We start from the raw sequence: 57,671 nt of genomic DNA on the forward strand, positions 1-57,671 counted from the left end.
CTGCGGCCGCGCCTGGAGAAGCCGTCTCCGCAGCTGCGGGAGACGGCGGGACGTTCCCCGCCGGCGCGGACGGCGGGGCGCTGACGGCAGCGTCTCCGGGCTGCGGAGACGCGGTAGCCGGCGGCTGCGGGCTCTGCGCCGCAGCCGTGGCAGTCGCGCTGCCGCCGGACGGGGCGGCAGCGTCATTCGCGCCGGGGGCTGTGCAGCCCGGCAGCAGCAGTGCAGCCAGCAGCACAAGCGCTGGCGGAAGCAAACGGCGGATAGCCGGTTTCGTCATTAATCATTGCACCTCCTGAAATAGACCCGCCCGGCAGAATCTTAGCATGAATGCACAACAAGCGCATTCCATGGCGGGGCTTCAAAGCCTGTAGCTTTTTGTCTTTGAAAAAAGGGAAAGAACGAGAGCCTGCTGCCCCCGTTCCATCCCTATCATTAATCTTATACTATTCTAGCCTAAATCGGGCGCTAAATCTGCCACATCTTTGTAATCTTTCGGCATGCATGCTGCAGCTTGTTACGGCAGCCGGACTGCCACCACTGCAGCCATTTCCCGGGTTACCGCAGCCGCCGGATCAAAGGAGCCGTTATATCCACTCATATAACCCAGCTGTGATACGGTGCGGACTGCGGACAGCGCATAGCTGCTGATCCGGCTCTCGTCTGTAAAGGAGCCTGCAGCACTGCTGCTCTCCAGCTTGAAGGCTCTCATGATCATGACCGCCATATCCTGGCGGGTAATGTACCCGTCAGGATTAAAGACGGTATTGCCCACACCCGAGATAATCCCCAGCTCCTTCGCTTTCAGCACCGTTCCGTAATACCAGGAACCGGCTTTTACATCGCTGAATACAGAAGCAGCAGAGGTATCAGCAGGAGCTTCGCCCGCCAGTCTTAACAGCAGGGCCGCGAATTCTGCACGGGTGATCTTTTGCTTAGGGGCAAAGATCAGTTCTGTGCTGCTGACACCCTTCATCAGTCCCTGATTATAGGCCTCTTGTACAGAAGCAAGCGCCCAGGCGGAGATTTGGCTCTCATCAGAGAATTTGACTGCATTCACTGCCCCCGGTGTAATACTGAACAGCTTGGAATCCCCTGTCAGGAAACGGTTGTACGCTGACAGTGCCAGCAGCGCCTGCTCGGTAGCCAGGCTATTTCCAGGCTGGCCTGCGGCATGGGCATAGCTGCCGTCTGCCTGTCTGAACGACGCCAGATGCGTCAGCAGACCGCCCTTTGCTTTTACAAAACGGACATCTCCAGGACCGATGCCGGCACTGCTGAGGGCAATGATGACCTGAGCTGTGCTTTCACTGTTTTCTGTTCCTGAGGCCTTGTAGCCGCCGTTCTCCAGCTGCTGCTGCGACAGCCATGTAACCGCCTTGTCGATTGCAGCCTGCACTGCAGACTGGCCGGTGTGGGCGGAAAGTGCCGTAACTGCCATCGCTGTCAGGTCTACATCGTCAGTTCCCCCAGCAGTCAGCGGGAAGCCCCCGTCCTTGCTCTGCAGCTCCAGGATTGAAGTAATCAGACGTTCTCTGGTCCACAGTGCATTTGCTGGCACCTTATAGGAGCCGCTGTCCAGAGCGATCAGGCCAAAAATCAGACCGTTGCTGCCCTGTCCCGCCATATTGCTGTTGTTATAAATCTTCTCAATCAGATTATAGCCGCCGATGCTCTGCGGATCTGCCCCGGCCGCAGCTACGGCCAGCACCAGCCGCTCATAATCGGTTACCTTGCGGAATTCACCATTGCTTGCAGCAAGCTGCTCCTTTACTGCGTTCAGATAGCTTGCCGGTACAGCATGGCCGGTACGGGCCAGGCCGATTGCCTGCCAGTCGCTCAGCTCCTCCGCTGCTGCCGCTGCCTTAGCTGTGGAAGCAATATCAGCGGCCAGCTTGTCACGCTGCGGTTCAAACTTACTGCGGTCTACAACTGCATACGTTGTAAAGTGGCTGATTTTACCGGTGATGACCCCTGTTTTGGCATCAAGCACTGCCGGAACCGGAATCCAGTCACCTGTACTCCCGTTCAGCCAGGCCAGCGCCAGATTGGCTTGATTAGAAGCCGTGACCGGGAGCACAATCTGCAGGTCCACTGTGTTCAGGAATTTCGTACCGTCAGGCTGAAAATCATACATTCCGGATACCACTTCAGGACGGTTTGCAGGTAACTCCTGCACCACAATTTCAACCGTACCGGACACCGAACCTGCCGGAATCTGCAGCTGTACTTCACCGGCGCTGTCCTTCAGTACAGACGCTGCACCCGGAGTTACATTCTGCCGGAAGCTGGCCACATTGGCGCTTAGCAGCTTTTGAAGCGCCGCTGCCTCTTCCGCTGTCATCAGGGTTCCGGTTACGGCAGTCGTCTGACCGACCTGCTGAATCGGAAGCGTATTGTCAGCAGTAATGGCTACCCCTGCCAGGCTTCCTGATCCTGCTGCGCCTGTGCCGCCGGTGCTTCCCGATCCGCCTGGCGGATTTCCGATATCCGCTCCGCCGTCGGTTGTGTAGCGCCAGGCCAGCACATCGCCGCTGCTGAGCTTATAGCTGCCCGCGCTTGTTTTGGGATAGCTGCCGTTAACCGAATACATCCAGCCGCTGTCTTTGCCCCGGTCCATCTCGGCCAGGCCGTCAATCGATTTAATATAGACACTATCCCCGCTGCCGCCGCTCACTACCTTGCCGCCAAGCTGGCGGACCAGCAGGCTGTAAGCAGTCTCGCCTTCGTTCAGCGTTACAGTAGTACTGCAGAGAATGCTGCCCTTAATGCTGTCACCGGTGACAGAGATCACCGCCGTCGCCGGCTGGGGAACTGTATCCACAGACGCAATGGTCAACGCCTGTGTGTAACGGACAATGCTTGGCAGCTGGCCTTCAGCATATCCCGTTACAGCCAGTGTGTGTACACCGGCCGGCAGGCCTTGCCCGAAGGCTGCCACACCCTCTGCATTTGTTGTAGCTGTAACTCCGCCGGCACTGACCTGAACCCCGGCAGCAGCAGAGACAACCCGCTGCGGTACATAGTTCGCATCCCAGACCTGTGTAAGCTGCTTGATCTGGACAGCAAATGCTTCACCCTGCTTAGGCTGAGCAGGCGTAACCGCCACTGAATCAACTAGCTGCGTGCTGCTTCCGCCGTAATAAACAAGCACCTTGTCAGACGCCTGCAGTACGAAATCATTCATTCCGGTTTCAGGATAGATCCATTGTCCTCCACGGGATACCGCAAAGCTCCAGTATCCGTCTTTGTGATAGACTCCGCCTTCAATTCCGCCGATTCCCTGAACGAAAATACCATACTGGGATTCGGCAGCCTGCAGCGCAATGCTGCGGGAAGCCGTCAGCTGCTGCAGGGCATCATAAGCATTGAACGCCTCAAGCGTACCCTCGGCTACAAGGCCCTGCGGTCCTTCAATGGCCAGGGAGGCCGCTACATTGCCGGGAACTACCTTGACAGCCTGTGTATGCCGTACAATTGTAGGGGAAGCCCCTTTAACATAGCCGGTTACAGCCAGCGTGTAGACTTTGGCAGGCAGACCTTTTTCAAAAGCAGCCTTACCTTCATCATCTGTAGTTACCGTTGTACCATCAATCGTTACCTGTACTCCGGCTGCCGGTGAAACTACCCGATCACTCGTATAGGTTGTATTATTCCACACCCATTGTACTTGTGTAATTGTAACTGTGAACGGTTCATCCGGTTTGGGCTGCTGCGGGGTGGTCTCAACGGAGTCTACTACCTGTGTAGCTGAACTTCCCAGGTAGACAAGCACCTTATCAGCTGCCTGCAATTCGAAACCGTCCATGCCGACGCTCGGATACATCCATTCCCCGCCGCGCTGGACTACAAAATTCCAATACCCGTCGTAGGTTAAGCCAGGATAACCGGCAATACCGGATACATAGCTGCCGAACGAGGACTCTGTAATCTGCAGCGGAATATTGTGCGCGGCAGCCAGCTTCTTCAACGCTGTCATTACATTCGCCGCTTTCAGCACACCTTCGGCAATAAGGCCCTCAGGCCCTTCAACTGCCAGCTGAACGGACACATTGCTGGAGATAATGGTTACAGGCTGCGTGTACTTAACGAGTGCAGGTGCCTTGTCAGCCGTGTATCCCGTTACTGTCAGCGCATAATCCCCTGCCGCCAGGCCTGCACTGAATTCGGCTTTGCCATCTTGGCCGGTAACTGCAGTCTGGCCGCCGACGGTAACCTTCACCCCTTCAGCTTTGGAGGTTACCGGAACCGGGGCACCTGTGCTCCAATCCCATGTAATCTGAGTCACCGTGACGTCGAAAGCTTCGTCTTCTCCAGGCTGCGCCTTGGACAATTCAGCCGATTCAACAAGCTGGGTGCCGAAATCCCCGTAGTATACGACAATACGGTCAGAGCTCTTAAGGCTGAAGTCCTTCATGCCTACTTCGGGATACAGCCACTCTCCGCCGCGGATTACCGCATAGCTCCAGCCGTCATAACCGCCGAACAGTCCCGCAGTCACATTGCCGATTGCCGTAACATAACTGCCGGAAGGGTTCGTAAGCGCCAGACCGTTCAGTGCTGCGACCTTCTCCAGCGCTTCAAGGGCATTGCCGGCATAAGCACTTCCTTGACCCAGCGTACCCTGCGGCCCTTCAATTACGAGCGGTACATATACCAGCGGATTCTGCGCTGCCGGCTTCGTAAAGTCATACAGCTTCCCGTTATTACCGCCGCTGAACAGGTTGTAGGCAACAAGAGCCTGCAGCCCTTGTTCAGTTGCGTAGGCATTAACGCTTCCGCTCTCATTATGGGCAAAGCCGCCGCCGGCTTTGAAGAAGCTCAGCAGTCTTCCGATCAAATCTCCGTCTGTCTTGGTAAACTCCGGTCCTGCCGGGTCTATGCCGAAGGAGGTCAGGCCGATAACAACCTGGGCGGCACTCTCGCTGTTATCGCCGTATCCGCCTTTACTGTCCTGCGCAGCGGATAACCAGGCTACCGCCTTCTGTCCCGCAGTTGCTACTGCCGGCTCATTCCGGTGCGCAGCCAGCGCCGTCAAAGCCATCGCCGTCATATCCGGGTCGCTGGCACCTGAGGACAGGGTAAAGCCGCCGTCTGCCTTCTGTTTGGACAAAATCTCGCTTAACAGCGCCGCTTTGCTCCATTTGGCATCACTCGGCAGGGTATAATCACCGGAATCCAGCGCAAGCAGCGCATATACCGGGGCATTGAGCGTCTGTCCGCTGATCTTATCATTGTTATAGATCTTCTCAATCAGATTGTAGCCCGCCGAGGAGCCGCTGCCGGCGTAATTCTCCGGGTCCGCACCAACTGCCTTCACCGCAAGCACAATCCGCGCATAATCTGTTACGTTGGCATAGCTGCCGCCGGCTGCACTAACCTTTTGCACAAGGGTCTGCACATAGGTGTCAGGCACATCATAGCCGGCCTGGGCAAGCCCGATTGCCTGCCAATCTGACGTCACGCCGCTGTTCAAAACATACTCAGCAGTCTTGTAGGTAGCCTCTTTTACAGTAAGCTGGCCATTGTCTGCTGCTACCAGCGTACTAAGCCGTCCCGGGGAAACATCATCCGCTGTATACACAGCCTCCGTTACACTTTCCGCTCCTTGAACTGCTGAAGCATCCGCTGCTGCATAGCTTTGGCCGGACGGGACAACAGCTCCCCCTATAATGGAGATAATCAGCAATAAAGCCAGGCCGAGTCTCAGGAACTTGGCAGAATAATTCTTTTTCATCTTTACCCTCTTTCCTATTAATAGAATGATCCTTCAATTGCCCCTAGCCCAACAAGTAGAAACGGCTATGCCGTCCTTCAGAGAAGGCGGTAACCGTTTCTGTGAGAAATATAAGGATTATGGATAGCGTAAAACATATAAATTCTTATATTTCATAAAAACCGCCCTTATTAAGGGCGGCCGGGAAGAATACAAATTAACGGCAGAACGGCTGTAAGCTAAGCTTGCTCATAACAAGCCCGGCCATAAGCAGGCACAGCTTGTGCAAAGCACACTATCGCCTTAAGCCGCAGTCCATCTGCATGTGTTCCGCATTCTTACCCCACGAAGAAGTGAAACGTCTGTGAAAAAGGCAGGTCTCCTGGCTTGTGCTTCATCGTTCCCCCTTGCCTTCCCGCCCTTCTAAACATCCGGACAGTGGCACATCAGCAGGGGTCGCTCTGCATTTACAGTGGCGGGACCGCGCCGGATTCGCACCGGCCTTCCCTATTAAGCGGTTCTATCAAGGTAGAACACGCACCCTTTTCACTAGCTTATTAAATTTTAATATTCATAATCATAGCTAGTATTCCCCTGTATGTCCATAGAAAAGCTGTAACAATCTCATTCCACGCTATGTCAGCAGTACGGCAGGTGAACAGGCGTCAGCCGCAGAATTGCTTCTACCCGGCAAACATGTGTCAAGGGGGAGCATGCCCGCACATACGTCCTTCTCAGGCCTCTCCCCATACAATAATTACTCACCCCCCTGCCATGCAGCCCCCCTGTTCTCTCCGGCTTGGTATACCCTCTCCTTCTCCCTCTTCCTCTCTCAACTCCTACTCCTACTCCTACTCCTACTCCTACTCCTGCTCCTGCTCCTGCTCCTGCTCCTGCTCCTGCTCCTGCTCCTGCTCCTGCTCCTGCTCCTGCCTGATCCTACCCCACTCCTATTCCTAGTCCACTACTCCGCTGCTCCAGTATTCCACCATTTTCCACTTCCCGCTCCACTACTCCACCACCACGCTAATTACTCGGATGACCTGCCATGCAAACTGCCACTGTCCTAGAGCCTGCAGCCCCTATTTACTCCTACAGCAAACACACCTGAATTCAGTTGGAAAAAAGTCATTTAATTCTGCCGAAATCGCGATTTTAGTGTAAATAGTTGGAAAACAGCAACTTAATCCCCTAGTTTTCTGTGTTTATTTCGAGTGATCGCCTGAATTAGGTGACAAATTTCCACATAAACTGGTCCATCGCTTATTTCTGCAAAGATTAGTTGTCTAAAATCCACTTAACTACAACCAACTCTTCAGCAATCCGCAGAAAAAATTCTGATCGCACCAGAACGTTCCTGCCCGCCCCTCTGCCGATAGTTATATTGGTCAAAATCGAACTTATGCGCGTTGAGGATACGGCTGATTGGGACAAAATACTCTCCCACTGCGACAGCACCCTATGTACCTGTATTCCACCGCCCGCCATTGGCAAAAAAAAATCCTGAACGTACCCGCGCCGTTATCCGGCAACTTGTACTGTTCAGGATTATGTTAGCTAATTACATTAGTTGGTCAGGGACAAACTTATTCCGCACCCGCAGTACTCTCTGCATCAGCACCGTCAGAGCCGGCTGCATCTGTGTCAGCTCCACCGGATGGATTGTTGCCGCCGGCGTTGTTCCCAGTAGTGCCGGCACCAGCCGAAGCATCAGGCGTTGCCTCCGCTGTAGCGGAAGGCTCCGCCGCCGGCGTGGAGGATACTCCCGCCGCCGGGTCAGGCTGAACAATCAGCTTGTAATCACCGGCTTTGATCATGCTGCCGGCCGCAAGCACTGCACCCGGCTCCAGGTCAACGGTGATACGGTAGTACGCAGTCCCCGGATAGCCGGATGTCACCGGGGAAGAGACGGACTCGCCGCCATACCCGGTCCCGTTACTGGCGTTATCCGCCGCTCCGCCGTCTGTCCCCACATCAGCATTACCAGCCGCTCCTTCATCCGCTCCAGACCCGGCATTGCCAGCCGTGCCTTCATCCGCTCCAGATCCGGCATTGCCAGCCGTGCCTTCATCCGCTCCAGATCCGGCATTGCCAGCCGTGCCATCATCTAATCCAGATCCGGCATTGCCAGCCGCGCCTTCATCCGCTCCAGATCCGGCATTGCCAGCCGCGCTTTCATCCAATCCAGACCCGGCATTACCAGCCGTGCCTTCATCCGCCCCAGACCCGGCATTATCAGCCACACCTTCATCCGCTCCCTGCGCCGGCACCAGGCAACTGCCTGTCGTCGCGATAACACCGTAGGTGTCTGTCACCTTGTCGCCGGACATGAGCCCGATCTCCGCCGGCTCAAAGGCAGAGCACGCCTCAGCAGTTTCAAAGGTGAACACCAGCTGTGTACCGCCGGCAGCAGCACCGCTGCCGAGCGCAACGGTAACCGCCGAATCGCCGCCTGTCCCTGCCCCGGTCTCCGGCTGAGCCGGGTCCGGCCGCAGCAGGCTGACCGCGACGATCACTGCGATGATCACAAGCCCCAGGACGGAGCCGCTGATCAGGAGTTGAAATCGGCTGCGGCTGACCCACCGCGCCAGCGGCGAAGCCAGCTTGCTGCGGGCTTCATTATAAACATTTTGCAGCGCCGGTCCGGCTGCAGCCGCGTAGCTTTTGCGGAATTCACGGCTCTTGAACGCTTCACGGTCTTGGTTCATGAAATATCTCAGCACAGCCCGCTTATAGCCCGGCCACAGCTTCTTATTCGAGACCGTGAACAGCCAGCTGCCCTGCGACCAGTCAAAGAAACGGTACACCGTCTCTTTGTCACCGGCCGCCTTACGCACAACCAGCTCCAGCAGCGCATCATAATCCAGCGGTCCGTCCGCGCGCTCACTGCTGTGATAGAACGCAAGCGGCAGCCGGTCGAAAGGCTCGGCGCTGCCTGCCTCCTTCAGCCAGCGGCGCCCGAGCAGCTGCACATCGTCAAGCTCACGCGGCGCAAGTCCGGCAAAAACCTCCTCATCCGGCTTCTCCTCACCGAACCAGCGGTAGGCAGCACGAAGGGCATTGGCCTTGCGTCTGCTGATTGCATCCAGCGGCGGCTGCCAGTCCTCCGTATCCCGGTAACGCAGGAACGAAATATCCAGCAGCTGCTCCATCGTCAGCCCGTCCAGATCTACCCTGCTCAGCAAAAAGCGGTCGGCGGCTGTCGCCAGCTCCAGCAGCAGCGACATTGCCTCCGGATAGAGGCCGCTGCCTCTGCGCCGCTCTTTTTCCGCCTGCTCAACAAAATCATGGGCAGCAGCCACAGCAGCCACCGGGTTCTTATCCCCGGCCAGCTTCTCCAGCAGATACTCCTTCACCCGATCCCGGACAAAGGCCTGCTGCAGCACCTCCGGCAAAAAGCGCCCCCAGTGGAACACAAAGCGCATGATCTCTTTCATATCAGCGGCAGCAGCAAGCCTGGAGTCGATGTACGGCTCCAGCAAGGCTGTACGGAATCTCGGCTGAGCCATCACTTTTTTGAAGAAGGCTGCACTCAGCTCCCCGTCACTCTCAATAATGCCGTATGCCGCTGCCAGCACATCCTCCCGTCCGGCGGCAGGACAGTTGAGCATGGCGTTGATGAAGTAATCGACAATTTTGCCCCGGTAATTATGGCCCTCCAGCACAAAATACGCCTTAAACTGCTCCAGCACCTCTGGCTCAGGAATGTTGCGCTGCCGGACGGCATCATACTCACGGTCGAACCGCTCCAGAAACAGATCGTTCAGCCTGATCCGTGACTCCAGTGTGCCGTCTGGCTTCAGGTAGGATATCAGCCCGCCGAGCACAGCAGACTTGTTCTCCGTGTACAGCTGCTCATTCCCCTGTTCAATCTCATAAAAGACCGCCAGCTCATTATAAAGCGCAAGCTGAAGCTTCCGCTCCACAGCCTCGCCCAGCAGCAGCGAATCGGCGAACCGGCCGAAGTCCTCCATGCTGCCCCCGCGGCTGAGGGTTGTCCAGGCAAGCCCGGCAAACGGCTGGCGCGTCCCCGTAAAGTCCGCATTGAGAATACGGCCGGATGAAAGATCAAAGACATAATCCTTCTCGATGCTCCGGTCACCGGGACGAAGTGCGCCCTTTTCCACAAAGGTCAAATGAATATATTTGCGGCTCTGCGGCTCATTCGCATAGGTAATGACACCCAGACGGCGGCGGAAATCAAACGGCAGGGCCCGAAACAGCACCTCTGTCAGCTCCGCAGCACGCCGCGAAATTTCTGTGACCGGCACATCAAGTGCAATATAGATTTTTTTCTTCCCGGCTACGGAGAGCATAACCGCCTGCAGCAGCGCTTTGAACAGCTCTTCGCTAAAACCGAGTGCTCGCAGCACCTCCAGCGGCTCAGGCCGGCTCGTACGCTCACGCACAGGAATACCGGTCAGCTCCGGCAGCGTACCGCCCGGCTCACCGTCATATTCAGCGGCAAAGTCCGCATGCAGCCAGCCCCCGTAATGCTCCACAATCTCTTCCGAGCGGATCGGCGGCACAATAAAGTTATGGGCGAAAAAAGCGCTCCGCTGTCCCGTAAAATCAGCCGCCAGATAGCGGCTCTGCCCGATTACCGTATCGTTGGTCTCCGTATGGAACAGATGCAGCGCAGCGGGATACATCTCCTCACTTTTCTCGCCGCGTGCCGCGAGCTCAGCCGGAGCATCATAGACGCAGAAGGGATGGAGAATTTTTTTGACAAAATTATTATCAAGACTGTCCGATTTCGCTACGGTATCGAAGCCCTCGGTTGACCGGTAAACCCCGCGCCGCTCGCGGGTGTACATCTGCTGGGTGATCCCGGTCCCTGAGAATCTGTTCACGGCCCGTCGCTCCCCTCAATATACTTCAGCTTATGCAGCAGCCAGATAAACGGCTCGTCCACACGGATCGGGCTGACCACACCTTCGATTTTCTGATTGACCGGATTGCTGCCCAGCGCAGAAACCGCGAAATATCCGGTATTGGCAAAATACACATCCATCGTATCCTTGAACGGGCGGTCCACCTTCTCGATAAACCGGCGGATCTCTCCGTCGATATTATGATACTCGTCCAGATTCAGTGTTTTGCGGTGCACGTAGTTATTGAACACGTTGCTGTTCGCCTTGATATAATCGCCGTCCTCATCCTTGAGCGAATGCAGCATATCGCTTTTGGCGAGAACAACCGCTGTCGGAATATCGGTTTTGCTCTTCTCCTGATAGGCGATGAAATCGCCGAACATCGTCAGCACCACATCACGCGGCTCATCATACTGCGACACCCACTCACCCGGCTTATCGCCGTAGTTGATGCGGATTTTTTCGCGGATGGAACGGATCTGCAGCGGATCGACCATGAACAGGATGCCCGCAGAGTTTTTGATATGCTGGCCGTGCAGCCCGAGATAATCCTGGTCAACCATCCCTTCACCGGCCACATCGAAGAACACCAGCGTCAGCGGCGGCTTGCTCTCATCCTTGAAGACGAACTGGAAGATGAACGGCTCCTGCATTTTTTCCTTCTGGGTCGAGGCCAGCAGATCACCGCGCTCAAACAGAGGCTCTTCGTACAGCGTCCGGAACTTGCGGCTGATCTCGGCATTCAGCGGCATGCAGGCGGCGTCAAAATGCCCTGCCGTCGTATGCTGCAGCGTATGGATCAGCGACGTCATATACACCGACTTTCCGACCTGGGAAGCACCGATAATCGAAATGATATTGCTCGGCACCTTGCCGGCGGTTACTGGCAGCTCATTATGGCAGGCCGGACAGAGCCGTCTGCGCGTCAGCACCCCGTAGCGGTCGGTGAGCCCGGTCAGCACATGATCGGTATAGTGGTGGTATTCCTCGGGAATATCAGCCGGATTCAAAATCGCTTCCATATCATCCACCGTATCAAGCCCGAAGCGCTCACGGTACTTGTTCAAGGCATCATCCTCGCCCAGCGCGTAATTCTCATCATCCTCACGGCTGTGCATAGCCCGGAAAACGACTTCCTCCGGCTGGAACTTAGTGAAGCAGTAAGGGCACACAATATCATAAAAGAGCGGCCGCGGCTGCGGCTGGTTTTTCTTCATAAAGCGGCTGAAAAAAGACATTTGTTGTCCTCCCAACGTTTTGTCGTTGTCTGAGCGTTACTTTCCTGCTGGTCACTGGCTTTGGCCTTGGCTTTGGCTTTGGCTAAAAAGTGTGCGCTCTAAGCTACCCCGTGCCTTAACTGCACTTTGTGCAACTATATTACCTTCCAGCACGGCTTTTTTTCTTTTAGCTGCACTTTGTACATCTATATCTGGCATTTTAGCCCCATTTCGGCGATTTCTCCTGATATAGCTGTATAAATTACAACTAAAGCTTGTTCGATCGAAAAATCCGGACTTTTAGCTGCACGGAATACACTTATTCCGGTACCAGCTCATAATACTGACCGTATTTACGCCCATCGGTGAAAAAAATCCGCACGAAGTCCTCTTTGCCAATCTCAATCGGCGGCAGTGCGTTTCGCCCGGCAGCAAAATCCAGAACAAACGGGAACAGCACGCCGTCCTCGCGGGAGGCCGGATACCCGCCTCTTTTTTTGACATAGCAGAGTACATCCTTCGGCACCGGCACTTCAGCGGTAATCGTCATATGTACTGTTTTTTGCTTGGCAAATATCGCTTTTTTGTGCTGGATGGAAAAATAAATTCTCGCCTTGCCGGCGCTGACTGTAATCCGGTTTGAGCCGTCCGGCTGCCTGATAAGCAGCGTCTCGCCATTTTCGCTGATCCGGGCATATACGGTATAGACCACAAGTCCGATGTCATCCATCCGGTCACGGTATCCGTTATTCGCTTTATATTCCTCACGTGTGTACAGCTTCATGCCGGAAGGCGGAAGCGCTTCGCGTTCCTGCTCCGCCGCCGCTCCTTTAAGGATACAGACCGCCTGCACGCCGTCCGGCCAGCGCCATCTCAGCGTACACAACCGGTCCTCCACCCGGGCCGTTACTTCCGTAACAGCCTGTGCGGGGGTCGTTACCTCGGCGTACCTCATGACTGTATGCTCCTTTCACGTTTCACAATTCCTTCAGCCCGTAATCTTGCTGCCGGGACTCAAAAGCCCTTGCTGTTCCTGTTTCTGCGCGGCGAATGGAACCCCTCGGAACCCGGTGCTGCCGCCGCATCTCTTCTTCCCCGGCGGGACAGCCGTCCTTCACCGACCGGCACCACATAGGTGAAGAGTGCAATGATCGCCGCCAGCACCAGTACAGCAGTGAGTCTAACCAGCGTATCACCAAAGGACTGGCCGCTAAGCCCGAATTCGAGAATCAAACCGGCGCACAGGCCGGCTGTCCAGCCGCCGATACCGAAGCTTTTGGCTAAATGCCTGTTATCAAAAATAATACCCAGTCCTATCCCAAGCGCAGTGCCGACCAGCATCAGCGCGAGAATCCGTACAGCTGCATAATAAGGGCTGTCTGCCGTAGCATCGCTGCGCTCTGTAAGCAGGGTACGGTCACCCAGCCGGTCATAGATCTGCTGGAACACTCCGCCCAGACTTCCGGCGTCAGTGACATCGTAATACTGCCCTCCTGTCGCAGCGGCAATATCCCGCAGCAATGTCGCGCCTGACGGATCATCCAGCGCAAGTCCGACAGTGTTCACGGCAATGCCGCGGCTTGTATACTCACTCAATTCTGTAGCAGTATTGAATTGGCTGAAGCCGTCTGACAGCATGATGACCATAGCCCCGCGGCTGGTAGCGTCTGTGTTAATTACGTTCATAGCTTCGGTGAGTGCTCCGCTGATATTCGTGCCGCCCTCCGTCGTCTGCAGACTGCCAATCACCTCCGATACCTTCTCGCGGTTCTCCGTACTCCGCAGTGAGATCAGCGGCTGAACGACTGCAGCATCCTGGCTGAAGGTCACGACAGCAACCTGATTATCTGTATCCATCTGCTGCACCAGTTCCTGCGCTGCGGTGTACCGGCTGTTGCCGGGATCGCTCTGCTGCATACTGCCGGAGTCGTCGATGACCATGACGACGTTCTTGACCGTTCGGATGCCGCCGAAATTCAGCTCGTACACAAATTCCATCAGTGTGCCGACTCCGAACAGTATAACCACCGTCAGCGGCAGCAGCTTCCATGACAGCCCCAGATAGCGCTGCTTCCACGATAAACCGTTCAGCCGCGGGGAGATCATCTCCGCCAGCAGTGCCCCCAGTCCGATGCCAAGCGCCACAATGGCAAAATAGATCCCGACAATTAATATGGACGGCAGGTCATACGGCCTGCTGCCCAGCAGGAGCTCCCCCAGCACAAAAGCTATGCCGCCGCCAAGCAGACTGAAACATAATAAGAGCAGATTGATTTTCCGCTGCATCCATCTCATCCTTTCAGGAACAAACTTTTATTATATCTATACTTGTTGCCGGAGCACAGCCAGCCTGTTATCCTCTCGGTCGTGTGTTCCCTGGCGAAATAGGCGGCGGATAAGCTCCCTTGCTGTTGGTAACTGGCGGATTAACCACATTGGCTGGAATCAAGGGCATTTTTGCCCTTTATTTAGGCCATTTGCTCCCATTGGCTGAATTCAAGGGCATTTTTGCCTCTCATTTCGGCTATTTGACCATATTGGCCGGAATCAAGGGCATTTTTGCCTCTCATTTAGGCCATTTGACCATATTGGCCGGAATCAGAGGTATTTTCACCTTTGATTCAAGCCACTTATCTATTAACCTTTTGGTCCGGAGGTATGCTCAGCGCTAGCAGCAACACTTTTGACCAAAACACCGGTAACTCCCTCCCCGAGAAACCTAACAACCTAGCACAACAGCCCATTTAAGACGTAATCAATACCTTCACATATACATCAAAAGCAGAACAAACTATCTTTGTATCTTGGGATTACGGGATTTCAGCACCTTAGCTTTTAACGTCCCTAACACTTCAGCATGCTTAATAGTGTCACACATACCCTTAGCGCAATAGCTCTACAGCGGAACAGTCCCACAGCGCAACACCACCAACACCCTCGGCTCTCCGAGCATTTCAGTAATTTAGTAACACACTTAACTCTCCGGCACCCCGGCTTCCCGGCACTCATTACTTATCTTAGCTCAGGTAATCGCTCCTCATCCACGCCATGTAGCTTATAGCCGTTCTGGACATAGGTTTCATAATAAACCTTGCCGTTGCGGTAGTAGAGCAGGTCCTCCAGGTGGAAGCCGCCCATCAGGTTGAGCTTCTCCACACCGCTTCTGCGCTGCTCGTGGACAACGCCCAGCCGGTAAATCCGGGTCGTTCCGTCAGCATTCAGCGCGTAGCGCAGAAATTCGGAGCCGCTGTCGCCGAAGAAGTATTTCTCCTCATGGCGGTGCTCCTGCGTATACTCGAACAGGCGGACGTTGATGGCAGCGCCGTCTTCAAGACCCAGATAGAGCTGCTTGAACAGCTCTTCCCTGGATACAATCTCCCGGTTCTCGTACGCCGCTGCAACATTGGCCCGGCGCAGCAGCTCTTCCTCGAAGGGGAGTGCGAACGGCTCCGCTGTCAGCAGCTCTCTTTTGCACACCTCAATCAGGCGGCGGACAACGGCCGGACCGCCCTGGCGAAGCAGCTCCGAGATGCTGCCCATGAAGCGGTCGCTGAAGAAGATAGCCGCCCCGCGCCGGGTCTCGATATCCAGCATAACCTCAGCGGTCACGGTACGGTAATATTCCATGATATTCTGATCCACCGCTTCACCGGACCTTCCGATGGCGGACAGCGCAAGGCTGCGCAGCTCTTCTTCCAGCGTCTGCATCGTCTGCACCTTGGCTCTGCTCTCTGCATGCAGCTGCTCCAGCGCAGCGTCATAGCGGAGCGAAATGTCCAGCTCCAGCTTCAGCCTGAGAATCTCGTATTTCCTACTATATATACTCTCAAACATATAATGAATGAAATTGCGCACGGTCCGCTTGTCGAGCAGCGGCACCCGCTGGAACGGCTGGCGCTCCACGCTCTGCGCGTAGAGCTGCTCCAGCTCCTCCTCGGCACCCGCCAGCGCCGAGCGCAAACCGCCCATGTGCTGACGCAGCGCGTTCAGCACACTGCCCCCGGCCTCGCCCTGCTCGGCCGTCCACTCCGCCAGCTGGTAGAACGTCACCGGCGGAGCGGCCTGCTCCTGAGCCGCCAGTACGGCGGCCCATTCGCGCGCAGGGTCAAGAGCCGCAGCACGCGCAGCGGAACCATCCGCAAAGTTGCTGCGGAAATACGCCTCACCGCCGTCGCCGAACAGCAAAGCTTCCGCCTCGCGCAGCGAGAGCGGCTTCAGCTCGCTGTAGGACGGGCGGCCGTGGCTCATCAGCCCGGTCATTTCGGCGATGCCCGCCTCATCCGGCAGTAACCCCGCGGCACGCTCGCGCAGTGCCTCCGGCGTCAGGCCGAGCAGCGCCTGGCGGTCGCGCAGGCTCCAGCCGCCGCCGGTCTGCAGCTTCGCGGCCAGAATATGAAAGGCATGATACAGCACCGCCACGGCAACCGGCTTGCTCGGCCTGCGCACCGCCGAGAATCCGGCGGAGGCATAACCCTGCCGGCCGGTGCTGCCGCGGATGCCGCTTTTGAACGTCATATTGTTATAGCCGCCGTGACCGAAAGCCTGATCGGAGGAAGGGCGCACACGGTTCTTAAGCAGGCTGATGTGCGCAATGATCTCGTAGTTATCCTCCATCCCGTTCACCGGGGTCATCCCCCGTTCGTTTTTGTCCGACAGCAGGTAGACCAGATCGAACAGGGCGGAGGGGCCGTGGGCCACCGGAATCGACAATCCGTCCTCCGTAACCAGCAGCGGCGCTTTGAACGTATAGTCCGGCTGCTGCATCCCGTCCAGTTCACGCAGAAAAGCCAGCCCAACCGAGCTGGAATATCCGAAGTTATCCCCCTGCTCCCGCTCGTTAATCAGCGTGTACAGGTCGGTCTGCACCGATTTGAAGGACTGGCTGAGCACCGCCCGGGCCAGCAGGGCAACCTCAGGCAGCAGCACATTAAGCGGGTCATCGACCCGCGTAATGATGGAGAGATGGATTACATCAAAGGAAGAATACAGCCGTCCATAGTCCGCTATGCTGTTACCGATCCGCCGGAGCGTCCGGTTCATTCCGGCCAGATAACGGCCGTCCTCATGAAATTCCCGGTAGACATCCTGCCGTACTGTCCGGGGATCACGCTCTGCCGCATCCGGCAGAGCCATCCTCATGACCCTCTCCTTGCTGTCTCCCTCTTTACCATGCTGTTCCTTACCGGCATGCAGTGCCAGCACTCCGGCGGCATTATCCCATTTGCGCTCGCAGCGCATAAGCACCGGCTCAATGGCCGGAGATACCTTGTCGCCAAGGAAAAGAAACAGCGCAGGGTAATGGATGCTGCTGCGTCCATCCCCCTTGCTGTGCAGCGCCTCTTCCTGCGCCGCATATTGCTCTGCATAGACCAGTGCTTCTGTTCTAATCATAGGCTTACTTCAGCTTTCTGCGGATGCTGGCCAGCTTGCCGGTCAGACTCTTGTAGAAGCCGTACATTTCATCGCCGTCGGCATGCTCTACCCGCTCATATTCCAGACTGTCCCGCGCTTCGAGGAAGGAGACATACAACCCCTCCAGCTTATAGAGCAGCGGAGTTACATCCTCGGCTGCGGTCATTTCCCCCGAACGGCGCGCCGCTTTGCGCAGCAGCACACTGCGGCTCTTCTCATCCAGAGAGCGGAAATGCCGGTACACGGCATATTCCACATAGCTGCGTTCCTTCATTAGATTAGCGAACGGCTCCCAGGCATCCTCTTCCTCGTCACGGTCGTAGACGTAGAGCGCCCCTTTTTTGACAATGGTGTCGGTGTAGAGTGCTTCAATGAACTGGTCCAGCCATTTATCTTCATCAAGGTACTGGCGGAGCAGCGCATCCAGCTCAGCAGCCTTGGCTGCCAGCGCCTCATATTTAGCCAGCTCTTCGCGTACACGGCTGATCAGCTGCGGTGAACGGATCAGGTTCTCCTGAGCCAGCTCTTGATTGATACTGCCGAAGATATCCTTCACGGCTTCGCGCTCCAGCCCGTTCTCACGCAGCGAGCGCAGCTCATCGGCTGCCTTCTTCACCTCGCCAAGGTTCGGACGGGAAGATCCAAGCTGAAGATCATAGCCGCTTAGCAGCTTATCCAGATCGAACGGCTTGGTGAAGACGACGGAGAAGCGGCTGCTTGTATTTTCATCCAGGCCTTTTTCGGTAATGACGCCGCTCTCCAGCGCCTGTGTAAAGTCAGCGCGGACTCTGGCATTGTATTCTCGCACACGTGCGTTTACATAGGTGTCTCCCCATGATTTCTCAGGAATCGGCGACGGCAGATAGGTCCAGTTGTTCTTGTCGGTCATCACCAGATGGCGGCCGATCCCTTCCTTATCCAGAATGGTGCGTTCGTAGTTTTCCTCATATACTCTTAGCGGAGTATAGACAAAGAGCGGCACACCGTTCCGGGTGTTAAGCCAGAAAATCCGGTTCTTAACCTCGCTCTCCTTGATCGTAAACTGCGATTTGCCAAGCGCGTTGTTCTGGTAATTGCGGATTCCCTTCAGGATACCCGGCGCTTTAACCGGCACAGAGACGAAGCCCCATGACGGGAAGTGCAGGCTGCCCGAGCTGTTGCTCAGATGGAAAATCGGCACCGCATCCTCATCCAGCCGTCCTGCAATAATCCGCTCCACAAATTTGTCCAGCGGCTCCTCGCGGCCGTACTTCATCACCAGGAAGTCTTCCATCGAACGGGTAATCAGATCCCCGAACTTGTCGGTCAGGAATTCGGAAATGGAGCGGACGATATCAATCTCCTGCTCTCTGACCCAGCGTCCGGAGTGCTTCAGCATTTCACGGGCAAAATCACGGATCAGGTCGTCGCCGTCCTTCTGGTCCATCAGCTTGGAGATGTTTGCCGCAATATCCGGCACGTTGACGATATTCCAGTAGTAGGTTTTGTTGCCGCGGTGGTCGGTCTGCTCATCACCGTTCAGCAGGATATTGCCATTCTTCTCAAAAATCGTGCTCAGCGCGCTCAGAATCTCCGTAAACACCCCGTAAATCCGGCTGTTTTCTTCATTCAGCAGCTCAAACAGATCCTCGTAGAACTGGATCATCTGCTCCGTCCGCTCAACATCGGCATGCAGCCAGTACTCGTTGATTTTAGCTTCAATATAGGCATTCTTCTTCTTCTCTTTGGATACAAAAGCGCTCCGCGCATCGCCCAGCTTCTCTTCCGCACTGTCCTGGGCCGTCTCGATATCACGCGGCAGACGCAGCAGGCTCTCGCGCAGCGCTTCGATATAGGACTGGATCAGCTTCAGAATACAGAAGCCCTTCTCGGTATAGAGCAGCCGCGACACATAGAACGGACCCTGCTCCGGATGCAGGAAAATCCGCTCCAGCTCCTCGCCGAACCGTCCGGTAATTTCGCCGGGCAGCTGCTTCTTGGCCTTGATATATTCTTCACGCGCACGGGACAGGAAGCTCTGCTCCAGCTCGGTATCCATATCGACAACCTGGTTTTTAATAACATTGGCGTGGCTCAGCCGCTCGCTGTTCTGATAGCCTGGCAGCGGTTCAGGTACGCGGGATTCAAAGGTTTTGATCATCGTATCGAGGTCGATGCCCAGCTTGCGGGCGAATTTCTCGACATCCTCCTGGCCCGGAGCCTGCTGGAACATCTTGTCCATTTTGTCGAACAGGCGGTAGGCCAGATAGGTAGTCATCTCTTCAATCGGCAGCACGGCCGACGAAGCCCCGATAATGTTGTATTCATAATTGGCCGGATATGCCTTGTTCATCTGCGCGATGTTGGTCCGGATGTTGCTGATATAGTCGTGGATGGCGAATTCCTCGCCGGAGGCTTTTTCCTCACTGGCCATAAAGTTCGTGATGTTCTCCGCTGTTACATTCATGCAGTAGTCATAGGCGTTCTCCAGCAGCTTGCCCTCGGTATTCGTTGCGGAGATCAGATGGCACAGGTTAAATGGCGGCAAAGGTGAATTCACGGTCAAAATATTGCCGTACTGCTGGCGGAAACGCTCACCCCGGCTGTCCACATTCATCCAGTAATCCAGCTCTTTAAGCGCCGCATAGCCGTTCTTGCGGATATATTCGCGGGTGTGCTCACTAAGGCTTTTATTGGACAGATTGACGTCCGGTGTGAACAGGTAGCCCAGTGTGTTGACCCGGTCAATGCCCGCCGCTCCGTAATCACGTTCAATAATCCCGCGCACGATATAGGAGATATCGAGAAAAGCACCGCTGCCTGTCCCGCCGGACAGACCGGTAAGCAGGAACACCATCAGCTTTTTGTTGGTGCCGACCGACAGCGTCTTAATCTTCTTATCAATCGCGCCGACAACCTGGTTGATCTTGGTGAACAGCAGCAGGCGTCCGGCCTGGCGCACACCGGCAGCCCCGTTCATGCCATCGGTAATGCTCAGCTCCGGCGACAGCCAATCGGTAATGTAGGGATCAAGGATGCTGCGGTTCTGGAGCAGGCCGCCGATTTCCGCGTTCGCAAGCAGTACGAATTCATTCTGCGGATCGAGGCCGATGCCTTTGTATTTTTTGCCGCGGTCCTGTTCATTCGTTTCAAAAGCCAGAAACTCCACGTTGTCCGGCTTATCGCGCTTCTTCTTGGAAATCGGGTCCTCAGGCAGCTTAAAGCGGCGGTTAATCTGATATTTCAGGCGCAGCAGGGCGTCAATTCCCGTACCCCCGAGGCCGATGATCAGGATCGGATTATCAATGGTATCCACTCTGATCTTGTCACTGACGATTCCCCCGCCAAGCGATACGTCTAGCTGCTGAATATGCTCTCTTACTACCGGTTTCATAGGTTCTCCCCCTCTATATTAAAAACTCCAACAGAATCGTCTTGTCTACTGTCTGCAGCGGCACCGATACGCGGTCCCCGCTCTTTAGCTCCAGCCCGCGCGAAGCGTCAGCCGCCCGCCCGGATCGTTCTACCGTGATGCCTTCACTGCTGCGCAGGAGCATCCGGTCATTTTTGCCCGGAGTGAATATGACCTTCTCGCTCTCCTTCAGTTCAGGAGCCAGCTGGAGCAGCTGATGCAGCGTGAATTTGCCGCGGAAGCCGGACAGCTTCTTGTACTGCGGATACGTCTTCTCACCAGTGTTGCCGTCCAGCACCTCTACAACCATCTGACCGACAAAGCCGCGGTTCGCCTGCTTGCGCAGCATATATACAGCCGCCGCCGCAATGAGCAGCAGGAGTACGCCGCCGATGATAAAGTACAGGGTGTTCGAGGATTCCTGTGGCTGAAGCGGCTCTTCCCCGGTTGTTCCGCTGCCGGATGCAGGCGCTGTGCTTACAGCCCCTGTCTTGGCATCGATCTTGAGCACATCACTTTCACGGTAAAAGCTGCTCTCCTCCGCCCGGACCTTCAGCTCATAGTTATGGCTCTCTTTAATTTCAAAAGCGCCCTTGAACTCCGGCCCCGAATTGTCCAGCGGAAGCTCCTCTACTGTCCCCGTATCGAGGTCTGTAACGAGCAGCACCGCATTCATATCTTGATATAAATTGCTGAGTGTTACCTGAGCACCGTTGCTGTACAGGTGGGAGACGATGTCGATGGTATCGCCCTTCTTGTACACTGCTGACGGCAGCGGCTCTATCTTAAGCTCGAGATCATAGTTGAATACGAGATTAATGTCGATTTTGTCCTTGGGAACGCCCTTCACCTGCAGCTTCCAGTCCCCCTGCTCCGGCGACAGCAGCTTGATCAGGCTATAGGTGGACGACTTGGACAGCAGCACATCATCTGACGGGATCGCGACCTCCTTGCCCGACGGATCGGTAAGCTTTGCCGTCACCGGCTGTGCAGACATAATTGAAATGTTCGCTTCCAGCACACTGCTGTTAGGAACGTTAACCGTAACCTCCTGGAAGCTGCCGTCTGCCGTAATTGACTGGACCGGAACAATCTTCAGCTTCAGGTGGCTGGCAAAAATCTCACTCAGAATCTGCGGCAGATCATCCGCGGAGTTCGTTGTAAACGATTTGCCGCCTGTCTCGGCCGACAGCCCGGCCAGAATATCCTTATTCAGCTTACCATCAGCATTGAGCCCTATAGTATAAACCGGGTAGCCCTTCTGCTTGGCTGCATCTACCGCAGCAGACAGCTCCTGGTCAGACTGGCTCTGCGTCCGGCCCGAGGCTTCGTCGAGATCATTGTTACCGTCGGCCAGCATGACAATCATCGGCTCATGGCTGGGATCACTGCCGTTCTGCAGAACTTTAACCGCTTCTTCCATACCCACAGCGATGTCGGTGTACGGTCCGCGGTTCAGCCCGTCGATGAAATCCTTCAGGTCCTGCTTGTCGCCGGCTGAGCCGATCTCAAGCAAAGCCTTCTCGCGCTGCACCTTGTCGGTGTAGGCGACAATGCCGACCTTGTCACCTTGTGTGGAGAGCATATCTATAAACATCTTCATCGCCTCACCGGCGATATTGTTCTTGTCACTCTTGTTCATGGAGTTGCTGACATCAATCAGCAGCACCGCGTCAATCCGCGACGGGCCCGCCGCTGATACGGATGAACCAGCCGTGGCCGCCGTGGCCTTGAGGGCTGCAAAGGGTGATGCCGCAAGGCACAGGATCAGCAGCAATACCGGGATCAGCCTCTGCAGCATATTCTTGGTTGTTCTGGGGCAAAGCTGTGTACGAAGCATAAAGATGGCTCCTCTTGTGTTATATTCGTTAATAGGGACAGTGCAGCAGTTAGCTAAAATCTGTAAATAGCATGCCATTATGATATAATTAAACATTGTAAACTTCAACTTTAGCCTGTCGTGAAAGGAAGAGTTCCATGATTTCATACGTCATTCTCGGCATTGCGTTTCTATATGCCGTCATTCAAATTTCACTGTACGCTTCAAGGCGGCGCAGGCCGCTTACCCGTGATGATATTGACGAGCGGCTGCTTGCCGCACTGAACGGAGGGACTCCATCCCGTGACTAAGAAACGACCCGTCACCTTCCGGCCGTTCAAAGCCCCGCGCTACGCCTATGACAAGCTGCGGGTCTGCCGGCACTGCGGCAATTACACTGCGCTCGGTGAGGAGCGCTGCGGCAAATGCGGACGCGCTGCGCTCAGACCGGTGGGCCGGCAGGCTGCTTCGCTCGCCGGGCGCAAGATGCATACCCGTCTGCTGCTGCTCCTGCTGCTTACTCTTGCTGCGGTCTATTTCGGGCAGAGCCTGCAGCAGATGGCGCTCAGCGGAGCCGGCGGGGCCGTCCTGATTGCAGCCCTCTATTATATGCAGCGGAAGGTCCGGCAGAATGAGAACCTCTTTGCCTTAAACGAGCTGCTCGGCCGGAATATCGACCATATCCGGGAAGGGCTGGAGCTGAACCGCCAGGAGGCCGTTGCAGTCTTACGTGAAGATGATGTACTCGCTTATGAGAAGCTGCGCGAAATATCTGTCCTGCTGCGCGGCGACCGGATCGCCCGTCAGCGCGTCGCCCTGCTGCACGGCTTCCAGCTGCGCAAGGATATGAATCTGGAGCTTGAGCAGCTGCTGCTGCGTGATTTCGAGCCGCTGCTTGCCGAATATATCGGCGAAATTGCCCGGGTCCGGCCCGAGCTGATCAAGGACCGCACGCTACGCTATATCAAGAATCATGAGGTGCAGATTCTTGAAATGAACAAGGGCAGAGAAATCCTGGCCGGTGTATCCGGAGCGGCAGTCCGTCTGAAACGGAACGCGCTGCTGTACTCCGGCATGATCGGAAGATATGTACAGGAGCTGCCCAAGGACAGGTTTCTGCGGCTGTCCAGACTGATTTCCGCCAGCCCGCATGAGGCCTGGAACGGACTCGACCAGCGGATAGCCGAGGTCAAGGAAGCAAAGTACCGCTGGGACCCCGATTTTTAGATAGAGTGCCGTAAGACTCAGGCATGATATATTTTTGAAAAAAGGGGCTACTATACTATGACGTTCAAACAAGCCATAACCCTGCGGAATATTATGATCATTCTGTGTATTTGCATGGCAGGGCTGCTCGTTTCGAAGGGACTGCGGATTGAAGACAAGCTCCGGATGGTGCAGGAGGCTGAGCGGCTGTACGCCGCCGGGGACCTGATAGCGGCCGAGCGGCTGTACCGGCAGGCGGCGGATAATTATTCTATCCATTATAAAGAAGAACAGATAGCTGCACGGCTCACGGAGCTGGCACCGGTTACAGCGATTCGCAGCGGCCTGGATACGCTGGTCCGCACCTCAGCAGATCAGCTTATTACGAAGGATTTTGCAGGCTTTATGGAGAGCTATGCTTCCCTGCTCAGCCTGAAAGCCAAGTATTTCATCAGCGGCGGCCCTTATGAATCCTATTATCGCCAGCTGTCAGAGGACTCAGGCATTTCCCGGCAGCTGACAGGCGGATTTAAGCAGTTCAAGGACCAGTTTCTTGCCGGGCTTGCAGCCGGCGGCAGCGGTGAGGATACCGGTGATACATACAAATGGAACCTGCTGCTGATTCCAGATGCTTATTATGGAGGCGCAGACACCAAGACAGAGCTGCTGGCAGCCGGCTTCAAGTCACATGACATTTCCAGGCTGAAGGTGCTGGCAGCAGCCGGGAGCTTCCAGCCTATGCTCGACAGCGCCTTATCGATGAGTGGAGCCTATGATAGCCATGGCTACAAGGCTCCCTGGGTACAGGAGCAGACGGAAGAAAGTGCACGTCTTATCATCGGCAAAGACCTTGAGGGCGACAATTATTCTGCTTTTGCCGGGCATGCCGTTGCTTACCGCAACTACGCTGTGTCAGCAGGGCTTGCTGCCGGGTCGTCCAAGCTGCTGGCATCTATTGAGCGAAGCACATCCAAGCTGCTGTCCGGTGCCGCCCGGCTTGTGCGGAACGGGCAGTTTGCTGAGGCGATTCAGCTGTACAGCAGCCTCACTCCGCTGCAGGATACTTCAGGCGAAATCGCCGCAGCACAGCTGGCCTGGAATACCGCTGAGCCTGTCCGTCTGTTGCCGGGCGGTGATGCGGAAGGAAGATATGTATCTGTAACTTCCGTTTCCGGGCGATATGGCGCTAAGGTGGCTGTAGCGGGAGTAGACAGCAGCGGCATGCTGCATTATGCATATCTGCAGGAGGACGGAATCATTTCGACGCGCGCAGGCGGCGTTATTCCGGAATTCGCGAGGCTGAACGGCATTTCCTTTGACGACCAGCTGGCTGCTGTGGCTGAAGTGCCGGTTGTGGTAGCCCGGGGAAGCCGGGATGACGGACGAACCGGCTTCACAGCGTATCAGATCAAGCCTGAGGGTATTTCAATGCTCTTCTCTTTTGCCGGAGACAGCTATGCACTGCAGGCAGAGGACGGCTCGATTCACGTAGCTAATGCAGATACCGGTGACGGCGTGGCCGGTGAGACCGGAGTGTATACTCTGAGTGAAGGCGCCTACCAGTTTGCCGGAATCGTGCAGATAGCGCCCCCGCTTATCTCCGCTTACGATCTGGAGCTGTATCCTTTTTCAGATGTCACAATGAACGCTGAAATGTACATTGATAGCTCCGGACGGAGCGTCGGCATTGCCGATGGCCGTTATCTTTTACTGCAAGGTAATACAGGCTCAATTACGGGAACTGCCGTCATTACCGGACAGTATCAGAACAGATATGACTATGCAGGTACAGAAACCGGAGAGCAGTATGTTCCCGTGTTCGTTATCGGTTCGCTGGAAAACGTCAGGCCAAAGAATACAGACACCGGCACAGACCCGGAGATGGATTCGGAGCTGAATATGACACCTGACGCAGAGGCTGATTTGAATCCGGTGCCGGACGATACAGGTGCGCAGACAAATACCAATGCAGAGGCAGGCGCTGGGGCAGGCTCGAATTAAGCTGCAGGAACAGAATGCATCTCATTTTGGGATTGGCAGCAGATCATTCCTGACGATAGACCCGTCAAACCATAAAGAGCAGCGGTTCGCAGACAATCTGATTATCTGCGAACCGCTGCTCTTTTGATTAACAGGATGACCGTCTATTGTTAGTGCGTGCGGTGAATCTAACGGGCAAAGATGACGATTTACCCAATCATGTCCTGCTGATGTACCAGAGTTCCCGTTTACCTGATTACTTCAAAAACTGCATTATCCTGCCGAACCGTTAATTTCTGCTTTTTTCCTGCGGCCCAGCAGCCGTTTATAACGCTTCTGAGCAGACAGAACATCCGAGGCGGCAGCAACGGTATCCTTCACCTCACCCAGCACCGCTTTGGTCTCCTGCACCGATGCCTTCATCCGTTTAACCTGCGTTTTTATTCCGTCCTTACGGCTTTTGGCCTCATCCAGCGTCTCCTGGACATTCGCCTTTACCTCGTCCATCGGTTCTTTCAGGCGGTCTACTGACTGCTTCACTCCATCCAGTGACTTTTTCAGCCCGTCGAGGCTGTTCTTGAATTCCTTAATCGGGTTGCCCATATAGATCCCTCCTGCCTATTCTATACCCAGTACTTACCCCTGTAAGCAGAGACGGATTCAGGAGATGCTCCATCTTTTAGCCGCGAATTTCTTCCAGCAGTGCCATAATCGTCTCTTCTTCTACCGGCACTGAGTAAGCACCATCCGCAAACGTCTTCATCGCTCCGATCCCGTCCTGAAAAACAAAGCGGATCCGCCCGCTGCGCACCTTCTTGTCCGTGTACATTTTGTCAACCAGCATTCGGTTTGTAATGGAGGCCGGAATCTCTGCCGGCAGACCGGCCTGCTGCAGCAGGCTCACAACCCGTTCCGCTTCCCCGTCCGTCATATAACCCAGCTTCACTCCAAGCCGCGCCTGTATAACCAGTCCTACGGAGACGGCTTCACCGTGCAGCAGCTCATAACCGCTGACCGCCTCCAGTGCCCGTCCGGCTGTATGGCCGAGGTTCAATATCTGCCGCAGATTGCTCTCATGCTCATCCTGCTGGACCACCTCATATTTGATCCGGCAATTGTGCAGGGCAATCTGTTCACAGGTCTCAGGATCAAGGATCAGCTCACCGTCAGGCGATACTACCTTACCGATGTTATCCTCCAGATAACGGAAAAATTCCGCGTCCGCCAGACAGGCATGCTTAATGGTCTCTGCCAGGCCGCTGCAGAACTCTCGGACCGGAAGTGTACGCCAGGCGGCCAGATCAATATATACCTTGCGCGGCTGATGAAATACGCCGATCAGGTTGGTGGAGACCGGCGTGTTCACTCCGGTTTTACCGCCGACAGAGGCATCCGCTGCCCCCAGCAGTGTCGTTGCATAGTTCAGGCTCGGCACCCCGCGCCCGAATGTTCCGGCCAGGAAGCCGGCCAGATCGGTAACTGCCCCGCCGCCGACGGCGATAATGCAGCAGTCCCGCCCGTAGGAGCGGCTCAGCAGCTCATCTTCGAGCCGCGCTTTGGTCTCACGGGTCTTCGATTTCTCGCCGGACGGGAAGGAGAACAGCTCTGCCGCAAAGCCGTTCTGCAGCAGAAGCTCCAGCAGCGGACGCCCGTAAAGCGGCTCTACCGAGGAGTCCGTAATTACAGCAAATTTACTGGCACCGGGAACAAGCCCCTGCTGCAGGTCACGGATCAGTGACGGAAACAGCATTTCGCCGATTTCGATCGTATAGGAGTGATCGACTACCTTTTTTAGTTCAACGTGAAAGCTTTGAGACATCACTGAAGACCTCTTTTCTTCATGCCGGAGCATTAGATATTTAGAACCCTTGTCCACTGTACAACGGATCGGTCACCATTCTCATATATTTGACCAGATCGGCCCTCGCCTGCCCGTTCTCCTGCCATACTCCCAGGTTCCAGCACATGAAGCGGAGGCCCAGATAACGGGAGGCTGTCCGGAACAGTCCGGCGAATTCCTGCTGCGGAATATCACACCCGAGAACACCAAGATACCTCCGGTATTCCTCTGCCTGCTGAAGAGTCCCGCAGCGCATGGGAATGTCCATGAACAGCGAGCCATAACGCGCCTCTTCCCAGTCAATGAAATAGACATCCCTGTTATCCTTCACCAGAACATTGCCCGGATTAAGATCATTATGGATCATCGTAAAGGTGTGAGCGGCACAAACTACCGGCATCATATCCTCTACAATCCGTCCTGCTATTTCCTCAATTGCTGACAGAGTCTCCCGCCCGAATGTATCGGTAAAAGCAGCATTCTGCCTGGCATGCTCCCAGGATATTCTCCAGCTAGTATTAATAACCTCCGCCAGATAAGCTTCATCCACCCTGGGCAGCCATGGCAGGTCGCATATACATCCCAGATTCACATAATGAATGTAGGCCAGCGCCTCCGTCTCCTTCTGCTGAAGAGCAGACATATCCAGTCTGCTGTAATCTGTCCGGCCGTCCACATCCTCAATGCACAGCAGGCTGCGGCCTTCATATAACGGCTGGCCTGAGAGGCTGAACGGAACCTTGGCTCCCTGTGAGAACAGGCGTGAGAGTGCCGAACGTTCTGCAAATGTGGCCTGCTTGGTTACCAGATAAATTTCCTCTTGTTCACTGCTGCCCTTTGTTCCTGTTCCATACTGCAGCCGTACCCGGTTACGCATCAGTTCAACAGCCCGGCAGCCCGGATTCATGGGTATATTCTCTATACCCAGCACCTCGGCTTCAGGCGAAATGAAGCAATAGACGGTATCCTTGATCAGGTCAATCCTTCTGCTGCTATCGATCAGTTCCATATGGCAATCATCCTTAATTGTTATGTACTTATTACTGCTCCTGACGGCGGTAGGTATGTTCCGCAAAGCTTGCTATCCTTATAAACTGATTCTGCTCATAGAATCGAAAAGCACCCTCATTACTGGCAGCTACCCGCAGATAAATATGTCCGGTGTCCGGCTGTTTCAGCATACTGCTTATGCAGCGGCTCAGTATAAATGTTCCGTACCCTCTGTTCTGCAACTGCGGTGCTACTACAAGATCACGGATAAAATTCCATTCTGTAATGTATGCACCCGCCAATCTGTCCTGAAGCCAAAATGACCGGATCTGGCCTGCGGCTTCGTATGCTTCAAGCCTCTGTCCAAACCATTGCGCTTGCCTGTGGTATCCGCCCGTCTCCCAGCCGTTATCCATACAAAGCTGCTCATAAGCTGTATCGAATAAAATAATAAAGGAACCCAGCATCTCCGGTATATAACCCTGCTCACGGAGTAGCAGGCTGTCAGCCTGATCCGGCAGTCCGCCCATATACTGCAGCTGATAGCCCTCCAAATCAGACACAAAGCCAAGCTTCCTTACGAACTCTATAATTTCCGTGTTGATTCCATATACATTAAAGCAGATTTCCCGTTGATTACCCGGTTCCAGATAGGGAGAAATTCTATCATCTATTAAATTCAGCAGTACGCCAGGTTCCCCGCACTGGCTGAATGCAGCGTAGGCTATCACACAACCGGCATCTTCCGCCAGACACAGCACTCCCCGGTTACTCCCGGATTCCCCGTAATACAGCACTGTAACTTCATTACGTTCAAAAGCGGACTGCACATACTCCAACGCCCCTTTAGAAATCAGTGAAATCAGCTGTAAAATCCGGTCATTACGCTCCTCCATTATTCATGAACCCCTCCACTTAACTTATAAGCTGACTCCCAGTACCCTCTCAGTTCCCTTTGCGGATTATCGTCCGGAAGACGAACTTAGGCAGCGCCGCCTGTCTGCGCCAGCGAGACTTCTGGCCTTTGGCGACAGGTGCAAAAAGCAGCCGGTGGGCCCACTCCAGATTGAGCTTTTTCCAGATAACGGGAGCTGGCTTAACCTTTCCCGAGATAACGTCCAGGCTGCCGCCAACTCCGAACGCAAGCCTTACTCCGCCTAGCTCATGACGATGCTTATGCAGCCACTTATCAGAATAAGGCACACCCAGTATTGAAACGTAACGGCTCATAGATTAATAGCCCTCCCAGTCTTCCAGTACACTCCAGCTCACCACAGGCTCTCCCTGCATCGAGTGCATCGTACCGGTATAAATGTAATCATTATGTATTCCTGATTCAAAATAGTGCTGCAGCACCGCGCGTGTTGACGCCGTGACCTGGAAGCCGCCAAGCTTACCGGCTTCCAGCCACAGCAGTTCCCCTTCTTCACCGGCAGCCAGCGGGCTTCCGGATGCAACAATGCCCATAAAGATGTACTGTACAGTAATTTCCTGTCCGGCCCTAAGCCGGTATATCATGTAGCGGAGCGTCAAGCCGCCGATATTCTGCCCGGTAAGTCCTGTTTCCTCAATAATCTCACGCAGACAGGCAGTCCGGGGATCGTTATGTTCCCCGTCCTCAATGTGGCCCCCAACGGGAACCAGATGCCCGCCGAGAAAACGGCTGCCGGTCTTTTTTTGCAGAAACAGCACATCCTGAGCTTCATTGAATAAAAAAGCTACCGCCATCTGCCTAAGCCGCATATCTAGATCACTCCAGCTCCCGGATACAAAAACACAGGAAAATTATACCACGGTCTCTCATTGCGGATAAACCAAAAAAGCCATATGCAGGAAAAGTATTCCTGGCGGTTGAATAGAAAGCAGAGGCTTAATTTCTAATGGGGGTTTGTTAACATGCTGATTAATGTGCTCGACAAGGGGTATGTCCGGCTGGTCAATCATATGGGCAGTGATCTGACTGTGGTGAATGCAGCCCGGGTTTCTTATGCCAAACAATCGGAGGAGCTTAGCGAAAAGGATATCCGGCTGATCCGGTTTCTGGCCCGGGAAGGCCATACCTCACCATTCAGACATGCTGTCATCCAGTTCGAAATCTATGCGCCGCTGATGGTCGCCAGACAGTGGTGGAAATATGTTGTGGGTTCTGCCCATTATGAGGGTACCGGTGACAGCCTGGAGGCCTGGAATGAATCCAGCCGCCGGTATATTACGGAGGAGCCGGCCTTTTATCTGCCTTCGGGCGGTGAGTGGCGGAGTGCGCCGGAGAATTCCAAGCAGGGCAGCGGGAGTCTGATTGCCTGGGAGCTTGGGGAGAAATATACGAAAGAGCTGATGGATTACACTGAGCTGGGTATGCAAAAATACGAAGCCGCCCTCGCGGATGGAATCTGTGCAGAGCAGGCACGCCTGTTTCTTCCGGCCTACGGGTTATATGTCCGCTGGTACTGGACGGCATCGCTGCAATCCGCCGCCCACTTCCTGCAGCAGCGGCTGGAGCATGATGCCCAGAAGGAGATTCAGGATTATGCCAAAGCCATTCTCAGCATGGTAAAAACGTTATTCCCGGTTACTGCGGATGAGCTTCTGTCAAGCTGACTGCTCCTTATGCTCTGTGCGAAAAGATTGTAAATAATCACGGATCTCATCCTGCGGTGTTTCCAGCAAGCCGGCAAGCATCTGCTGTATCGCCTGCATCGCTGCTACCCGCTCATCAATTTCCGAGATTTTATTCCGGACCCGCGCTTTCAGCGATTCGGCATCCATCTCTGAACCGAGCATCTGCAGCACCTCCCGGATTTCCTTCAGCGAATAACCGAGAGATTTGGTGTCCTTTATGAACTTCAGCTTCACCAGATAATCTTCTGAGTATATCCGGTAACCGTTCGCTACCCGCCCGGGGGCAGGCAGAATGCCACTTTCTTCATAGTAGCGGAGGGTTGCCATACTTACTCCTGTTCGTTTTGCCAGTTCCCCGCGGGTCATCCCTTTCATAGCCGCTCCTCCTAAAAATCTCTTTTTTGCGTATAGGCCTGGTCGAATTTCACCTCCGGAAAACGCTGCGAAGGCCCTTCCAGCAGACGCCGCGGCTCCCCTTTTAAATACTGGTCAAAGAAGGCTGTTACATAGGAGCTTGTAATATCCACAACCTGTATCATTCATATCTCTATAAAAAGAAAACACTCCTGCACCGGACCGCAGGAGTGTATATTCATAGAATGAAACCCGGAAATGCTCAGCAACAATTATAAAACCAGCTTCTCCACAAACCCGCCGACGCGCTCCGTGTATTCAGCCCACCGGAAATCCTTATTCTCAATAATCAGCTTTGGAATATCCCATGCGTCCACCACTGACCGGACGAACGCCTGGCTGCCGCCCCATAATGCTGCCGCCTCCCGGAAATCCTCATCCGTATGCAGCGAGACGGGCCCCCATTCATTGCCGCGCACGCTGCAGATAAACCGCCACTGGGCCTCCACATCCAGCTGGTAAATATAGATCAGCACCGGGTTCAGCGCAGCCAATATCTCCTGCAGCGACGAGGTTAGCTTCATCAGAATAGCTAAGGGCATCCCCATATGGTGAGCATAGCTGATAGCATCCTGAAACAGCACACTTTCAATAATCGTTACTTCATCACCGCTTCCAAGCCGCTCCTCTACAAATCTCCGGAACACAGCTTCAAGCTGTGTTGTGAATATCTCCGCCTGCTCCTCATCCGCCAGGGAGGTGAATTCATACCCGCGTATAAACAGCGGATGGTTCTCCTCCAGCTCCAAAATGCACCTGCCGGCCACTCCCCGGGACGTCAGCAGCTCTGCAACGGGAGAGGCACAGGTTGTTTTACCGGAGCCCGGCATGCCGTCGATGATGATTAACCGTCTAGAACGGCTTGTCATTGTGAACACCTCTTGTCATCGTTTCTCTGGTCAGCACGTACATCTCTTCTCCGTTACAGTCCGCGTAATCTTCAGTCAGTCCTTCGAGCACACGGTCCAATGTGAAGCCGAGTCTGCCAAGAATCTTAATAGAAGCCGTATTCCGCGGGTCAGCCTTGGCGTATAACCGGTCCAGCCCGATTACCCCGAAAGCATATTCCGCCATAGCCGCGGCCGCCTCAGCAGCATACCCCCGGCCCCAATACTCCCTTCCGAACAGATAGTACAGCTCTTTGTCAGGCGGGCTGAAATCGAGTGTGCCTGCACCGCACCAGCCGATGAATGCACCGGATTCTTTTAACCGGATGGCGAACGAATATTTAAAAGCTTCATCAAACGGTGTATTGTAGCTGCTGATCAGCCAGTCAAAAACCCCTTGGTACTCCTCAGCGGAAAAGACATCCATATGCATATACGTAAGCACTTCCGGGTCCTGCATCAGCTCGAACGATTCCTGCAGATCGCTTTGGATATATGGGCGGATAAGCAGGCGTTCCGTTTCCAGGCGCATTACGGCTAAAGCCTCTATCATGGCCATTCCTCCCGTTTCTTTCAGGCAATATGAGCTAAGCATAATCCGGTTCGCCGGCAGGTGCCAATGTAGAGTTTGATTTTAACCGAGTTTACCCGCTGCTTATAACAGTCGGAGGCTACTTAATCAAGAGTCACCGCGTCATATAAGGCTTCATCGATCCCCTCAATAAAAGGCGTCCAGTCCCCGGACGAATAGAGCATCAATTGATGCATCGCACGCGTACATGCTGTATAAAAAAGCTTCCGCTCACTCTCCCGCCGGTACGTCTGCGCAGAAGCATCATAGATCAGCACGGCGTCGAATTCGACACCTTTGGCGAGGTAGGCGGGGAGGACCAGAATTCCTTGTTCAAAAGTGAGCGTATCCTTCGTAACCAGCCGCAGTCCTTCAGCGCCAAGTGATGAGAGTGCCTCATAGGCTTCGCGGCTTTCACCTGCTGTTTTGGTAATAACTGCGATGGAATCGAGGCCTTCCGCCCGGAGCGCAGCTATATCCTGCATCATCCGTACCTCCCGCTTTCCGCCGCTGCCTGTTCGGGTAAGACATGGCTTCCTGCCGCCCCGGTCGAACGGGACAATTCCCGCCTCCGGCAGCAGCGATTTCGTAAACTCTACAATCTGGCGGGTGGAACGGTAGCTCCGTACAAGCATTATCAGCGAGGTCTCTTCTTCGCCATAAAGCCCTGTTAGAGACGGCCCTGCTTCCGCCAGATTCGTCGCCTGCGGAGATATCGCCTGCCCGAAGTCGCCGAGCACGGTCATCCGCGCCCTTGGAAACAGCTGCTTCAGAAAAGCATATTGGAACGGAGAGTAATCCTGGCCTTCATCTATAAAGAGATGTCTGACAATTGTGTTCGTCCGCGTTCCTTCAATGAGCTCCTTCAGATACAGAAACGGAGTTGCATCCTCATAGAAAAGCTCAAGCCGCGCCAGCTTCTCCTGCGTCTGCCCGCATATTTCCGTCCACAGCTCCGGCACAGCAGCAGTCCCCGTCATCTGCCGGTAAGCCTCCGCATCCTCCGCAAACAGCTGGCTGTAAAGTCCGGTTACATCTATAAATTTCAGGCGTCTGACCTCCCGCCGCAGCGGCTTGAAGCTCTCCTTCACAATCAGCCGCAGCAGCAGCTCCTCCTCCTGCTCGGCGTAGTCGAATACATTCTCTTCCCCCTGCTCTTGTCCGCGCAGCTCCCCGTAGAGTTCCTCGTATTGCTCAGCGAAATCGAAGACTGCCGACTGCCGCTGTACTTTTTTGAGCAAGGTGCTGTAGGCTTCGGCATATTGCTCGGTATCGAGATAATCCAGCTCATCCCGGGCCCAGTCAGCATCCAGCTCAATGACTTCAAGCGCCGCCAGCTCCCGCAGCAGCCAATCCCGCAGCAGGGTAATGCGGTTAGCCAGACGTATAGTAGGGGCATAGCTGTAGAACTGCGATTTCATCTGTGCAGCCGTAATCAGCTCACGGTCCCGGAAGCGGATGCTGCGGAACAACATACCGTCCTGTCCCAGCCACAGCGCGTAGCTGCGGAGCGCCTGCAAAAAATCACCGGAAGCCTTATAGGTCATCCCGCTCATCCGCGCTTCATAACCCGGTGCCGCCCCCGGACTCATCGCATATTCGATCTGCGCGAACGGGTCCTCCAGCTTGAACTCCGCCCCAAGCCAGTGCTCCAGATATTCCTGGAAGGTCGTCTGCTGCATGTTCTCTTCACCAAGCTCAGGCAGGACGGTGGATACGTAGCTGTTGAACATCGGATTCGGCGAAAAAAGCACGATCTGATCTGCCGTGATCCGGTCGCGGTGCTTATACAGCAGATAGGCTACCCGCTGCAGCGCTGCGGAGGTTTTGCCGCTGCCGGCCGCCCCCTGGACAATAAGCATGCGGCTTTTGTCATCACGGATAATCGCATTTTGCTCCTTCTGGATCGTAGCTACAATGCTCTTCATCTGTGAATCGGCACCTTTGCCGAGTACCTGCTGCAGCAGCTCATCCCCGATGGTCAGGCTTGTATCGAACACATTCTGGAGCTTGCTGCCCCGGATCTGATACTGCCGCTTCAGCGTCATCGTTCCGGCAATCTCTCCTCCCGGTGTATCGTAGCTCGCGGCACCGGGTGAATGGTCGTAATACAGGCTGGCAACGGGAGTTCGCCAGTCATAGACCAGGAAGTCCAGGCCGTCTTCAGTGGCAAAAGAGGCTACACCGATGTAGACTTGCTCATCGCCGCCCTGCCCCTCCTCCTGAAAATCAATGCGTCCGAAGTACGGGGACGGCAGCAGCCGCTTCATGCTGTTGTAACGCTGCATCCGCACCCGGTGGCTGCGCTCCCGCTCGGACAGCAGCGCCTCCTGCTGCTTGATGCTGTAGAAGGTCTCTTCGAAATCCTCGTCCGTGCTGGTATTAACGGTCACTTCCTCCCAGAACCGCTTACGGATCTCCGTTACCTGCTCCCGCAGTCCGGACACTTCCGGTTCAATTCCGGCAATGGCTGTCTGCAGCTCCTCCGTTACCAAATCCAGCCGCTCCTGCTCCCGCTGCCAATCCTCCGCATGAATCATCCGCTGACACACTCCTTTATTAATCTGGTCTGCCTTCTGCCAAAAATCAGGTTTGACAAAGCTGCAATTCCTATGGTAAGATTAAGATATAAATAAGATGTCATACTTATATCTTAATTTTAATAAAAATAGTGACGCTGTTTTACTATATCACAACGAATTTCATCATGCAACGGAATTATATATGGAGACCCGGCAGAAATTGCCGGGTCTTTTTTATTCCCCTGATAGTTTGGGCGGGGATTTCAAGAGCGCCCGCGTGCGGAATTTATGAACGCCCGCAGGCAGGTCTCCGCTCTGCTGATTGAACGGCGGACCACTTCCCGTTATGATAACAGTATCCATGTCCGCAGGAGGTTACCTATCAATGGCAGTATTCATGAACGAACAAATACGGGCGTCCGAGGTTGTCCTTACCGGACTCCGCGGCGAGAAGCTCGGCATTGTCTCCAGAGAAGAGGCGCTGGGAATGGCCCGGTCCCAGGGTGCCGATCTGGTCTGCACCTCGCTGATGAGCAGTCCTCCGCCCTGCACCCTGATGGCCAAGGGCAAGGCAAAGGCTGCGGCCCAGAAGGAAGCAGCGTCCGCACGCAAGGCCGGTTCCGGCCAGGCAGCCGGGCCGAGCGGCGGCAAAGACAAGGTCAAGGTCAAAGAGCTGCGCTTCACCGCCCATATCGAGGAGCATGACTACGACACGAAGCTGCGCCAGGCGGACAAGCATCTGCGCTCCGGCAAGCCGGTGCTGCTGAATGTCCAGGCTTCGGGCGCCAAAGAAGCGGCCGCAGCCAAGACCGTAATTGAGCGGCTGGTAGCCGATTTGTTGGATGCCGGAGTCAAGGACACCGGTGTACAAAGCGGCGGCAAAGGCTCAAAGGTGCAGCTGAATCCGCGTTAATCTGCGCGCAGCTGACTGGAAAGGGCGTCATCACAGCCGGGATACGGCTGTGATGACGCCCTTGTTCGTTACAGCCCCGAATTCAGCTTCCTGCGCTGCTCCTTACTTCCTGTTCCCTAACCCTGGATCCCGTTCCCCGCACAAACGACAGCATCACCTTCGTGCCAGCCCCCTCTATACTCTCAATGGTAATCGAGCCTCCGTAACGCTCCATGATCGCCTTGGCAATCGCCAGGCCCAGTCCCGATCCGCCCTTTGCCCGGCTCCGCGACCCTTCCGCCCGGTAAAAGCGGTCAAAAATATGCGGAAGCTGCTCTGCAGAAATCCCGATTCCTGTATCTGTAACGGATACAATGACCTGATCAGCGTCAGCTTGATATGCAATGTGCACACTGCCGCCTTCCGGTGTATATTTCAGCGCATTCTCCACAATATTACGCAGCACCTGGTAACAGGCGCCCGGCGGCATCCGGACCGGCAATGGACTGGCATTTCCGGCTTCACCGGTACTCAAAGTAACACCGGAACCTACATGAACGGTCTGGGGCACCAGCTCTTGCAAAACCTGCTGCACCTCACATTCCTCCCCGGTGCCTTCCTGCACCGGCTCCTCCGTCTCGGCCAGCAGCAGCAGTTGGGCGATAAGTTCCCTCATCCGGCCCGCCTCATCCATCATGAATCCCAGCGATTCCTCCAGCACCTCCGGTGACTGCTTGCCCCAGCGCTGGATCATATGCGTATGCCCTTCGATGATAGCCAGCGGTGTCTTCAGCTCATGGGAAGCATCTGCTACAAAACGCCGCTGCTGGTCAAAGGACATGTTGAGCTTTTGCAGCAGCGCATTAAAGGTCGCCCCCAGTTGGTACAGCTCATCCTGCGCTGCCGGCAGCGCAAGCCGGTGCGACAGATTGTCTGCCCCGATACTCTGCACCTCGCCAATCATGCTGCGGATCGGCTTCAGGGCGGAGCGGGCGACCAGCCACCCGGCCAGCGCTGCTGCCCCGGCAGCCAGCAGCAGGCCGAGCAGCAGCAGCCGGCCTACTTCGCGCGAGGCTGCCGCAGCAGCAGAATACCCGCTGTCAGCCAGCCGCAGGGTTACCGTGCCAAATGCCGGCAGGGTCAGGCTGCTTACTGCCTCATACTGCCCGGCCTCTGCACCATCCCGCATCGCCGTGTCCTTCCCCGCCTCTACATCTGCACCCGATGGCGTACCCTCCTCTGCCAGCACCCGCCCCTTGGTATCCAGCAGCTGCAGCGTCTGGCCTTCATCCAGATCAGCGGCAAAGGAAGACAGGTCCGGCTTCAGTACCGCTGCCGCCCCGCTCCCTCTTCCGAAGCCGGGTCTTAGCAGCGAAGGCAGGAAGGTGACCTCCTTAATCTGCAGCTCGAACTGCTTCAGCTTTTCGGTAAGCAGCTCCTTCTCCTGCTTCTGCGTCCATTGGCTAAAGGTAATATACACAAAGCCGCCCAGTACTGCCGCTACAATTAGTGAGGCCAGCGCAATGGAGGCGCTGACCTTGCGGGAGAATGTTAAGCCCTTCATTGTCCGTTCCCCCTCTCCGTCAGTCCCTTAGAATGTAGCCGCTGCCGCGGACCGTATGGATCAGCTTCTCCCCGTAGCCCTCATCCACCTTCAGGCGCAGATAGCGGATATAGACATCTACCACATTGGTTTCGCCCTCATAGGAATAACCCCAGACCAGATTCAGCAGCGCTTCGCGGTTCATCAGCCGGTTCTTGTTCTGCAGCAGGCAGCGGAGCAGCTCAAATTCACGCTGCGACAGCTCAATGTCCTGTCCGGCGCGGGTTACCCGGTGCGAAGCCGCACTGAGCGACAGGTCCTTGGCCTCCAGCAGATCCTCCGGCTCCCGGCTCTGCTGCAGCCTCCGCTGCAGGGAACGCATGCGGGCGAGCAGCTCCTCGATGGCAAACGGCTTGGGCACGTAATCATCCGCGCCGGTATCCAGCCCCCGCACCCGTTCGCTGATGGTATCGCGCGCAGTAATCATAATGATCGGCGTCTGCTTAACGGCGCGGATTCTTTTGCAGACTTCAATTCCGTTAATCCCCGGCAGGTTCAAATCAAGCAGAATAAGATCATAGCTCCCCTGTATTGCCTGCTCTGCACCGGCCAGCCCGTCTCTGGCAACGGTGATCTCATAGCCCTCATAAGCCAGCTCCAGCTCCAGCAGCCGGACCATGGCCGCTTCATCCTCAATAATCAGGACATGCTCCTTCGTACTCAAACGGTACTCCACCTTCTCACACTATCAGATTAATTGCTGTGCTGAAGAGACAAGCCGGCCAGCGAGGAAGCCTCAATGCGGTACGTTCCTGCGCCGATGGTTCCGCTGACTCTTCCGCCTTTTACGGTTAAGGGAAATTCCGTTTCCGGATTCCCGAACGTTGTACTGGCCTCCACCCGGACATCCGCCTGCTCAGGCCAGGCCAGGCTGACATTACCTGCCGTATTGGACACATTCCAGTGACCGCCGACTTTTGAAGACTCAATATGAATAATGCCTGCAACGCTTTCTGCCTTAATGGACGAGTAAGCTTCCTCAACAGACAGGTTGCCGTTTACAGTCCGGATATCGAGCGGCCCTGTAACCTTGTTGGCATCAATGTTTCCGTTCACCACAGAGACTGCTGCACTTTTCCCGGCACCGGCTATTGTAACAACCCCATTGTCAGTATGGAGGACCAGATCGCTTCTGCTCTCTTTTACCGTAATGTTCCCGTTATCCGCAGCTAATGTAATGGTGCCGCCCGCCGTCACTTTTGACAAAAGCAGGTTTCCATTAGTCAGCTCTGCCTGCAAACCGGCTTCAACAACCTTAGGCAGCGTAACCGTCAGATGAATGCTGATGTTATAACGGCTGTTTCCTCCCTCTGCTTCACCGTAGGTCTTGATGCTGAGCTCCTTGCCGTCCTGTATTTTAATTCCGCTTTTGGCTGCGATAGCTTCCGCTTCTGTCCGGGATGCATGATCGACTGCCACCCTAGTATGTACCTCTATCTGTGTACCGCTGCCCTGCTTCAGTTCAATTGAACCGTTCACGCCGGTAATGGCAATCCTCTCTGTGTCAGCGCCCATTTTAATGCCGGAAGTCCCTTTGTCAAAAGAAAATCCGGACCCCGTCGCCTCAGCCTTCACCTGTGTCTTCACCTGCTCCGCCTGCTTCGCTTCAAAATCAGTCTCATTCAGATGCCGGGCAAGCGCCTCTCTGCCAAACCCTGAGTCTGCGTACAGCAGCAGCGCCGCCGCCAAGAATCCTGATGCTGCCACTTTTATAGAGCTTTTCATAAACCTGATTCCTCCCATCCCTTGTGTATGTTCGGCTTAATGGTAAACCACAAAGGATGAGAAAGGCTTTGCAGCCAGATTAGAGTTTGATTAGAAGGGAAGGACGAAGGTTTTTCCTAATATGTAATAACATACCACCCATCAGGCAAATCCGTCTATTTAAGCATGTATACCGGATTCGCCCATTCCCACGACATGCCAAAAAGACCACCCGGAGCCGGATGGCCTTTTCTATAAAATTAGCTCTTACCAGTTGTTCCCCGAACCTGTGGCGGTGAAGCTGGCAGAAGCATTCACAAATTGTCCTGCTGGCGCACCAGTAACCGTATTGCTGCTGAACACCGAGCTGCCGGTTGCCGAGCCGTTGATATATACGCCGTAGGTTCCGGAATTCAGGATTGTGTTATTGGCATACGTGACTGAAATATTCGGAGCCGGTTCTTCCACAAAAATCCCCGAGTACGTGCTGTCCTGGATCGTATTGCCGGATACGTTAACCGTGAGGTTCTGTGCCTTGCCGCTGTTGTTCAGCCAGTAAGCCCAGATTGCCCCGATCTGATAGCCGTAGTCACGGTGGGCCGAGCCGGTACGCAGCAGCTTGTTCCCCTGAATGGTCAGCGTACCGGTCATGGACGGAGGATTGAAATTGGTGCCAAAAGAGATTCCGCCGCCTGTCCGCACAGTATCCGTAAGCAGGTTGCCGATCACCTTGTTGTCCTTGCCGCCGTAAATGGCGATGTTGTTGGCCAATGTCGGAATCTGCACCGTATTGTAGCTGAACGTGTTATTGGTATTCAGAAAAGCATCGGACCACATAGCCATGCCGTCGTCGCCGCTGTTGCGCACCGAGTTATTCGTAACGGTAGAGTTCGAGGTTCCCCGGTGCAGGTTGACGCCGTCCGCCCAGACATTGCGGATTCTGGAATTGGATGCGGTAACGTTATCCGTCTGATTCGTGAACCAGAAGCCTACTTTTACATGCTCGATCCACAGATTGCTGATAACCGAGTTCGTACCGTTGCCCTCAACCGCAGTAAGCCCGTTGTGATCGTCGCGGATGATGTCGCTGCCGCTGATTTTGAAATCAGACAGGGTTACATTTCCGCCCCTCAGATAAAAGCCCGCATAATTGCCGGACAGGGTAGAATGCCAGATGCCTGCCCCTTTTACGGACACGCCGCTGTCGAGGTACAGTCTTGTTCCGCTGCCGTCATAGCCGGCGCCCTTGCTGCCGTTGTTCAGATGAAAGGTTCCCGCCGGAATCCATACACCCTTGTAGGTACCGCCGGAGTTTTTGACAGCAGCAATTGCGTTGTTAAAAGCTGCCGTATCATCTGCACCGTCGTTTGCTACAGCACCATATGAGGTAACAGCTACGTAGTTGGATGGCATAGTAAGCGCCGCAGGAACAGCTTCTGTTTCAATCAAATCTACTGTGACATAAGCGGTTGAGCCAAAATTCAAATTGGACGCATTCCGCTGCAGCTTGATCACCGTTCCGGCCGGATAGGCTTTATCGAGCAGGACAGACACTTCATCGTACATATGAGCAGGTGTGGTCGAAGCCGCATTCGGGTTGTTAGACCAGCGGACCTCTCCCCCCTCTGTCCCCCATTCCCCGTAGTTCCAGCTGTATTTGGAGGTGAGATTGATGTCTTTGAAAAGCGTTCCGCCCACGTACATGCTGACCGCCGACTCTATGCCCGTTCCGGACGCATTATCCGGGATGGCATAGCGGATTGTTACACCCTGCGCGGGTTTGGCGAGCGTGATCTGTACGTACTGGCCTGCTGCGGTCAGCTTGATCGCTTTTCGGCCTGAAGCTTCGGATGCAAGCTCTCCGGCTGTAGTTGACGGGCCGATGAGCGCTCCGGTGTAGGCAGCATTTTCAGCTTCGTAGGTGTCATACGGCATATTTGCTCCAAAAGCTCCCGCCGATGGCGCTGGTGTAGGAACCGGCGTGGCGGTTGGTACTGGTGTCGCTGTCGGCACTGGTGTTGCGGTCGGCGCGGCCGTTGGGGCAGGTGTGACTGTCGCCGTCGGTGCCGGGGTCGGAGTAACTGTACCTGAGCCGTATACCTCAAGCTCGGCAGCCTGGCCGCCTGTTGCCCCGCTGTTTGTTGTGAAATTCACTCTGATATATCTGGCTGAAGCTGCTGTAAAGGTAATAGATACCGTATTGTTTGCAGCAGGGTTAAAGGTGTACGTCTGGGAACCGGCAAGCGTGCTGTAGGAGGTGTTATTCGTGCTGCCCTGTACAGACAGGGTCTGCGTTCTTGTGCCCCAGCCGGACGGAAGCTTGAGCTGAACGGTATGAACCGTCTGCGTACTGCCCAGATCAACGGTCAGCGTGTTAGGGTAGCTGTTAGCTGCCCCCTCGTAGTAGCTGGATGCATTTCCGTCCACCGCATTAGCTGCGGGAAAACCGGAGACGGTGTTGTTTGCGGTAACGCTTTTGTTAAGAGCCAAATTGGTTCCCTGGGACAGATCCAGCGACAGATTGTCCAGATTAACGTTGCCGCTGTCCGCTGTATCAAACTTGTAGGTGATTGTGCCGCTGCCTGCGCTTAGGGCAACCGTCTCTGAGGCAATGGCCCAGCTGCTCCAGCTTGCTGTGGCCGGAAGCGAAATTTTCTTCAGCTTGGTGCCGTTCACGTACAGGCTTAAGGTTTTGGCTGAGCCCGTGCCGTTGGCATATCTCAGGGCAGCTGTGTAATTACCCGCAGGTGAAACGCTTACATTAAACTTCGCAGAAGCAATTCCTTTGTTGCTGTCCGTGAACCCGCCGGCGAATCCCGTCCCGGTGTAGCCGGTATGGTCAGACGCTGACGCCGCTCCCCCGGACAGTACTGCCGACTCCGCTTCATACACTTGTGCCGCCGCCAGTGCTTTTGGAGTGACCGGAAACTGCAGCGCCACAAGCGCCATTACCAGAAGATAAATCAGAAACTTGCCGGTGCTTAACCTTTTTAACATTATACTTCCCTCCTGTGTGTAACAATCTGAGTGCTGCCTGCGGATCATAGAATATGAACGCGTATTGCGGAAGCACTTTAATAGTAAAATGTTTTGGCGGCATTATCCGGACCTTTGGCGGTGGAATCCGGACGTTTGGTGCATTTTTGCCTCTCCTTTCGTCCATTTAGCCTTATGTGCCGGATTCAGAGGTACTTTTGCCTCTCATTTCGTCCATTTAGCCAAATGCGCCGGATTCAAGGGCATCTTTGCCTCTCCTTTCGCCCATTTAGCCATATGCGCCGGATTCAAGGGCATCTTTGCCTTTCATTTCGCCCGTTTAGCTAAACGAGCCGGATTCAGAGGCACTTTTGCCTCTCCTTTCGCCCATTTAGCCATATGCGCCGGATTCAGAGGCACTTTTGCCTCTCCTTTCGTCCATTTAGCCAAATGCACCGGATTCAAGGGCACTTTTGCCTCTCCTTTCGCCCATTTAGCCATATGCGCCGGATTCAGAGGTACTTTTGCCTCTCCTTTCGCCCGTTTAGGCAAATGCACCGGATTCAAGGGCACTTTTGCCTCTCCTTTCGCCCATTTAGCCATATGCGCCGGATTCAAGGGCACTTTTGCCTCTCCTTTCGCCTATTTAGCTAAATGTGCCGGATTCAGAGGTACTTTTGCCTCTCATTTCGCCCATTTAGCCTTATGTGCCGGAATCAAAGGCATTTTTGCCTCTTATTCCGCAACCCTGGAGCAACTGGATGAAAACTGCAGGCAATACCTCAGTATCGGCAGTGACCAGCCGGAGAAGGTGTCCTGACGCTGCTTATCGTATATGCAGCGCAGCTGAGCATCTGTCTGCCGGTCGCCTTTTGGATTAAAAAGCCGGTTATTGTGGTCGCTGTTGCTTACGGGACAATTAATGCAGTTAAGTGCACGACTTCCAGTGCTTAAGCGAGTGCTGGCTGTAACGCCTTATGGGGAACATTATATTCATCTCACCGGCTACGACGACGGGTGATATGCTTACAGCTATTCTGGTTAGTGCGGGCTTTGCTGCTGTAATGCTTGGACTATCGTATCTGGTATTCCGCAGAACAGAGCTGAAATAGGATGATAAGGAAGGGTTGTGGGCCAATTGCTTCTTGCCGCCGGAATAACTGCCGTTATCTTAATAACCGGGCTTGCCTGGCATAATCTGCTGATCCGGCGGCAGCTGCAGAGCATCAACCGGCAGCTGGACAAACGCCTGAGGGAGATTACCCGCCAGCCGCTCCGGCTTGAGCTGATGAACAAGGAGCTGACGCTGCTCGCTAGCCACATGAATAAATGTCTGAAGGCGGAGGAAACGCTCCGTCTTCAAGGCATTCAGGAGGAGCAGGAGCTCCGGGAGCTGATCGCGAACATCTCTCACGATTTGCGTACTCCGCTGACAGCGATCAGGGGATATCAGCAGCTGGTGATGGACGAGGGTCTGACCCCCGGACAGCAAAAAAAGCTGCAGACCGCGCAAAAGCATGCTCATGCGCCGGGGCAACTGATCGATCATTTTTATGAGTACTCTTATCTGCTGCAGACTGAGCCTGAGCTGAAGATACAGGAGATTAACCTGAGCAATTACACGGCTGAATGCCTTGCCGCCTCCGTCGCTGTACTGGAGGAGCACCGGCTCGGAGTTGAGCTTGTGGAAGCAGCGCCAGTATTCGTATGTGCAGATAAAGAACCCCTGTCCAGAATCATACATAACCTGATCCGTAACAGTATCCAGCATGCAGACGGAGGCTTAACTGTAAAGGTTACACTGTCTGAGCATGGCAGCAGGGGGCGTTTTATCGTTCAGCAATCCGGTCAGCAGCTTCGCTTCTGTTGACGCAGGGCGGCTGTTTGAGCGATTTTACACCGGCGATTAGGCCAGACGCAGCGGCTCAGGACTAGGTTTGTCCATTGTCCGCCTGCTTACGGAGCAGATGGGCGGCACGGCCGGAGCCGCCTTACAGGGCGGGATTCTTGAGATCCGGGTCGAATTGCCGCTATCCGGCAGAGCAGGTACAGCTGCGCTTGATTCATGCTGTTAAGCCTGCTTATTCAGGACTGCCCTTTCCCGGCAAGCTGTTCCTGGGCCAGACGGATCATTTCCCGGACCATGGAGCCGCCGATTCTGCCGCCGATATGTCCGGCCTCTTCCGTTGTCAGGTTGCCGTTATTGCCCGGCTGCAGAGGAATCCCAAGCTCCTTCGCTACCTCATATTTAACGTCATCCGGATGATTCGGGTCCACCGGGTAGCCTTCCCGTCTCATAACCTCAGCCTTGAAGCTCTGCATTCCCTGTGCCGCTCCCTGTACTGCATACTTCCGGTTTCTTCTTGCCATCCTGAACACTCTCCCTTAGGGTTATTTCTTCTACTTTCCCCTAAGATTCTTCTTTGTATTCTATTGCCGGCAGCAGCAGGCATCCTGGGATTGTCCAATTAAGAAGGCTGTTTCTGTCAGCCGGCTTTATTGCGGCTCATTGTACAGCCGTAACGAGTAATCGTCGATCAGGCTGCGCATCGCAAGCTTGGATACCCAGCCTTCCGGGATGCCGCTGAGCCCGTAATAAGCTCCGGCAATCTGCCCGTACACCGCTCCGGTGGTATCGGCATCATTGCCCAGATTGACGGCAAGAAGCGCCCCCTCGGCAAAGCTCTCTGAGTGGTGGAATGCCCAAAGCGCCGCCTCCAGGGATTCCACAACATAGCCGCTGCCCTGAATTTCCGGCGGCTCCTTATGCTTGTAGGAGCCGTGCTTGATATCTAGGATGTGCGGGGTCAGCTCCTCCTCTTTAAGCCAGCCGGCGAAGGCTCCCGGAGACAGCATTTCCTGCTTGCTCCAGCCGTGCAGGCCCGCCAGAATATATGCGGCCATCAGGCGGCAGGCGCTAAGACATTCCGCTGCCCCGTGGGTTGTCCTGGAGCTGAGCGCCGCATAGCGGATAGCCTCTGCAGGATTAGCCGCATAATACAGCACAACAGGAGCCAGCCGCATAATCGAGCCGTTCCCGGCAGCCAGCGGATCGGCCGACCCGCTGTAGGCATCTCCTCCGGCTTCATACTTCAGCAGTGCCTCGCGCGTAGCATTGCCGATGTCGAAGCATTTTCCGGTGCTGCTCAAATGGCCCTCGCGGAACCATTTCAGGTACCGCTGCATCTGGTCAGCGTGATTAAAGCCCTGCTGCTCCAGCAGGCTCTCCGCCAGACAGAGCGCCATGGACGTATCGTCCGTCCATTGTCCCGGCTGCAGTCCGAACACTCCTCCCCCGATCATATCCTCCATAGGCGCAAAGGTTCCGGGAGCCTTGAACTCCACCGTGGTTCCGAGCGCATCTCCGGCGGCCAGCCCGTGCAGGCAGCCCTGATAACTTTCTTTAGCTAATACCATTAGATCATCCTCCTTATTGCCGGATAGCGGATAGGTGAAGGCAGCGCAATTTATACAAGACAGATACCTTCACACCGTCTTTCCCTTGACCGATTGGAACTCCCCATGCGTATTTAGTTTGATTTCCGCCACCTATTTCCATCGTTTCTCGAATTTCTTAATGATTAGCTGGAAATTCACCACCTATATTTACCCAATCATCTCTTTTAGGACGAGAACAGCAGAATTAAATAGCATTTTTCCAACTAATCCCTTCTTCACAGCAGTCCGCTTAGAAATAGATGGCGAATTTCCACTTAGCTTGATTAGCATGCTCTAGAACTGCGAATTTCCATGCAGGCACATTACAACCCACACCCCGTCCGGCCGTACAACTTAAAGCAGCCCCCAGAGCTGTTAATCACATTCTCTGAGAGCCGCCGCAGATATTATAAGAGCAGTATATTATTGTTCGCCCGGGTATTTAAGTCCCCACTGCGCCCGCACCTGATCCAGCAGCTTCATGATCGCAACCGACTCACCCAGTGTCATTACCGGGCTTTCCGTCAGACCGGCCTGAAGGCAGCGTCCCACTTCCTCTGCCTCAAAGCAGTATCCGTCGGAGGTCCGGTCATCCTTAAAGGTCTCCACCAGCTCGCCGCCGACGTACAGCTCAGCCTCGCGCGGGTTGACGAGCGTGCCTTTGACGACGATATGCCCGTCCGTTCCGAACACATGGGCCTCCTCCGTCAATTTGAGCCGGATGCCGCCGTTCAGCGAAGCGCTTTTGCCGCCCTCATAGGATAACAGCAGCGAGAAGTGCTCATCCACACCGGTTTCTCCGATATGGACAGTACTCGATACCGACTCCGGATGCGGGCCCAGAATCATCGAAGCAAAGGATACCGGATAGATACCGACATCCAGCAGCGCACCGCCGCCCAGCTCAGGGTTCAGCAGCCGCCCTTGCGGATTCCAGTCGGCACGGAAGCCGAGGTCTGCCTTAACCAGCCGGACATCACCGATCCGGCCTGCTGCAACCCATTCTCTGACCTTGGCATTGGCCGGAATGTAGCGGCTCCACATCGCCTCCATCAGGAACAGCTTCTGCTCCCGGGCGTACGCCACAACCTCCTCCAGTTCTGCACTGTTCACCGTGAACGGCTTCTCGCACAGCACCGCCTTACCTGCGCGCAGGGCCAGCAGCGCATTCTCTTTATGGAACGGATGCGGAGTCCCGATGTAGATGGCATCCACCTCAGGATCACTGACCAGCTCTTCATAGGTAGCATAAGCTACCGGAATTTCATGGCTGCGGGCGAACTTGTCTGCACTTTCCTGCGTGCGTGATCCGACAGCATAAGCAATGCCATTGCTGGCATGGGCCAGATCCGTTGCGAACTTATGAGCGATCCATCCGGTGCTCAGAATGCCCCATTTTATCTTGTAAGCGTTATCGTTAGCCATTGATGTCCCTCCTGCTCAGGAATAGTTTTTACTCCTTTTGATTCTATCAAACTGTGCTGCCTGTGTAAAAGAATGCTGCCGGATCAGACCATAGCCAGCAGCGCATATATTGCCAGCACTGAGAATCCGGCTGTTACCAGCAGCGTTGCTGCGTTCCAGACCCGGTGAACCACAGCCAAATTCTCAACATAGCTGTGCAGGAACAGCCTCCGCAGCAGCAGCTGAAGCAGCCGGATAATGCCGAAGCCGAGCCAGCCGAGCAGACTGATCAGAATAACCTCATAGCTCCCTTTTAAGGCGAACCGGTCCGCCACTGCACCATCATAATGCACGGGTACAAAATCCGGCATCTGACGGTAACTATACATGTAAAATAATATCGGAACCATGGCAGCAACTGCACTAAGCGAAAACGTCATCCGGTTCTTAAACATCGGGCTACTCCTCCGCATGCAGCAGCATAATACGGTTACTGAACCCGCCGCGCTGCGCCGCCTTGTCTGCACGTATCTGCTCCAGCAGCACACTGTCCCCGCCATGTACCGCAGCCAGCGCATGAATGACCTCCAGCAGGTCAGCGAGCTCCTCCAGCGCCTGCTTGTCTTGTTCAGCCTCCAAGTACTCTTCCGCCTCTTCGCGCAGCTTCAACCGCAGCGTCTCTATGTATTCTCCGTTATCCATAGCTCTTGTGCTGCAAGCCTTTCCCTGTGAAGCAATCAGTGCCGGAATTCCATCCCTGACCAGCTTGTTATATTCACGCAAAATAATCAGCCGCCTCTCCCTTATTCTTCCATCAGCCTCTTTACAAAAGGCACATCTGCCGGCGCAAAATGATACTCCGCCAGTTCACTTCGCTCGGCCCAGCTCCAGCTGTCATGATCGTTGAGTTCAAGCTTACCGCCTGTATATTCTGCTCTCCAGGCGACCAGCCTGATCTGAACGGTGCCGTAGTCATGCTCATGACAGCCAAAGTATTCATACGGCCTAATCTCTATGTTCATTTCTTCCATCAGCTCTCTGATCAGGCACTCCGCAGCCGCCTCACCCGGCTCCAGCTTACCGCCCGGAAACTCCCATAGTCCGGCCTGCGCTTTACCCGGCTTCCTGCGGGCAATCAGCAGCTTCCCTTCTTCATTGTGTATAATGGCTGCTGCCACGTCAATCATCGATTTCCGCTCCTTCTTTTGCACGACCCGGTATCCATGTAAGATTCCCTGATAGTGGTTTATTATGGTAAAATATGATTTGTATAGGATTACAAAACTAATAGATTTATAGAGCAGATGGTTCTGCAGGGAGGCTAGCAGTGAAAGATATTTTCAGGCCAAACGCTATGGAAGACGATCCTAAACCTAACCAGTCACTCAGTCTGCGCATCAATATCTTTTTCTTCAGCACGTTTATTATATTCTGCATCATTATTATCCGTCTTGCCATTATTCAATTTGTGGAGGGCTCCACACTTACTGAGGCCGAAGCCAGCCGGGATACCAAGAATGTACCCCTGGCCTCCATCCGCGGAACCATTTTCGCAAAAGGCGGGGAGAAGCTGGCCTATTCAACCTCGGTGCAAACGCTGTATTTTTCCCTGACAAGTGAATTTACCCAGACCGTAACGGACAAGGATACCCGGATTACCAGCCGGGCTCCTGAGGCTGCTGCCAAGGCCGACCAGCTTGCTGCTGATCTGGCTGCCGACTTTGTCAAATACGGGACTACACTGCCCGAAGGGGAAGTCCTGACCAAGGAAGCTATTCTCAAAGCGATGGATCTGGATTCCAAGGTGTATTCCGGCTTCATGCCGCGTCCGCTCAAACGGGGTCTAAGCAATGAGGAAATCGCCTACTTCATGGAAAACAAGAACAAGTATCCCACTCTGACGGTCAGCGAAGAGGATGAACGCCATTATGATCCGGACACTGTAGCCGTACAGACCGTCGGATATATCAAGCCCTTCAAAAAATCAAAGGAAAGCTTCGATATGTATCTGAACATTCAGGCCGCTATGAGAAACAGCGCTGATCCGGGCCTGGCCTACCGGGACGATGAATTTGTAGGGTTCGACGGTCTTGAGCTGCAGTACCAGCGCGAGCTGCGGGGACGCAACGGCTACTTGAGCGTAGCTGTTAATGCCAAGAATATGGCCGAGGGCATCGTGGAGACGATACCTCCTGTCAAAGGCAATAATCTGTGGACCACCATCGACAAAACCATTCAGATGAAAACCGAGCAGGCCATCCTGGATCAGATCAAATGGGTCCACAGCAATCCGGTACAGGGGAAGGTTCATAAGGATGCCTTAACCGGCTATGCGGTAGCCATGGAAGTAGATACAGGTAATATTGTCGCGATGGCCAGCATGGAGGACTATGATACTAATCTGTGGACTACAGGCACGATGCCTGCTGATGTGTGGGACGAGCTGCTGCCGAATTATCAGAATGGTGCGGTGACGCCGATTTCCTCCGGACGATCCGGGCATAATTTCAGCTCCACCGTATTTCTGGGCTCTGTCATCAAGCCACTAACCGTATTGATTGGCCTAAACGAAGGCTTCATTACAACGGGCACTAGCTACACTGATACAGGCAGCACCACTTTCGGCAGAGCCGGACATGAGACTACCGTCCGTAATGCAGGCGGTCATGCGTACGGTTATTTCAAAACTCCGGCAATGGCTATAGAGAAGTCTTCCAACGTCTTTATGATTGATAAGATAGGAAAGAAACTTTATGAGAAGTACGGCTCTGAAGGAGTAAAAGTCTGGGACACATACATGAAGGAGTTCGGGCTGGGTGAATTTCCAGAGAGCGGGCTTCCAGGGGAACACAAAGGACTGATCAACTATACAAAAGAAGCTGAAAAGGGAAGTTCGCAGTCTGCATTAGTATTTGCCTCTTTCGGACAGCAGGGCCAGTATACGGTGCTTCAGCTCGTCCAGTATACCTCTACCCTGGCTAACCAGGGCGTACGGATTAAACCGCAGCTTGTCAGTAAAATAACGGATCAGGCCGGCAATACGGTCAAAGCCTTCGGCAGGGAGGTCCTTAATGAGGTGAACTTTGATAAGGCCTACTGGCGCGAGGTCATCAAGGGGATGAATACAAGCGTTACTGCATTTAACGATTTCCCCTATGATTTCGCACGCAAAACAGGTACTTCCCAGCAGCAGTATGATATAACGGTAAACGGGAAGCGCAGCAGCCACCTGGCTGACAACGGTGTATTCATCGCCTTTGCCCCGCGCGACAATCCCAAGCTGGCAGTCGCTGTGGTCATCCCTGAGGGCGGATTCGGCTCCAACAGTGCCGCTCCGGTGGCGCGCAAGATTTTTGACGCCTATGACTGGGAGTATGGCCTGGACGGCATTCCGAAGAAGAGCCTTCCGCAGCCCGAGAGCACGGCGGACGGGGCAGCAGCAGACGGAGCTGGAACGGATCAGGAACAGGCGGATTAACCGGAACGGTTAACGTAATTAACTGTGTCCAGCAGATAATCAGCTGTCTGCAGGGATGAAGAGAATCAGACACAAACAAGGCCGTTCCACTTGGGAACGGCCTTGTTTGTCATGCACTATTTTATACCATAATCCATTTATATTAAACGTTACTTATTGAGCACAAGCTCCAGACGCACCTCGAGGTCATTCTCTGTTTCCATTACGATGTTATGAGGACTGGCCAGGCCGAAGTCGGCAAAGGTGACCGTTGTGGTTCCTGACAGCATAAGCTGCCCTCCGCTGTATACTACCTGCGAATCAAAAATAACATCCTTGTCAATTCCCTTAACGGTTAGCGTACCCTCCATCTGAACAGGCACTGCTGTACCTTCAGTCCATTCTGCCGGCAGCTCGGAGAAGGAGCTTACGGTGAAGGTCGATTGCGGGAATTGGGCCGCATCCAGATAGTCAGCAGCTTTTACATGCTCATCCCGTTGTCCGTTTCCGGAATCCAGCGCACTCATCTCAATGGAGCCTTCACCGGTCATTGCTGCCGCATCATCCAGATTAACATTCCAAGTACCTGTAACTGACGGGTTCACGAAATTGACTGTTTCCTGGGAGGTTGTAACCGACCAGTATACTTTTGATGTGTCAGCCACGCTCCACGCACCGTTCAATTGCTCTGCAGTAACCGCAGCGGCTGCCGTCTCCGGCGTATTTGCAGCAGCTGTACCTGAGTTAGCTGATGTCTGATCCTGTGCAGGGATAACCGACTCGATCTCCACGTTATTGCCCAAGCTGTTGTTCAAAAGTACAAAGGCTGCGATTGCTCCTGCGGCAACGACACCTGCGGCTGCCCATATCCATGTTTTTTTCTTCATTGTTAATGCCTCCATCCATGTATTTTCTCTATGCCTTGTCCGGCTTGAACCCATTCTAGCAAAGCAATATGTCGGGAATAAGTCGAAGCACCCTGCGGTGGAATGTGGTAAAATGATCGTGATTTTAAGTAATTCCGGATGTTTCAGTCCGCAAAAGGAGGGCTATGACTTGAAATCCATTCTGATTGTTGAAGATGAGGAACCCATTGCCCGTGTGCTCAGCGCCTATCTGAAGAAAGCGGGCTACCACGTCACCCGTGCCGCCGACGGACGGACTGCACTGGATGTATTCGGGGGTTCGCCCCCTTCCCTTATATTGCTCGACATCATGCTGCCGGAGATGGACGGCTTCGAGCTGCTGGACCAGATCCGCAAAATCAGCAGCTGCCCGGTCATCATGCTGACCGCCAGAGACGGCATCAAGGACCGGCTGGCCGGGCTCGACGGCGGCGCTGATGATTATATGTCGAAGCCGTTCATTCCCGAGGAGGTTGTCGCCCGTGTTAATGCCGTGCTGCGCCGGCCCTCCCAGTGGTCTGACGGCAGCGGCAAACGCCATTTCGGCAGCCTGTTTGTTGACTTCAGCGCACGCAGCATCTTCCTGAACGGTGCAGAGGTCAATCTGAGTCCGCGTGACATGTCCGTTCTGCTGTTCCTGGCCGAACGGCCGAATCAGATCTGCACCAGAGACCAGCTGATCGAGCAGGTATGGGAGATGGACTATGACGGCAGTGACCGTGCTGTTGACCTGTCGATCAAACGGCTGCGCCAGGCGCTCTCGCACTGGCCTGCCGCAGAAGGCGAGATCCGCACACTGCGCGGAACGGGGTATCAGCTATGGACCGAATAAAAAAAACGCGCAAACGCACCTCCATCCTGACCTACTGGACGCTCCGCTACATTATTATTCTCAGCGCCGGGCTGCTGCTGACAGCGCTGCTGACCTTCTGGTGGATTCAGCAGGAGGCGATGAACAACCGGATGCAGACCACCGGCCTGCTGGCCCAGGAAATTGCCGACCGCAGCTTAACCAGTGACGGGACGATGCAGATCAGCCCGACGCTGGCCAAGCTGGTGGAAGACCGGAAGCGGTTCTTCAAGGTATCGCTGGAAATGTGCGTTATTGTTACGGACCCGGCGGGCAGGCTGCTGTTCTCTGATCCGCCGCTGACCCAGGAAGAGATGCATTATAAGCTTAATGACACTTTAACCGATGCCCGCAGTCCGGAATTTAAGGCCGCAGTTGCCCAGATTCAGGAGGGCAGCGAAACCCTTGGACAGGTAATTGTGCTTCAGTCAAAACGTTCGCTGCGGCATATCCCGCAGGAGGAGATCCTTTTCTTCTCCATTATCATCCTGTTCCTGATTATTCTCAGCTGGCTGACCATCTACCTGTTATCCGGCAAGCTGGCTAAGCCTATTCAGCGGGTAGCCGCCGCCGCTTCGCAGATCAGCAACGGTGAATATAACATCGTTCTGGATACCGGGGCTAAAGAGCGGGAAATCCATGAGCTGCTTGTCTCCTTCCAGGAGATGTCCGGCAAGCTGCAGCAGTTCGAGCAGTCCCGGGCCGTTATGCTGGCCGGGGTATCCCATGAGCTGAAGACGCCGGTCACTTCTATTAAGGGACTGGTCCACGCCGTCCGTGAGGGTGTTGTTGAGGGAGACGAGGCGGATGAGTTCCTGGATATCGCCCTGCAGGAAGCGGGCAGGCTGCAACGTATGGTCGCTGATCTGCTTGATTACAATGCCTTAACCGCAGGCATTGTTGCTGTCCGCCATGACCGGATAGATGCAGTTCCGCTACTGTCAGAAATTGTCTACCAATGGGGGCTGACACAGGCTGATGAGGTTAAGGAGCCTGTGCTTGAGCTGCCGGACAAGCCGCTCTTTGTGCGGGGCGACCCGCTGCGTATCCAGCAGATTATCGTTAATCTGCTGAACAACAGCGTCCAGGCCGCGCCGCCGGGACAGCCGCTGCAGCTGACGGTCCGGCTTACTGCAATCTCGCAGGATTACGCGGAGCTTTGCATCGCTGATGACGGTCCGGGCGTCGCCCCGGATATCCGGGATAGGGTCTTCGAGGCCTTCTTCCGCAGCAGCAGCAAGCAGAGCCTGCTGCGCGGCCTCGGGCTCGGCCTGACCTTCAGCCGCCTGCTGGCTGAGGCCATGGGCGGAAGCCTGGTGCTCGGGGAGCCTCCGGCTGAAGGCTGTACCTTTGTATTGACTCTGCCGCTTCAGCCTTAGCACCCGGTCAGGTGCAGAGACAGTAGTGAGCAGGCCGTCGCGCCATATTCCGCGAGCGGGCGGCACCACACAGGCAAAGCAGTAGTGCCGCAGCCTGTGCGCATGGTATAATCACTTGCGCAAGCTGTAAATTCAGATGAACCGTGAACCGGAGGCTGTATATGCTTACTTTTGAACAAAAATTAGCGATTTTTGATTCCTACCCTGAGCTTGAGCGCAGAGAGGTCTCGCTCGGGCGGGTGAACTACCACTTCGAGGAAAGCCGGCATGATAAAAAGAGCGTCGCTTCCCATCTCCATCCGAACGGCAACGGCTTTGTCTATGCCGGACTGCTGCGCGGCTATGAAACAGACAACAAAGGCCTGGTCAATATCCGCGACTATTCTGAGGCTGACCTGCGTGAGCTGGTCAGTGCTTCCATCTCCTCTTTGTCGATGTATATCCCGGATACTCCCGCCCCTGGCAAACGCAAGAAAAAAGCAGCGGCAGCGGCAGGTGCAGAGACTATTTGGACAAATGCCGACGGCAACACACTGAGCCTGAGATTCGAGGAGGACCTGTGGTATCTCTACGCCGGTCTGCAGCTCGAAATGGCTTTTGAAACTGTTGAAGAAGCTGAAGAGTATCTGGCAGAGGAAGGCTTCCGGCCGGCCGGGAACTAAACCTCCAAGTCACACACCAAAAAACCTGTACATTGCAGCAGATGCTGCGGGTACAGGTTTTTTGGATTCGGCCGTGCGGGCAGGACGGTTTACGTACAATTAACGGTATTATCACCGCTATTTACAGTCCCGCTGTTGATCCCGGCCCCAAGCCGGTCCAACTATCTAATCCACTTGCAGCACTTCTTCAGGAACTACTATTCCCTTAACACTGTTATACTGGCTTATGGTCGCCTTCTGCTTCACTTCCCGGTATGCGCCGTCCCCGTTCAGCAGCTCTTCGGTCACCAGTTCCTCGCTAGTTCCGGTAGGCCAGTAGGTCTCCTTACTCACGCGGTATTCCATACTCATGCTTTTGACCAGTTCAAGCATCTGTGCAGCCACTTCCCTACTACTGTACTGAAGCTTGTAAAAGCTCTCCAGATTCTTCGTCTCCTCACCGGACAACGTCACACTTAAGACATACTCCTCCCCCGCTTCTGATACGTTCACATAAGGCAGGATTGTCTTGAGCATCTCCATCCGCCGCACGGGACTTGACTGCACCTGCACCGTAAGCTTCAAATCTTCCAGAAAGGAATCCGGCATCTTCCGCCACAGGCCTTCCAATAACATATAATAGCGGTCCTCTTTAAAATACGCCTCCGTCTCCGCAGGCTCCTTATCTCCGATTATCATGGTAGCCGTCTGGTGCATCTGCAGCGGGTCCAAAATATACTCCGTCGTCATCGTTGTATCCGAGATAAAGTCAGCATCCCCGCCGCCCGCCGGAATCCCGGATGCAATCCGGGACTGCGACTCCTGCACATAACTGTTCAGCCCGCGTCCTGCTTCAGCGACTCTGTCTATCAGCTCTTCTGCGCCCGGAAGATCCGCTTCTGCTGCCGTTTGCCCCTTGGATACCCCATCATTCGTACAGCCCGCCACGCTTAATGCAACAAGCAAGGCCATTACACCTTTACCCCATTTTATCAAAATACAGTCCTCCCGTATGCTTAGCCAAACTTTACATGGAATTATACACCATTTATAGATCTGCAGCTATTTGGACTGTCCGTAAAAAATTCCTGACACTACTCTATCAACCTGCTGCAAACTATGGTTAGATGAAGGAGAAGGCCATTCCAAAGAGAGAAAGAAGCGTGGACCCGCATGAGCTTTGACATTGTAGAGGCTACAATTCCGGAGATTGGGGCGGCACTTGCCGCCGGTGACATTACTTCCAGACAGCTGGTTCTCCTGTATTACGAGCGCATTGCCGAGCATGACAAAAATGGCCTGACCATCAACGCTGTACTGGAGATCAATCCGGATGCGCTGTTCATCGCCGAAGCCTTGGACAGGGAACGAGAGCTGCTGGGCCCGCGCGGGCCGATGCACGGAATTCCGGTCCTGCTTAAGGACAATATCAATACAGGGGACAAAATGCATACCAGCGCAGGATCGCTGGCGCTGGCGGATTCCTTTGCCGGGGAGGATGCCTTTATTGTAAAAAAGCTGCGTGAGGCCGGTGCCATTATAATGGGCAAAGCGAATATGACGGAGTTCGCCAACTTTATGACAAACGGTATGCCCTCCGGCTACAGCTCACGCGGCGGACAGGTGCTGAATCCCTACAATATCTCAACGCCGACCGGCGGCTCCAGCGCCGGCTCCGCTGTAGCCGTTGCCTGCAATTTCTGCACAGTGTCGGTGGGCACAGAAACGTCCGGGTCCATTCTTAATCCCGGGAATCTCGGCTCGATCGTAGGCATCAAGCCGACTGTCGGCCTGCTCAGCCGCTCGGGCATTCTGCCGCTGTCGAACACCCAGGACACTGCCGGCCCGATGGGCAGGACTGTACGTGATGCAGTACTGCTGCTTAACGCCATGCTTGGGCAGGATGACAGTGATGCTGCGATGGGCACTAATACCGGCAGAATCCACGAGGACTACGCCGTTTTTCTAGACCCGGACGGCCTTAAGGGGGCACGGATCGGAATTCCGCGCGATTATTATTTCGAAGAGCTCACAGAGGAGCAGCTTACACTATTCAATGCTTCTGTTGAGAAGATGCGTAAGTTGGGGGCTGTGATCATAGATCCGGCCGACATCCGCACCGCACGTGAGATTAAATATTCCTCTGTTGTACTGAATGAATTCAAAACCTCTATAAATGCCTATCTCGCCAGGCTCGGACCTGGAGCGAAGATGCGGACGCTGAAGGATATTATCGACTTCAACCATGCCCATCCGCAGGAGACGCTGCGCTATGGACAAGCGACCCTGATCGACGCCGAATATACCTCATCCGGCACATTGACGGAACCGAATTACCTGCGTGACCGCGCCACCGACCTGCGGCTCTGCAAGGAGCTTGGCATTGACGCTGCCATGGAGGAATACGAGCTGGATGCGCTGCTGTTCCCGGCTGATTTTGGCGCCAGAATCACCTCAAGATCGGGTTACCCGTCGATTGTTGTGCCATCCGGCTACACCTCGGCCGGCGCCCCGTTCGGCGTGACCTTCTCGGCGCAGGCCTATCAGGAGCCGCTGCTGATCAAGCTGGCTTATGCGTACGAGCAGCATTACAAAGTGCGTAAGCCGCCTTCACTGGACAGCTTTGTTTAAACATCGCTTAACCGGTATGCTTACTCTGCTGCTATGCCCATATGCCTGTTGCCTGCGTGTGACAGCCCCCAGGTACGCAGCTCATAGCTGCGGATGCCGGAAGTGACATAAGGATCACGTTCAGCAATCCGGACGGCTTCTTCACGGGAGGCCGCCCGGATAATCTCCATATCCCTGCGGTCGTGCTCCGTGGGACTGAGCAATATGACATAACAAATATCCTCCTGCATCTCCATGGCTTCCATACTCGGTCTTTCCTCTCTTTTTCCGGCTAAAAGGCTCTACTCATAATCGCTCCGGCTCTCCTCGTCGGCAATATTTTGAATCTCTTCCGCC

Annotated in this window: 46 protein-coding genes, 1 pseudogene and 1 riboswitch (1 of these 48 running past the window's edge); of the genes and pseudogenes, 13 read left to right on the top strand and 34 right to left on the bottom strand. The window is 54.7% G+C overall.

All coding sequences use genetic code 11. From position 1 onward, the window contains the following. Positions 1-296: pseudogene (locus BN3772_RS30520) on the top strand (hypothetical protein); the annotation flags it as partial. 218 nt (positions 297-514) lie between these two features. On the opposite strand, the gene BN3772_RS05600 reads toward BN3772_RS30520, so the two are convergent. The 8 genes from BN3772_RS05600 to BN3772_RS05645 form a co-directional block, all read right to left on the bottom strand. Further along, positions 515-5,734, bottom strand: a complete 5,220-nt coding sequence (locus BN3772_RS05600; protein ID WP_052380393.1) for an S-layer homology domain-containing protein — start codon at positions 5,732-5,734, stop codon at positions 515-517. Positions 5,735-6,068: 334 nt separating this feature from the next. Further along, positions 6,069-6,273, bottom strand: a riboswitch (cobalamin riboswitch). A 1,026-nt stretch (positions 6,274-7,299) separates the two neighbouring features. Beyond that, positions 7,300-10,566 (bottom strand): GAP1-N2 domain-containing protein, encoded by a 3,267-nt coding sequence (locus BN3772_RS05610; RefSeq protein WP_052380394.1) that lies wholly within the window; start codon positions 10,564-10,566, stop codon positions 7,300-7,302. Continuing rightward, entirely contained in the window at positions 10,563-11,825 is a 1,263-nt protein-coding gene (locus BN3772_RS05615) for a hypothetical protein (RefSeq protein ID WP_042173126.1), read from the bottom strand. The genes BN3772_RS05610 and BN3772_RS05615 overlap by 4 nt, the downstream gene beginning before the upstream one ends. Before the next feature lie 298 nt (positions 11,826-12,123). Further along, positions 12,124-12,759, bottom strand: a complete 636-nt coding sequence (locus BN3772_RS05620) for a hypothetical protein (protein WP_042197617.1) — start codon at positions 12,757-12,759, stop codon at positions 12,124-12,126. A 59-nt stretch (positions 12,760-12,818) separates the two neighbouring features. After that, positions 12,819-14,090 carry a vWA domain-containing protein gene (locus BN3772_RS05625; RefSeq protein WP_042197619.1) on the bottom strand — a complete coding sequence of 424 codons (1,272 nt, stop codon included), beginning with the start codon at positions 14,088-14,090 and terminating at the stop codon, positions 12,819-12,821. Between the two features lie 726 nt (positions 14,091-14,816). After that, on the bottom strand, positions 14,817-17,195 hold the full coding sequence (locus tag BN3772_RS05635) for a transcription initiation factor TFIID (RefSeq protein ID WP_042197625.1): 2,379 nt from the start codon (positions 17,193-17,195) through the stop codon (positions 14,817-14,819). Positions 17,196-17,199: 4 nt separating this feature from the next. Next, complete coding sequence (locus tag BN3772_RS05640; protein ID WP_042197628.1) at positions 17,200-20,589, bottom strand: tubulin-like doman-containing protein; 3,390 nt, start codon at positions 20,587-20,589, stop codon at positions 17,200-17,202. A gap of 13 nt (positions 20,590-20,602) precedes the next feature. Continuing rightward, positions 20,603-22,447: a VWA domain-containing protein gene (locus tag BN3772_RS05645; protein WP_052380395.1), complete on the bottom strand. Its 1,845-nt coding sequence runs from the start codon at positions 22,445-22,447 to the stop codon at positions 20,603-20,605. Between the two features lie 137 nt (positions 22,448-22,584). On the opposite strand from BN3772_RS05645, the gene BN3772_RS30525 reads away from it, so the two are divergent. From BN3772_RS30525 to BN3772_RS05655, 3 genes are read left to right on the top strand one after another with little or no spacing between them, the layout of a single operon-like run. Beyond that, a complete protein-coding gene (locus BN3772_RS30525) occupies positions 22,585-22,737 on the top strand; it encodes a hypothetical protein (RefSeq protein ID WP_157643548.1) in 153 nt (50 codons plus the stop codon). After that, a complete protein-coding gene (locus tag BN3772_RS05650; protein WP_042197631.1) occupies positions 22,730-23,653 on the top strand; it encodes a hypothetical protein in 924 nt (307 codons plus the stop codon). Before BN3772_RS30525 ends, BN3772_RS05650 begins: the two co-directional genes overlap by 8 nt. 57 nt (positions 23,654-23,710) lie before the next feature. After that, entirely contained in the window at positions 23,711-25,633 is a 1,923-nt protein-coding gene (locus BN3772_RS05655; protein ID WP_042197634.1) for a hypothetical protein, read from the top strand. Positions 25,634-25,885: 252 nt separating this feature from the next. Here BN3772_RS05655 and BN3772_RS05660 read toward each other — a convergent pair whose 3' ends face one another. The 6 genes from BN3772_RS05660 to BN3772_RS05685 all read right to left on the bottom strand — a co-directional run bounded on the left by BN3772_RS05660 (position 25,886) and on the right by BN3772_RS05685 (position 30,185). Continuing rightward, entirely contained in the window at positions 25,886-26,215 is a 330-nt protein-coding gene (locus BN3772_RS05660) for a DUF6468 domain-containing protein (protein ID WP_042197637.1), read from the bottom strand. A gap of 76 nt (positions 26,216-26,291) precedes the next feature. After that, the gene (gene aroB / locus BN3772_RS05665) at positions 26,292-27,431 is read right to left on the bottom strand and encodes a 3-dehydroquinate synthase (protein ID WP_042197640.1); all 1,140 of its coding nucleotides are present in this window, start codon (positions 27,429-27,431) and stop codon (positions 26,292-26,294) included. Positions 27,432-27,471: 40 nt separating this feature from the next. Next, positions 27,472-28,461, bottom strand: a complete 990-nt coding sequence (locus BN3772_RS05670) for a phosphotransferase (RefSeq protein WP_042197643.1) — start codon at positions 28,459-28,461, stop codon at positions 27,472-27,474. A gap of 31 nt (positions 28,462-28,492) precedes the next feature. Then, the gene (locus tag BN3772_RS05675; protein ID WP_042197646.1) at positions 28,493-29,338 is read right to left on the bottom strand and encodes a GNAT family N-acetyltransferase; all 846 of its coding nucleotides are present in this window, start codon (positions 29,336-29,338) and stop codon (positions 28,493-28,495) included. A 49-nt stretch (positions 29,339-29,387) separates the two neighbouring features. Continuing rightward, positions 29,388-29,672, bottom strand: coding sequence for a WecB/TagA/CpsF family glycosyltransferase (locus BN3772_RS05680; RefSeq protein ID WP_042197649.1), 285 nt, complete (start codon positions 29,670-29,672; stop codon positions 29,388-29,390). Between the two features lie 3 nt (positions 29,673-29,675). Next, positions 29,676-30,185 carry an NUDIX hydrolase gene (locus BN3772_RS05685; protein WP_052380396.1) on the bottom strand — a complete coding sequence of 170 codons (510 nt, stop codon included), beginning with the start codon at positions 30,183-30,185 and terminating at the stop codon, positions 29,676-29,678. Between the two features lie 153 nt (positions 30,186-30,338). Between BN3772_RS05685 and thyX the strand changes: the two genes are divergently transcribed. Then, positions 30,339-31,040 carry an FAD-dependent thymidylate synthase gene (gene thyX / locus BN3772_RS05690; RefSeq protein ID WP_042173106.1) on the top strand — a complete coding sequence of 234 codons (702 nt, stop codon included), beginning with the start codon at positions 30,339-30,341 and terminating at the stop codon, positions 31,038-31,040. Here the strand turns inward: thyX and BN3772_RS05695 are convergent. From BN3772_RS05695 to helD, 5 genes are all read right to left on the bottom strand, one after another. Then, positions 31,032-31,436, bottom strand: a complete 405-nt coding sequence (locus BN3772_RS05695; protein ID WP_042197652.1) for a MerR family transcriptional regulator — start codon at positions 31,434-31,436, stop codon at positions 31,032-31,034. The genes thyX and BN3772_RS05695 overlap by 9 nt on opposite strands. An 11-nt stretch (positions 31,437-31,447) precedes the next feature. Then, complete coding sequence (locus tag BN3772_RS30530) at positions 31,448-31,600, bottom strand: hypothetical protein (protein ID WP_157643549.1); 153 nt, start codon at positions 31,598-31,600, stop codon at positions 31,448-31,450. 87 nt (positions 31,601-31,687) lie between these two features. After that, a complete protein-coding gene (locus BN3772_RS05700) occupies positions 31,688-32,344 on the bottom strand; it encodes a P-loop NTPase family protein (RefSeq protein WP_042197655.1) in 657 nt (218 codons plus the stop codon). Then, positions 32,328-32,915: a GNAT family N-acetyltransferase gene (locus BN3772_RS05705; protein WP_042197658.1), complete on the bottom strand. Its 588-nt coding sequence runs from the start codon at positions 32,913-32,915 to the stop codon at positions 32,328-32,330. Before BN3772_RS05705 ends, BN3772_RS05700 begins: the two co-directional genes overlap by 17 nt. A gap of 122 nt (positions 32,916-33,037) precedes the next feature. After that, on the bottom strand, positions 33,038-35,473 hold the full coding sequence (helD, locus tag BN3772_RS05710; RefSeq protein ID WP_042197661.1) for an RNA polymerase recycling motor HelD: 2,436 nt from the start codon (positions 35,471-35,473) through the stop codon (positions 33,038-33,040). A gap of 367 nt (positions 35,474-35,840) precedes the next feature. On the opposite strand from helD, the gene infC reads away from it, so the two are divergent. Then, positions 35,841-36,368 carry a translation initiation factor IF-3 gene (gene infC / locus BN3772_RS05715; RefSeq protein ID WP_042197665.1) on the top strand — a complete coding sequence of 176 codons (528 nt, stop codon included), beginning with the start codon at positions 35,841-35,843 and terminating at the stop codon, positions 36,366-36,368. A gap of 82 nt (positions 36,369-36,450) precedes the next feature. On the opposite strand, the gene BN3772_RS05720 is transcribed toward infC, so the two are convergent. From BN3772_RS05720 to BN3772_RS05740, 5 genes are all read right to left on the bottom strand, one after another. Next, positions 36,451-37,911, bottom strand: a complete 1,461-nt coding sequence (locus BN3772_RS05720) for a sensor histidine kinase (RefSeq protein ID WP_052380397.1) — start codon at positions 37,909-37,911, stop codon at positions 36,451-36,453. A 19-nt stretch (positions 37,912-37,930) separates the two neighbouring features. Beyond that, entirely contained in the window at positions 37,931-38,614 is a 684-nt protein-coding gene (locus BN3772_RS05725; protein ID WP_280114377.1) for a response regulator transcription factor, read from the bottom strand. A 29-nt stretch (positions 38,615-38,643) separates the two neighbouring features. Then, on the bottom strand, positions 38,644-39,675 hold the full coding sequence (locus tag BN3772_RS05730; RefSeq protein ID WP_042197668.1) for a DUF4097 family beta strand repeat-containing protein: 1,032 nt from the start codon (positions 39,673-39,675) through the stop codon (positions 38,644-38,646). A 246-nt stretch (positions 39,676-39,921) separates the two neighbouring features. Then, a complete protein-coding gene (locus BN3772_RS05735) occupies positions 39,922-42,651 on the bottom strand; it encodes a galactose-binding domain-containing protein (RefSeq protein WP_042197671.1) in 2,730 nt (909 codons plus the stop codon). Between the two features lie 306 nt (positions 42,652-42,957). After that, on the bottom strand, positions 42,958-43,248 hold the full coding sequence (locus tag BN3772_RS05740; protein WP_157643550.1) for a hypothetical protein: 291 nt from the start codon (positions 43,246-43,248) through the stop codon (positions 42,958-42,960). Positions 43,249-43,607: 359 nt separating this feature from the next. Between BN3772_RS05740 and BN3772_RS30535 the strand changes: the two genes are divergently transcribed. Both BN3772_RS30535 and BN3772_RS05745 read left to right on the top strand, forming a co-directional pair. Then, positions 43,608-43,742 carry an LPXTG cell wall anchor domain-containing protein gene (locus BN3772_RS30535; RefSeq protein ID WP_157643551.1) on the top strand — a complete coding sequence of 45 codons (135 nt, stop codon included), beginning with the start codon at positions 43,608-43,610 and terminating at the stop codon, positions 43,740-43,742. A gap of 17 nt (positions 43,743-43,759) precedes the next feature. Beyond that, positions 43,760-44,500: a sensor histidine kinase gene (locus BN3772_RS05745; RefSeq protein WP_209443620.1), complete on the top strand. Its 741-nt coding sequence runs from the start codon at positions 43,760-43,762 to the stop codon at positions 44,498-44,500. A 215-nt stretch (positions 44,501-44,715) separates the two neighbouring features. On the opposite strand, the gene BN3772_RS05750 is transcribed toward BN3772_RS05745, so the two are convergent. From BN3772_RS05750 to mutT, 6 genes are all read right to left on the bottom strand, one after another. Next, entirely contained in the window at positions 44,716-45,000 is a 285-nt protein-coding gene (locus BN3772_RS05750) for an alpha/beta-type small acid-soluble spore protein (RefSeq protein WP_042197678.1), read from the bottom strand. A 126-nt stretch (positions 45,001-45,126) separates the two neighbouring features. Then, positions 45,127-46,047: an ADP-ribosylglycohydrolase family protein gene (locus BN3772_RS05755; protein WP_042197681.1), complete on the bottom strand. Its 921-nt coding sequence runs from the start codon at positions 46,045-46,047 to the stop codon at positions 45,127-45,129. 444 nt (positions 46,048-46,491) lie between these two features. Then, entirely contained in the window at positions 46,492-47,493 is a 1,002-nt protein-coding gene (locus tag BN3772_RS05760) for a Gfo/Idh/MocA family protein (RefSeq protein WP_042197684.1), read from the bottom strand. An 83-nt stretch (positions 47,494-47,576) separates the two neighbouring features. Continuing rightward, complete coding sequence (locus BN3772_RS05765; RefSeq protein WP_042197686.1) at positions 47,577-47,927, bottom strand: hypothetical protein; 351 nt, start codon at positions 47,925-47,927, stop codon at positions 47,577-47,579. 4 nt (positions 47,928-47,931) lie between these two features. Next, positions 47,932-48,255 (bottom strand): nucleoside triphosphate pyrophosphohydrolase, encoded by a 324-nt coding sequence (locus BN3772_RS05770; protein ID WP_042197688.1) that lies wholly within the window; start codon positions 48,253-48,255, stop codon positions 47,932-47,934. A 20-nt stretch (positions 48,256-48,275) separates the two neighbouring features. Beyond that, positions 48,276-48,659, bottom strand: a complete 384-nt coding sequence (gene mutT, locus BN3772_RS05775; RefSeq protein WP_042197690.1) for an 8-oxo-dGTP diphosphatase MutT — start codon at positions 48,657-48,659, stop codon at positions 48,276-48,278. A 140-nt stretch (positions 48,660-48,799) separates the two neighbouring features. Here mutT and BN3772_RS05780 point away from each other — a divergent pair, with 140 nt between their 5' ends. Beyond that, a complete protein-coding gene (locus tag BN3772_RS05780) occupies positions 48,800-50,950 on the top strand; it encodes a peptidoglycan D,D-transpeptidase FtsI family protein (RefSeq protein ID WP_341872564.1) in 2,151 nt (716 codons plus the stop codon). Positions 50,951-51,099: 149 nt separating this feature from the next. On the opposite strand, the gene BN3772_RS05785 is transcribed toward BN3772_RS05780, so the two are convergent. After that, complete coding sequence (locus BN3772_RS05785) at positions 51,100-51,816, bottom strand: YceI family protein (protein WP_042173063.1); 717 nt, start codon at positions 51,814-51,816, stop codon at positions 51,100-51,102. Between the two features lie 169 nt (positions 51,817-51,985). On the opposite strand from BN3772_RS05785, the gene BN3772_RS05790 reads away from it, so the two are divergent. The 3 genes from BN3772_RS05790 (at position 51,986) to BN3772_RS05800 (ending at position 54,725) form a co-directional block, all read left to right on the top strand. Then, a complete protein-coding gene (locus BN3772_RS05790; protein ID WP_042197695.1) occupies positions 51,986-52,666 on the top strand; it encodes a response regulator transcription factor in 681 nt (226 codons plus the stop codon). Next, a complete protein-coding gene (locus BN3772_RS05795; protein WP_042197697.1) occupies positions 52,654-54,063 on the top strand; it encodes a HAMP domain-containing sensor histidine kinase in 1,410 nt (469 codons plus the stop codon). Before BN3772_RS05790 ends, BN3772_RS05795 begins: the two co-directional genes overlap by 13 nt. Before the next feature lie 161 nt (positions 54,064-54,224). Next, positions 54,225-54,725, top strand: coding sequence for a hypothetical protein (locus BN3772_RS05800; RefSeq protein ID WP_042197699.1), 501 nt, complete (start codon positions 54,225-54,227; stop codon positions 54,723-54,725). A 165-nt stretch (positions 54,726-54,890) separates the two neighbouring features. On the opposite strand, the gene BN3772_RS05805 is transcribed toward BN3772_RS05800, so the two are convergent. Continuing rightward, positions 54,891-55,700 (bottom strand): DUF6612 family protein, encoded by an 810-nt coding sequence (locus BN3772_RS05805; RefSeq protein ID WP_042197702.1) that lies wholly within the window; start codon positions 55,698-55,700, stop codon positions 54,891-54,893. 177 nt (positions 55,701-55,877) lie between these two features. Between BN3772_RS05805 and BN3772_RS05810 the strand changes: the two genes are divergently transcribed. After that, complete coding sequence (locus BN3772_RS05810) at positions 55,878-57,335, top strand: amidase family protein (protein WP_042197705.1); 1,458 nt, start codon at positions 55,878-55,880, stop codon at positions 57,333-57,335. 20 nt (positions 57,336-57,355) lie between these two features. Here BN3772_RS05810 and BN3772_RS05815 read toward each other — a convergent pair whose 3' ends face one another. Beyond that, positions 57,356-57,580: a YciI family protein gene (locus BN3772_RS05815; protein WP_042197707.1), complete on the bottom strand. Its 225-nt coding sequence runs from the start codon at positions 57,578-57,580 to the stop codon at positions 57,356-57,358. Positions 57,581-57,616: 36 nt separating this feature from the next. After that, positions 57,617-57,671, bottom strand: partial view of an SLOG family protein gene (locus tag BN3772_RS05820; RefSeq protein WP_042197710.1) — the 3' end only. Its footprint extends 503 nt past the window's final position; only the last 55 of its 558 coding nucleotides appear in the window; its start codon lies beyond the right edge, outside the window — the gene reads right to left on this strand; it ends in the stop codon at positions 57,617-57,619.

The sequence above is a fragment of the Paenibacillus camerounensis genome, assembly GCF_000723885.1.
GTDB classification, from domain to species: domain Bacteria; phylum Bacillota; class Bacilli; order Paenibacillales; family Paenibacillaceae; genus Paenibacillus_AQ; species Paenibacillus_AQ camerounensis.

What these genes read in the sequence shown, in the direction of transcription:
- BN3772_RS05660 (WP_042197637.1), bottom strand. Translation starts at nt 26,215, where the DNA reads ATGGGCAACCCGATTAAGGAATTCAAGAACAGCCTCGACGGGCTGAAA.
- BN3772_RS05625 (WP_042197619.1), bottom strand. Translation starts at nt 14,090, where the DNA reads ATGCAGCGGAAAATCAATCTGCTCTTATTATGTTTCAGTCTGCTTGGC.
- BN3772_RS05765 (WP_042197686.1), bottom strand. Translation starts at nt 47,927, where the DNA reads ATGTTTAAGAACCGGATGACGTTTTCGCTTAGTGCAGTTGCTGCCATG.
- helD (WP_042197661.1), bottom strand. Translation starts at nt 35,473, where the DNA reads ATGATTCATGCGGAGGATTGGCAGCGGGAGCAGGAGCGGCTGGATTTG.
- BN3772_RS05755 (WP_042197681.1), bottom strand. Translation starts at nt 46,047, where the DNA reads ATGGTATTAGCTAAAGAAAGTTATCAGGGCTGCCTGCACGGGCTGGCC.
- BN3772_RS05655 (WP_042197634.1), top strand. Translation starts at nt 23,711, where the DNA reads ATGACGTTCAAACAAGCCATAACCCTGCGGAATATTATGATCATTCTG.
- mutT (WP_042197690.1), bottom strand. Translation starts at nt 48,659, where the DNA reads ATGATTGACGTGGCAGCAGCCATTATACACAATGAAGAAGGGAAGCTG.
- BN3772_RS05600 (WP_052380393.1), bottom strand. Translation starts at nt 5,734, where the DNA reads ATGAAAAAGAATTATTCTGCCAAGTTCCTGAGACTCGGCCTGGCTTTA.
- BN3772_RS05735 (WP_042197671.1), bottom strand. Translation starts at nt 42,651, where the DNA reads ATGTTAAAAAGGTTAAGCACCGGCAAGTTTCTGATTTATCTTCTGGTA.
- BN3772_RS05720 (WP_052380397.1), bottom strand. Translation starts at nt 37,911, where the DNA reads ATGAAGGGCTTAACATTCTCCCGCAAGGTCAGCGCCTCCATTGCGCTG.
- aroB (WP_042197640.1), bottom strand. Translation starts at nt 27,431, where the DNA reads ATGTCTCAAAGCTTTCACGTTGAACTAAAAAAGGTAGTCGATCACTCC.
- BN3772_RS05680 (WP_042197649.1), bottom strand. Translation starts at nt 29,672, where the DNA reads ATGAGCCGTTACGTTTCAATACTGGGTGTGCCTTATTCTGATAAGTGG.
- BN3772_RS05635 (WP_042197625.1), bottom strand. Translation starts at nt 17,195, where the DNA reads ATGATTAGAACAGAAGCACTGGTCTATGCAGAGCAATATGCGGCGCAG.
- thyX (WP_042173106.1), top strand. Translation starts at nt 30,339, where the DNA reads ATGCTGATTAATGTGCTCGACAAGGGGTATGTCCGGCTGGTCAATCAT.
- BN3772_RS05695 (WP_042197652.1), bottom strand. Translation starts at nt 31,436, where the DNA reads ATGAAAGGGATGACCCGCGGGGAACTGGCAAAACGAACAGGAGTAAGT.
- BN3772_RS05700 (WP_042197655.1), bottom strand. Translation starts at nt 32,344, where the DNA reads ATGACAAGCCGTTCTAGACGGTTAATCATCATCGACGGCATGCCGGGC.
- BN3772_RS05685 (WP_052380396.1), bottom strand. Translation starts at nt 30,185, where the DNA reads ATGCGGCTTAGGCAGATGGCGGTAGCTTTTTTATTCAATGAAGCTCAG.
- BN3772_RS05705 (WP_042197658.1), bottom strand. Translation starts at nt 32,915, where the DNA reads ATGATAGAGGCTTTAGCCGTAATGCGCCTGGAAACGGAACGCCTGCTT.
- BN3772_RS05615 (WP_042173126.1), bottom strand. Translation starts at nt 11,825, where the DNA reads ATGTCTTTTTTCAGCCGCTTTATGAAGAAAAACCAGCCGCAGCCGCGG.
- BN3772_RS05675 (WP_042197646.1), bottom strand. Translation starts at nt 29,338, where the DNA reads ATGGAGGAGCGTAATGACCGGATTTTACAGCTGATTTCACTGATTTCT.
- BN3772_RS30530 (WP_157643549.1), bottom strand. Translation starts at nt 31,600, where the DNA reads ATGATACAGGTTGTGGATATTACAAGCTCCTATGTAACAGCCTTCTTT.
- BN3772_RS30535 (WP_157643551.1), top strand. Translation starts at nt 43,608, where the DNA reads ATGGGGAACATTATATTCATCTCACCGGCTACGACGACGGGTGATATG.
- BN3772_RS05800 (WP_042197699.1), top strand. Translation starts at nt 54,225, where the DNA reads ATGCTTACTTTTGAACAAAAATTAGCGATTTTTGATTCCTACCCTGAG.
- BN3772_RS05815 (WP_042197707.1), bottom strand. Translation starts at nt 57,580, where the DNA reads ATGGAAGCCATGGAGATGCAGGAGGATATTTGTTATGTCATATTGCTC.
- BN3772_RS05750 (WP_042197678.1), bottom strand. Translation starts at nt 45,000, where the DNA reads ATGGCAAGAAGAAACCGGAAGTATGCAGTACAGGGAGCGGCACAGGGA.
- BN3772_RS05670 (WP_042197643.1), bottom strand. Translation starts at nt 28,461, where the DNA reads ATGGAACTGATCGATAGCAGCAGAAGGATTGACCTGATCAAGGATACC.
- BN3772_RS05760 (WP_042197684.1), bottom strand. Translation starts at nt 47,493, where the DNA reads ATGGCTAACGATAACGCTTACAAGATAAAATGGGGCATTCTGAGCACC.
- BN3772_RS30525 (WP_157643548.1), top strand. Translation starts at nt 22,585, where the DNA reads ATGATTTCATACGTCATTCTCGGCATTGCGTTTCTATATGCCGTCATT.
- BN3772_RS05620 (WP_042197617.1), bottom strand. Translation starts at nt 12,759, where the DNA reads ATGAGGTACGCCGAGGTAACGACCCCCGCACAGGCTGTTACGGAAGTA.
- BN3772_RS05785 (WP_042173063.1), bottom strand. Translation starts at nt 51,816, where the DNA reads ATGAAGAAAAAAACATGGATATGGGCAGCCGCAGGTGTCGTTGCCGCA.
- BN3772_RS05645 (WP_052380395.1), bottom strand. Translation starts at nt 22,447, where the DNA reads ATGCTTCGTACACAGCTTTGCCCCAGAACAACCAAGAATATGCTGCAG.
- BN3772_RS05640 (WP_042197628.1), bottom strand. Translation starts at nt 20,589, where the DNA reads ATGAAACCGGTAGTAAGAGAGCATATTCAGCAGCTAGACGTATCGCTT.
- infC (WP_042197665.1), top strand. Translation starts at nt 35,841, where the DNA reads ATGGCAGTATTCATGAACGAACAAATACGGGCGTCCGAGGTTGTCCTT.
- BN3772_RS05730 (WP_042197668.1), bottom strand. Translation starts at nt 39,675, where the DNA reads ATGAAAAGCTCTATAAAAGTGGCAGCATCAGGATTCTTGGCGGCGGCG.
- BN3772_RS05810 (WP_042197705.1), top strand. Translation starts at nt 55,878, where the DNA reads ATGAGCTTTGACATTGTAGAGGCTACAATTCCGGAGATTGGGGCGGCA.
- BN3772_RS05795 (WP_042197697.1), top strand. Translation starts at nt 52,654, where the DNA reads ATGGACCGAATAAAAAAAACGCGCAAACGCACCTCCATCCTGACCTAC.